The organism is Leifsonia sp. PARNA 1/14 (assembly GCF_055720965.1).
The window spans coordinates 755,269-810,747 of sequence record NZ_JBVQSP010000002.1; the positions used below are offsets into that span (position 1 = coordinate 755,269).

Annotated in this window: 55 protein-coding genes (2 of these 55 cut by a window edge); 28 read left to right on the plus strand and 27 right to left on the minus strand. The window is 70.0% G+C overall.

Annotated elements, in window-relative coordinates:
* Window positions 1-221, plus strand: the final stretch of a protein-coding gene (locus tag AC0HS0_RS08745; protein ID WP_472963230.1) for a MarR family winged helix-turn-helix transcriptional regulator. It extends 493 nt beyond the left edge of the window; only the last 221 of its 714 coding nucleotides appear in the window; its start codon lies off the left edge, out of view; the stop codon is at window positions 219-221.
* A gap of 97 nt (window positions 222-318) precedes the next feature.
* Here the strand turns inward: AC0HS0_RS08745 and AC0HS0_RS08750 are convergent, their stop codons facing one another.
* From AC0HS0_RS08750 to AC0HS0_RS08765, 4 genes are all read right to left on the minus strand, one after another.
* Window positions 319-1,758: an MFS transporter gene (locus AC0HS0_RS08750; protein WP_472963232.1), complete on the minus strand. Its 1,440-nt coding sequence runs from the start codon at window positions 1,756-1,758 to the stop codon at window positions 319-321.
* Between the two features lie 49 nt (window positions 1,759-1,807).
* Window positions 1,808-2,440 carry a DUF2461 domain-containing protein gene (locus tag AC0HS0_RS08755; RefSeq protein ID WP_472963234.1) on the minus strand — a complete coding sequence of 211 codons (633 nt, stop codon included), beginning with the start codon at window positions 2,438-2,440 and terminating at the stop codon, window positions 1,808-1,810.
* Between the two features lie 48 nt (window positions 2,441-2,488).
* Window positions 2,489-3,097, minus strand: coding sequence for a signal peptidase II (locus AC0HS0_RS08760; protein ID WP_472963236.1), 609 nt, complete (start codon window positions 3,095-3,097; stop codon window positions 2,489-2,491).
* A gap of 109 nt (window positions 3,098-3,206) precedes the next feature.
* Window positions 3,207-3,932 (minus strand): GTP pyrophosphokinase, encoded by a 726-nt coding sequence (locus AC0HS0_RS08765; RefSeq protein WP_472963238.1) that lies wholly within the window; start codon window positions 3,930-3,932, stop codon window positions 3,207-3,209.
* A gap of 83 nt (window positions 3,933-4,015) precedes the next feature.
* On the opposite strand from AC0HS0_RS08765, the gene AC0HS0_RS08770 reads away from it, so the two are divergent.
* From AC0HS0_RS08770 to AC0HS0_RS08795, 6 genes are all read left to right on the plus strand, one after another.
* Window positions 4,016-5,623 carry an MFS transporter gene (locus AC0HS0_RS08770; protein ID WP_472963241.1) on the plus strand — a complete coding sequence of 536 codons (1,608 nt, stop codon included), beginning with the start codon at window positions 4,016-4,018 and terminating at the stop codon, window positions 5,621-5,623.
* Window positions 5,624-5,646: 23 nt separating this feature from the next.
* Window positions 5,647-6,276, plus strand: a complete 630-nt coding sequence (locus AC0HS0_RS08775) for a pyridoxal 5'-phosphate synthase (protein WP_472963243.1) — start codon at window positions 5,647-5,649, stop codon at window positions 6,274-6,276.
* Window positions 6,277-6,446: 170 nt separating this feature from the next.
* Complete coding sequence (dnaK, locus tag AC0HS0_RS08780; RefSeq protein ID WP_472963245.1) at window positions 6,447-8,324, plus strand: molecular chaperone DnaK; 1,878 nt, start codon at window positions 6,447-6,449, stop codon at window positions 8,322-8,324.
* Window positions 8,325-8,326: 2 nt separating this feature from the next.
* On the plus strand, window positions 8,327-8,977 hold the full coding sequence (locus AC0HS0_RS08785) for a nucleotide exchange factor GrpE (protein ID WP_472963247.1): 651 nt from the start codon (window positions 8,327-8,329) through the stop codon (window positions 8,975-8,977).
* A 109-nt stretch (window positions 8,978-9,086) separates the two neighbouring features.
* A complete protein-coding gene (locus tag AC0HS0_RS08790) occupies window positions 9,087-10,085 on the plus strand; it encodes a DnaJ C-terminal domain-containing protein (protein ID WP_472963250.1) in 999 nt (332 codons plus the stop codon).
* A 2-nt stretch (window positions 10,086-10,087) separates the two neighbouring features.
* Entirely contained in the window at window positions 10,088-10,501 is a 414-nt protein-coding gene (locus AC0HS0_RS08795) for a heat shock protein transcriptional repressor HspR (RefSeq protein WP_472963252.1), read from the plus strand.
* Between the two features lie 97 nt (window positions 10,502-10,598).
* Here AC0HS0_RS08795 and AC0HS0_RS08800 read toward each other — a convergent pair whose 3' ends face one another.
* The 3 genes from AC0HS0_RS08800 to AC0HS0_RS08810 all read right to left on the minus strand — a co-directional run bounded on the left by AC0HS0_RS08800 (window position 10,599) and on the right by AC0HS0_RS08810 (window position 13,962).
* Entirely contained in the window at window positions 10,599-12,284 is a 1,686-nt protein-coding gene (locus AC0HS0_RS08800) for an alkaline phosphatase family protein (RefSeq protein WP_472963253.1), read from the minus strand.
* Window positions 12,285-12,502: 218 nt separating this feature from the next.
* Complete coding sequence (locus tag AC0HS0_RS08805; RefSeq protein WP_472963255.1) at window positions 12,503-13,243, minus strand: cysteine hydrolase family protein; 741 nt, start codon at window positions 13,241-13,243, stop codon at window positions 12,503-12,505.
* Window positions 13,244-13,275: 32 nt separating this feature from the next.
* Window positions 13,276-13,962, minus strand: coding sequence for a hypothetical protein (locus tag AC0HS0_RS08810; protein WP_472963257.1), 687 nt, complete (start codon window positions 13,960-13,962; stop codon window positions 13,276-13,278).
* A gap of 161 nt (window positions 13,963-14,123) precedes the next feature.
* Here AC0HS0_RS08810 and tdh point away from each other — a divergent pair, with 161 nt between their 5' ends.
* On the plus strand, window positions 14,124-15,167 hold the full coding sequence (gene tdh / locus AC0HS0_RS08815) for an L-threonine 3-dehydrogenase (protein WP_472963259.1): 1,044 nt from the start codon (window positions 14,124-14,126) through the stop codon (window positions 15,165-15,167).
* The gene (locus AC0HS0_RS08820) at window positions 15,167-16,354 is read left to right on the plus strand and encodes a glycine C-acetyltransferase (RefSeq protein WP_472963260.1); all 1,188 of its coding nucleotides are present in this window, start codon (window positions 15,167-15,169) and stop codon (window positions 16,352-16,354) included. The genes tdh and AC0HS0_RS08820 overlap by 1 nt, the downstream gene beginning before the upstream one ends.
* 73 nt (window positions 16,355-16,427) lie before the next feature.
* On the opposite strand, the gene AC0HS0_RS08825 is transcribed toward AC0HS0_RS08820, so the two are convergent.
* Together AC0HS0_RS08825 and AC0HS0_RS08830 are read right to left on the minus strand one after the other, a co-directional pair.
* Window positions 16,428-17,798 (minus strand): alpha/beta hydrolase-fold protein, encoded by a 1,371-nt coding sequence (locus AC0HS0_RS08825; RefSeq protein ID WP_472963261.1) that lies wholly within the window; start codon window positions 17,796-17,798, stop codon window positions 16,428-16,430.
* 87 nt (window positions 17,799-17,885) lie between these two features.
* Entirely contained in the window at window positions 17,886-18,914 is a 1,029-nt protein-coding gene (locus AC0HS0_RS08830; RefSeq protein WP_472963263.1) for a LacI family DNA-binding transcriptional regulator, read from the minus strand.
* Between the two features lie 142 nt (window positions 18,915-19,056).
* Between AC0HS0_RS08830 and AC0HS0_RS08835 the strand changes: the two genes are divergently transcribed.
* From AC0HS0_RS08835 to AC0HS0_RS08845, 3 genes are all read left to right on the plus strand, one after another.
* Window positions 19,057-20,451 carry an MFS transporter gene (locus AC0HS0_RS08835; protein ID WP_472963264.1) on the plus strand — a complete coding sequence of 465 codons (1,395 nt, stop codon included), beginning with the start codon at window positions 19,057-19,059 and terminating at the stop codon, window positions 20,449-20,451.
* Window positions 20,452-20,464: 13 nt separating this feature from the next.
* Window positions 20,465-22,933, plus strand: coding sequence for a beta-glucosidase H (locus tag AC0HS0_RS08840; RefSeq protein WP_472963266.1), 2,469 nt, complete (start codon window positions 20,465-20,467; stop codon window positions 22,931-22,933).
* 204 nt (window positions 22,934-23,137) lie between these two features.
* Window positions 23,138-23,620 carry an isochorismatase family protein gene (locus tag AC0HS0_RS08845; protein ID WP_472963268.1) on the plus strand — a complete coding sequence of 161 codons (483 nt, stop codon included), beginning with the start codon at window positions 23,138-23,140 and terminating at the stop codon, window positions 23,618-23,620.
* A gap of 81 nt (window positions 23,621-23,701) precedes the next feature.
* On the opposite strand, the gene AC0HS0_RS08850 is transcribed toward AC0HS0_RS08845, so the two are convergent.
* A complete protein-coding gene (locus AC0HS0_RS08850; RefSeq protein ID WP_472963269.1) occupies window positions 23,702-24,196 on the minus strand; it encodes a hypothetical protein in 495 nt (164 codons plus the stop codon).
* Between the two features lie 39 nt (window positions 24,197-24,235).
* Between AC0HS0_RS08850 and AC0HS0_RS08855 the strand changes: the two genes are divergently transcribed.
* Window positions 24,236-25,354 (plus strand): class I SAM-dependent methyltransferase, encoded by a 1,119-nt coding sequence (locus AC0HS0_RS08855; protein ID WP_472963271.1) that lies wholly within the window; start codon window positions 24,236-24,238, stop codon window positions 25,352-25,354.
* Between the two features lie 92 nt (window positions 25,355-25,446).
* On the opposite strand, the gene AC0HS0_RS08860 is transcribed toward AC0HS0_RS08855, so the two are convergent.
* Window positions 25,447-26,430: a glycerophosphodiester phosphodiesterase gene (locus AC0HS0_RS08860; RefSeq protein WP_472963272.1), complete on the minus strand. Its 984-nt coding sequence runs from the start codon at window positions 26,428-26,430 to the stop codon at window positions 25,447-25,449.
* 170 nt (window positions 26,431-26,600) lie between these two features.
* On the opposite strand from AC0HS0_RS08860, the gene AC0HS0_RS08865 reads away from it, so the two are divergent.
* The 5 genes from AC0HS0_RS08865 to AC0HS0_RS08885 all read left to right on the plus strand — a co-directional run bounded on the left by AC0HS0_RS08865 (window position 26,601) and on the right by AC0HS0_RS08885 (window position 31,368).
* Window positions 26,601-27,290 carry a GNAT family N-acetyltransferase gene (locus AC0HS0_RS08865; RefSeq protein WP_472963274.1) on the plus strand — a complete coding sequence of 230 codons (690 nt, stop codon included), beginning with the start codon at window positions 26,601-26,603 and terminating at the stop codon, window positions 27,288-27,290.
* 137 nt (window positions 27,291-27,427) lie between these two features.
* Window positions 27,428-28,945, plus strand: a complete 1,518-nt coding sequence (locus tag AC0HS0_RS08870; protein WP_472963277.1) for an APC family permease — start codon at window positions 27,428-27,430, stop codon at window positions 28,943-28,945.
* Between the two features lie 89 nt (window positions 28,946-29,034).
* Window positions 29,035-29,679, plus strand: coding sequence for a hypothetical protein (locus tag AC0HS0_RS08875; protein ID WP_472963279.1), 645 nt, complete (start codon window positions 29,035-29,037; stop codon window positions 29,677-29,679).
* 169 nt (window positions 29,680-29,848) lie between these two features.
* Window positions 29,849-30,658 carry a YcnI family copper-binding membrane protein gene (locus tag AC0HS0_RS08880; protein WP_472963280.1) on the plus strand — a complete coding sequence of 270 codons (810 nt, stop codon included), beginning with the start codon at window positions 29,849-29,851 and terminating at the stop codon, window positions 30,656-30,658.
* A 2-nt stretch (window positions 30,659-30,660) separates the two neighbouring features.
* Complete coding sequence (locus AC0HS0_RS08885; RefSeq protein ID WP_472963282.1) at window positions 30,661-31,368, plus strand: copper resistance CopC family protein; 708 nt, start codon at window positions 30,661-30,663, stop codon at window positions 31,366-31,368.
* A gap of 67 nt (window positions 31,369-31,435) precedes the next feature.
* Here the strand turns inward: AC0HS0_RS08885 and AC0HS0_RS08890 are convergent, their stop codons facing one another.
* Window positions 31,436-31,783, minus strand: a complete 348-nt coding sequence (locus AC0HS0_RS08890; RefSeq protein ID WP_472963285.1) for a hypothetical protein — start codon at window positions 31,781-31,783, stop codon at window positions 31,436-31,438.
* 126 nt (window positions 31,784-31,909) lie between these two features.
* On the opposite strand from AC0HS0_RS08890, the gene AC0HS0_RS08895 reads away from it, so the two are divergent.
* Complete coding sequence (locus AC0HS0_RS08895; RefSeq protein ID WP_472963286.1) at window positions 31,910-34,069, plus strand: ATP-dependent Clp protease ATP-binding subunit; 2,160 nt, start codon at window positions 31,910-31,912, stop codon at window positions 34,067-34,069.
* Window positions 34,070-34,123: 54 nt separating this feature from the next.
* Here the strand turns inward: AC0HS0_RS08895 and AC0HS0_RS08900 are convergent, their stop codons facing one another.
* Window positions 34,124-34,579 carry a GNAT family N-acetyltransferase gene (locus AC0HS0_RS08900; protein WP_472963288.1) on the minus strand — a complete coding sequence of 152 codons (456 nt, stop codon included), beginning with the start codon at window positions 34,577-34,579 and terminating at the stop codon, window positions 34,124-34,126.
* Window positions 34,580-34,721: 142 nt separating this feature from the next.
* Here AC0HS0_RS08900 and AC0HS0_RS08905 point away from each other — a divergent pair, with 142 nt between their 5' ends.
* Complete coding sequence (locus AC0HS0_RS08905; protein ID WP_472963290.1) at window positions 34,722-35,771, plus strand: zinc-dependent alcohol dehydrogenase family protein; 1,050 nt, start codon at window positions 34,722-34,724, stop codon at window positions 35,769-35,771.
* A 76-nt stretch (window positions 35,772-35,847) separates the two neighbouring features.
* Here AC0HS0_RS08905 and AC0HS0_RS08910 read toward each other — a convergent pair whose 3' ends face one another.
* Window positions 35,848-36,438, minus strand: a complete 591-nt coding sequence (locus AC0HS0_RS08910) for a nitroreductase family protein (protein WP_472963292.1) — start codon at window positions 36,436-36,438, stop codon at window positions 35,848-35,850.
* A gap of 99 nt (window positions 36,439-36,537) precedes the next feature.
* On the minus strand, window positions 36,538-37,527 hold the full coding sequence (locus AC0HS0_RS08915) for a CorA family divalent cation transporter (RefSeq protein WP_472963293.1): 990 nt from the start codon (window positions 37,525-37,527) through the stop codon (window positions 36,538-36,540).
* 145 nt (window positions 37,528-37,672) lie between these two features.
* On the opposite strand from AC0HS0_RS08915, the gene AC0HS0_RS08920 reads away from it, so the two are divergent.
* Entirely contained in the window at window positions 37,673-38,020 is a 348-nt protein-coding gene (locus AC0HS0_RS08920) for a UBP-type zinc finger domain-containing protein (protein ID WP_472963295.1), read from the plus strand.
* A gap of 34 nt (window positions 38,021-38,054) precedes the next feature.
* Here AC0HS0_RS08920 and AC0HS0_RS08925 read toward each other — a convergent pair whose 3' ends face one another.
* A complete protein-coding gene (locus AC0HS0_RS08925; RefSeq protein WP_472963296.1) occupies window positions 38,055-38,555 on the minus strand; it encodes a hypothetical protein in 501 nt (166 codons plus the stop codon).
* Between the two features lie 418 nt (window positions 38,556-38,973).
* Between AC0HS0_RS08925 and AC0HS0_RS08930 the strand changes: the two genes are divergently transcribed.
* The 4 genes from AC0HS0_RS08930 to galU are packed head-to-tail and all read left to right on the plus strand — an operon-like array spanning window position 38,974 to window position 44,435.
* On the plus strand, window positions 38,974-40,488 hold the full coding sequence (locus AC0HS0_RS08930) for a glycosyltransferase family 2 protein (protein ID WP_472963297.1): 1,515 nt from the start codon (window positions 38,974-38,976) through the stop codon (window positions 40,486-40,488).
* Entirely contained in the window at window positions 40,481-41,959 is a 1,479-nt protein-coding gene (locus AC0HS0_RS08935; RefSeq protein ID WP_472963299.1) for a glycoside hydrolase family 26 protein, read from the plus strand. Before AC0HS0_RS08930 ends, AC0HS0_RS08935 begins: the two co-directional genes overlap by 8 nt.
* Before the next feature lie 48 nt (window positions 41,960-42,007).
* Window positions 42,008-43,414, plus strand: a complete 1,407-nt coding sequence (locus AC0HS0_RS08940; RefSeq protein ID WP_472963300.1) for a UDP-glucose dehydrogenase family protein — start codon at window positions 42,008-42,010, stop codon at window positions 43,412-43,414.
* A gap of 46 nt (window positions 43,415-43,460) precedes the next feature.
* A complete protein-coding gene (gene galU / locus AC0HS0_RS08945) occupies window positions 43,461-44,435 on the plus strand; it encodes a UTP--glucose-1-phosphate uridylyltransferase GalU (protein ID WP_472963302.1) in 975 nt (324 codons plus the stop codon).
* A 21-nt stretch (window positions 44,436-44,456) separates the two neighbouring features.
* Here the strand turns inward: galU and AC0HS0_RS08950 are convergent, their stop codons facing one another.
* Window positions 44,457-44,783, minus strand: a complete 327-nt coding sequence (locus tag AC0HS0_RS08950; RefSeq protein WP_472963303.1) for a hypothetical protein — start codon at window positions 44,781-44,783, stop codon at window positions 44,457-44,459.
* A 37-nt stretch (window positions 44,784-44,820) separates the two neighbouring features.
* On the opposite strand from AC0HS0_RS08950, the gene AC0HS0_RS08955 reads away from it, so the two are divergent.
* Window positions 44,821-45,591, plus strand: coding sequence for a GNAT family N-acetyltransferase (locus tag AC0HS0_RS08955; protein WP_472963306.1), 771 nt, complete (start codon window positions 44,821-44,823; stop codon window positions 45,589-45,591).
* A gap of 196 nt (window positions 45,592-45,787) precedes the next feature.
* Here AC0HS0_RS08955 and AC0HS0_RS08960 read toward each other — a convergent pair whose 3' ends face one another.
* From AC0HS0_RS08960 to AC0HS0_RS08970, 3 genes are all read right to left on the minus strand, one after another.
* Complete coding sequence (locus AC0HS0_RS08960; protein WP_472963308.1) at window positions 45,788-46,858, minus strand: threonine aldolase family protein; 1,071 nt, start codon at window positions 46,856-46,858, stop codon at window positions 45,788-45,790.
* 87 nt (window positions 46,859-46,945) lie between these two features.
* Window positions 46,946-47,683, minus strand: a complete 738-nt coding sequence (locus AC0HS0_RS08965) for an SDR family oxidoreductase (RefSeq protein ID WP_472963309.1) — start codon at window positions 47,681-47,683, stop codon at window positions 46,946-46,948.
* Window positions 47,680-49,125: a DUF6421 family protein gene (locus AC0HS0_RS08970; RefSeq protein WP_472963311.1), complete on the minus strand. Its 1,446-nt coding sequence runs from the start codon at window positions 49,123-49,125 to the stop codon at window positions 47,680-47,682. The genes AC0HS0_RS08965 and AC0HS0_RS08970 overlap by 4 nt, the downstream gene beginning before the upstream one ends.
* Window positions 49,126-49,308: 183 nt before the next feature.
* Here AC0HS0_RS08970 and AC0HS0_RS08975 point away from each other — a divergent pair, with 183 nt between their 5' ends.
* Window positions 49,309-50,061 (plus strand): DNA alkylation repair protein, encoded by a 753-nt coding sequence (locus tag AC0HS0_RS08975; RefSeq protein ID WP_472963313.1) that lies wholly within the window; start codon window positions 49,309-49,311, stop codon window positions 50,059-50,061.
* 9 nt (window positions 50,062-50,070) lie between these two features.
* Here AC0HS0_RS08975 and AC0HS0_RS08980 read toward each other — a convergent pair whose 3' ends face one another.
* Window positions 50,071-50,391: a hypothetical protein gene (locus tag AC0HS0_RS08980; RefSeq protein WP_472963314.1), complete on the minus strand. Its 321-nt coding sequence runs from the start codon at window positions 50,389-50,391 to the stop codon at window positions 50,071-50,073.
* Window positions 50,388-50,855, minus strand: a complete 468-nt coding sequence (locus tag AC0HS0_RS08985) for an SRPBCC family protein (protein ID WP_472963315.1) — start codon at window positions 50,853-50,855, stop codon at window positions 50,388-50,390. Before AC0HS0_RS08985 ends, AC0HS0_RS08980 begins: the two co-directional genes overlap by 4 nt.
* Window positions 50,856-51,049: 194 nt before the next feature.
* On the opposite strand from AC0HS0_RS08985, the gene AC0HS0_RS08990 reads away from it, so the two are divergent.
* Window positions 51,050-51,946 carry an SDR family NAD(P)-dependent oxidoreductase gene (locus AC0HS0_RS08990; RefSeq protein ID WP_472963316.1) on the plus strand — a complete coding sequence of 299 codons (897 nt, stop codon included), beginning with the start codon at window positions 51,050-51,052 and terminating at the stop codon, window positions 51,944-51,946.
* A 45-nt stretch (window positions 51,947-51,991) separates the two neighbouring features.
* Here the strand turns inward: AC0HS0_RS08990 and AC0HS0_RS08995 are convergent, their stop codons facing one another.
* From AC0HS0_RS08995 to AC0HS0_RS09015, 5 genes are all read right to left on the minus strand, one after another.
* Complete coding sequence (locus AC0HS0_RS08995) at window positions 51,992-52,882, minus strand: ABC transporter permease (RefSeq protein WP_472963319.1); 891 nt, start codon at window positions 52,880-52,882, stop codon at window positions 51,992-51,994.
* Between the two features lie 8 nt (window positions 52,883-52,890).
* Window positions 52,891-53,928 carry an aliphatic sulfonate ABC transporter substrate-binding protein gene (locus tag AC0HS0_RS09000; protein WP_472963320.1) on the minus strand — a complete coding sequence of 346 codons (1,038 nt, stop codon included), beginning with the start codon at window positions 53,926-53,928 and terminating at the stop codon, window positions 52,891-52,893.
* Between the two features lie 114 nt (window positions 53,929-54,042).
* The gene (locus AC0HS0_RS09005; RefSeq protein ID WP_472963323.1) at window positions 54,043-54,891 is read right to left on the minus strand and encodes an ABC transporter ATP-binding protein; all 849 of its coding nucleotides are present in this window, start codon (window positions 54,889-54,891) and stop codon (window positions 54,043-54,045) included.
* A 103-nt stretch (window positions 54,892-54,994) separates the two neighbouring features.
* Window positions 54,995-55,312: a hypothetical protein gene (locus AC0HS0_RS09010; protein ID WP_472963325.1), complete on the minus strand. Its 318-nt coding sequence runs from the start codon at window positions 55,310-55,312 to the stop codon at window positions 54,995-54,997.
* Window positions 55,313-55,368: 56 nt separating this feature from the next.
* A protein-coding gene (locus tag AC0HS0_RS09015) for an exodeoxyribonuclease III (RefSeq protein ID WP_472963327.1) crosses the window boundary here: on the minus strand, window positions 55,369-55,479 show its 3' end. 738 nt of this gene lie beyond the right edge of the window; only the last 111 of its 849 coding nucleotides appear in the window; its start codon lies off the right edge, out of view — the gene reads right to left on this strand; it ends in the stop codon at window positions 55,369-55,371.

Genomic DNA, 55,479 nt, shown 5'->3' on the forward strand with positions numbered 1-55,479 from the left:
TGCAGGAGGGCGTCGAGCGCGGACTGGTGCGTCGGGTCCCCGACCCCTCCGATGCTCGGCGGGCGCTCCTGCAGCTCACGGCGGCCGGCCGCTCCCAGCTGGGCGACGTGCAGAGCCACCGCCGGTCGGCCGTGGAGGCGGCACTGGCCTCCTTCACGCCGGACGAAGCGCGCACCTTCGCCGAACTCTTCGACCGGTTCGTGCGGGCCTGGCCGCGCTGACCGCTGTCGCTGACGGAGGACATCCCGGGCCGGTCAGGCTCGCAACACCTCCGTCGACTGCTTTCGGCACCGCAGCGCGGCGGATATCCTCCGGAATCTACCGCGGCGACCGCACCGGCAGCAGGAGCAGCAGCCCGACCAGCAGCACCAGCACGATCCCGAGGATGCCCCAGTACTGCGCGCCTCCGATCGCGACGAACATCGCGAACAGCAGCGGGGCGACGAACGAGACCGCCCGGCCGCAGGTCGCGTAGAGGCCGAACACCTCGCCCTCGCGTCCGGAGGGGGTGATCCGGGCGAGGAACGTGCGGCTCGCCGACTGGGCCGGGCCGACGAACAGGCAGAGGATGAGGCCGAACACCCAGAAGATGATCGCGCCGGAGTCATGCAGGAAGAACACCGCGAGCCCGGCGATGACCAGCCCGACGAGCGCGGTCACGATCACCGGCTTGGCGCCGAAGCGGTCGTCGAACCGTCCCGACAGGATCGTGCTGACGCCGGCGACCACGTTCGCGGCGATGGCGAACACGATCACGCCCGACTGAGTGAAGCCGAATGTGCCCTTTGCGAGGATGCCGCCGAAGGTGAAGACGCCCACCAGCCCGTCGCGGAACAGCGCCGACGAGATGAGGAACATCACCGTGTTGCGGCTCTCCCTCCACAGCACCGCGATATCGCGGAACAGCAGCCGGTAGGAGGCGAAGAAGCCGACGCGCGGGAGGCGCTGGTTCGCCGGTGCCTCCGGCACGCGCAGCAGCACCGGGATCGACAGCGCGAGCGTCCAGATCGCCGCGACGATCGCGACCAGCCGGTAATTGAGGCCCTGGTCGGTGGTGACGCGGAGGATGCCCCCGGTGCCGTCGCCGTTGGGCGACGCGAGCAGCACGAGCACGATGACCAGCAGCAGGATGCCGCCGAAGTAACCGCTGGCCCAGCCGAGTCCGCTGACGCGGCCGACCGTCTTCGGGGTCGAGACCTGCACGAGCATGGCGTTGTAGTTGACGGTCGCGATCTCGTAGAAGACGGTGCCGACGCCGACGAGCACGACCCCGAACAGGAAGAACGCGGGCTCGCCGACGACGAAGAACATCAGCGCCGTGACGACCACGACCACGCCTGTGTTGATCCCGAGCCACAGCTTGCGGCGCCCCGACCCGTCGGTGCGGCGGCCGAGCACCGGCGCGAGGATCGCGACGACGATGCCGGCGATGCCGATGCCCCAGGCGAGTCCGCTCGAGAGGTCGGCGATCGCGACGGTGACGGCGTGATGCGCCGGCCCGGAGGCGTCCTTCTCCGCATCCTGGGCGGAGAGGAGCGCGGGCGAGATGAAGTACTCGCTCGTCAGGTAGACGGTGAAGACGAAGGTCGTGATGACCGCGTTGAAGGCGGCGCCGCCCGCATCCCACAGAGCCCACGAGGCGACCCAACTGCGCGGGATGCGCCGTTCCGTCGAGCTGTCTCCGAAGAGCGGCGCTGCCGCCACGAGGGCGTCGCCGTCGCCGCCCGATCCGGCGCTCGCCGGCCTGTCGCTGGTCATGGGGACAGCGTAGGGCGTGGCGGGGAACAGGCGGTGAACGCGCGCGGGGTCAGTCCGGCGAGCCGGTCACGTTGGCGCGCAGCCAGACGGTCAGGGGTGCGCTGTCGTCGAGGAACGCCGCGATCCGCTCGGCGGCCTCCGGGCTGGCGAACCAGTCGGGAACGCCCCAGTCGGCCCAGGTGATGATCCCCTTGTAGCGCAGCAGTTCGGCGCGGGGATGCGCGGAGTCGAAGCCGCGCGGGGAGGTCTTGAGCGCCTCCGGGATCTCGATGCCGACGTCCTTGGCCCGCAGTGCTGAGAGAGCGGCCTCCAGCTCGGCGCCCGTGCGGGGTGCGTCGACCGCGCGCCGGTAGCGGTCGAGCTGCTCTTTGTCGAGGTGGTACGCGCCCGCGCCGCCGGCCACGCCTTCGGCGGAGACCTGCACGTAGCCCCCGCGCTCGAAGGTGAGCGCCGCGTGCGTCTTGTACGGCGACTTGTCGGGTGAGAACCGCACATCGCGGTACGGCCGGAACAGCCGGGCCGGCCCGAACCGGGGCTCGAGCGCGGCGGCCAGCTCGTGCATCGGCCCGGCGACCCGCGACTCGTACCGGTCGCGGTTGGCCAGCCAGAACGCGCGCTCGTTGTTCAGGGTCAGCTCGCGGTAGAACGCGATGGCGTCCTCGTCGAAACCGGTGAATGCCATGGCCCGATCGTACGCGGCGAGTGGTACCCGAGATTTGCGCCCGGTGTTCTAAGAGGTGGTGGGCGCCGAGTCGCGGTGATGCCGGGGGCCGCCGCGCAGCGGCACCCCGGCCACCGCGAGCACGAGCGCGAGGAGGGCGCCGAAGAAGATGGCGACGTCCGCGACGTTCCCGATGAACCAGTTCGCGTAGGCGATGAAGTCGACGACATGCCCCTGGCCGAACGAGGGCGCACGGAACAGCCGGTCGCCCAGGTGCGTGACCGCGCCTCCGAGCAGCAGCCCGAACGCGACCGCCCACGAACGCGAGCCGACCAGCCGCGAGAACCAGAGCAGCGCGATCACGGCGAGCGCGGCGACGATCGTGAACACCCAGGTCTCGTTCACCAGGAACGAGAACGCGGCGCCCGAGTTGTACGTGAGCTGAAGCCCGAGCAGCGTGCCGATCAGCGAGTGGTACTCGCCCTCCTTGAGTGTGGAGGTCGCCCAGAGCTTGGTGAGCTGGTCGGCGAGCAGCACGATGAGGGCGATGACCAGGATGATGACGAGCGCGCGCGATCGGCGCCCGTGGAACGCCGCGGCGTCGTCCGCCCGTGTGGTGTCCGCGTCTGCCGCCTCCGCCGCCATCGGGTCGTTCACGGGCTCGTCGCTGTCGGTCACCCCGACATCCTCGCATGCACGCGCGCGCGGTGGAGCTCAGGGCAGCGCGGAGCGATGCCGCGACCCCAGCGCCGAGGGAGCCTGCGACCGAGGGTCCCCCTTCGAAGCCCTACACCGACACCGGCAACGCGTAACTCACGCCGCCGCCGTCGCCGCGCACCTGGCGGTGGATGTCCTCCATGGTGATGTCGAGTTGCCCGGCCGTGCCCGCGGCGGCGGTGAGGTCGCGCAGCAGCGTCTCCGGGACCTCGCCGTCGTACTTGTAGTAGATCTTGTGCTCGAGGCTCGCCCAGAAGTCCATCGCTACCGTGCGCAGCTGGATCTCGACCGGCACGGCGACCGGGCCGCCGCTGAGGAACACAGGCACCTCGATGATGACGTGGAGGCTCTTGTAGCCGTTCGGCTTGGGGTGCGCGATGTAGTCCTTCACGCGAAGGACCCGCACGTCCTCCTGCGCGGTCAGCAGCTCGAACACGCGGTACACGTCCGAGACGAACGAGCACACGATGCGCACACCGGCGATGTCGGTGATGGCTTCGCGGATCGCGTCGAACGAGGGCTCGCAGTTCTTGCGGATCACCTTCTGCTCGATGCTCTCGGCCGACTTGAGGCGGCTGGAGATGTGCTCGATCGGGTTGTACTCGTGCAGTTCGGCGAACTCCTCGCGGAGGATGGACACCTTGGTCGAGATCTCGTCGATGCCGAACTTGTACGGCATGATGAACCGCGCGAAGTCCTCCCGGAACGCCTGCACCTCGCTCAGCGTGGCGGGATCGATGCTCTGCAGCGCTTCGATCGCCCGGGTCGAGAGCAGCGGGGCGGGGTCCGGATCCATGTCTTCGACGCTATCCAGACGGGTTGTGCGGACGGTGTGAATCCACTGTCGCCAAACCCCGGACGGTGTGTCACCGTGTGCGCATGAGTGCCCAGGGATCCGCGGGAAGCGGAGGTGGCGGGAGCGGCGCTGTCGTGCCCTTCAACTTCCGCCTTGCGATCCTCCTCGCGATGGCGATGTTCGTGCTCGTGGTCGACACCTCCCTCATGAACGTGTCGATCTCCGCTGTCGTCCACGACCTCCACACCACCGTCAGCGGCGTGCAGGGCGCGATCGCGTTGGAGGCTCTGGTCTCGGCGGCGTTCATCCTCATCGGCGGCAAGACCGGCGACCTGATCGGCCGCAAGCTCGCTTACATTCTCGGCCTGCTCGGCTACGCCGTCGGCGCCATCGCCATGACGCTGGCGCAGAACCTCTCGGCGATCATCGTCTTCTGGGCGCTCATCGGCGGCATCGGCGCCTCGCTGCTGCTGCCGGCGATGCAGTCGCTCATCCACGGCAACTTCGAGGGCGCCCACCAGAAGCGCGTCTACGCTCTCGTGGGCGCGTCCGCCGCCATCGCCGCCGCGGTCGGTCCGCTGCTCGGCGGGTTCATCACCACCTTCTTGTCGTGGCGCGTCGGGTTCCTGCTGGAGGCCGTCATCATCGCCGTCGTGCTGGCCGGCATCGGCCTGGTCAAAGACGTCCCGTACACCGGCTCCCGGTCGATCGACCTGGTCGGCGCGCTGCTGTCGGTCGTTGGGATGGGCGGCATCGTCACCGGCATCCTGGTCTGGCAGGAGGGTGGCGAGTACGTCCTCCTGCTCATCGTGATCGGCGTGGCCGCGCTCGCCGGGCTGGTGTTCTGGCTGCGCTCCCGCAGCCGGCGCGGCAAGGCGACGCTGCTCGACCCCGCGCTGTTCTCGTCGAAGCTCTTCCGCAGCGGCGTGAGCGGGCAGCTGCTGCAGCAGGTCTCCCTCGGCGGAACGATGATCGCCCTGCCGATCTACCTGCAGATGGTCCTGGAGTACAACGCGCTGCAGGCCGGCCTGTCGATCGCACCGCTGTCGCTGAGCATGTTCGTCGTCGCCCTCCTGGCCGGCCGCGCGGCCAAGGGGAGGCCGGCCAACCTGATCCTGCTCGGGTTCGTGCTCTCCGTGGCCGGCATCGTCATCCTGCTGCCGATCGTGCCCATCGCGACGAACGGCTGGTTCCTCACCGTGCCGCTGATCATCTCGGGCGCCGGCCTCGGCCTCCTCGTCTCGCAGCTCAACAACTACACGCTGTCGCCGATCAGCGACGAGCGCGTCAGCGAGGCCGCCGGTGTCAATTCCGCGGCCGGGTCGTTCGGGCTGTCCTTCGGACTGGCCTTCGCCGGCGCGATCATGCTCGCGACGCTGGCCTTCACGTTCACGTCGATGGCGAACGCCAGCACCGTGCTCCCGGCCGACGACAAGCAGCAGGTCGCCACGGCGCTCGAGGAGGACGCGCAGGTGATGTCGAACACCCAGCTCGAGAAGCAGCTCGCCACCGAGACTCCCGCGGTCCGTGCGGAGGTCGTCCGCATCAACACGGAGGCGCGGCCGATCGCCCTGCAGGTCGCCCTGCTGGTGCCGCTGGTCGCCGGCCTCCTGGGCGCGGGCAACGCCCTCCGGATGCGCCGCCTGCCCGACCCTGCGCCCTCGGACAGCGACGCCCCGGTGCTCGGCTGAACGGATCCGGGTACGGTCGGGGCATGTCCGACTTCCTCGCCGGCGACGCCGGCCTCGTTCTGCCCGCCGCGGCCGATGCGCCGGCCGACCCCGGAGAACTCGTGGCGGACTGGCTGGCGCTGGCCCAGCGCCGCGGCGTTCCGGAGGCGCTTGCCGCGACGCTGGCCACGGCGACGCCGGACGGCGTGCCGTCGTCGCGCACGCTGCGCCTCGCGGAGCTCACGGCCGACGGCGCCGTGTTCGGCACGTCGTCGACCAGCAGAAAGGGCCGGGACCTTGCCGCCAACCCTCGCGCCAGCCTGACACTCTACTGGCGCGAGCTCGCTCTGCAGCTGCGCCTCGACGGCCCGGTGGAGGTCCTGAGCGCTTCCGCCTCCGATGCCCTCTTCGCCGACCGGCCGCCCGCCGCCCGCGCTGCGACGGTCGTCTCGCGGCAGGACGAGCCGCTCGCCGGCCTCTCGGAGCTGCGCGAGCGCGCGGAGGCGCTGCTCGCGGCGGGCCATCCGATCGAGCGCACAGCCGACTGGCTCGGCTATCGGCTGGTGCCGTCGTCCATCGAGTTCTGGCAGGGCAGTGCCGACAGGCTGCATCGGCGGTTGCGTTTCGAGCGCCGCCCGGACGGAGGGTGGGACGTGGCGGGACTTCAGCCCTGACCAGGGAATATTCTCGTCACTCCCAAAGTTGAGCCAGATGTACTCAAGTTTTGGGATTTACGGCTTGACAGCATCCCCGCCAGGATGACAGGCTTGAGCCGTCGAGGCTCAACTCTTGACCCCAGACTTACACGGCACACGAAGCCAGCAACAAAGGAGAGAAAGCACATATGTCACGTGCAGTAGGAATCGACCTCGGAACCACGAACTCCGTCGTCTCGGTGCTCGAGGGCGGCGAGCCCACGGTCATCGCCAACGCGGAGGGCTTCCGCACCACCCCGTCCGTCGTCGCCTTCACCAAGGACGGCGAGGTGCTCGTCGGCGAGACCGCGAAGCGCCAGGCGGTCACCAACGTCGACCGCACCATCTCGTCCGTCAAGCGCCACATGGGCACCGACTGGACCACCGAGATCGACGGCAAGAAGTACACCGCCCAGGAGATCTCGGCCCGAATCCTCCAGAAGCTGAAGCGCGACGCCGAGCAGTACCTCGGCGACACCGTCACCGACGCGGTCATCACCGTTCCGGCGTACTTCAACGACGCCGAGCGCCAGGCCACCAAGGAGGCCGGTGAGATCGCGGGCCTCAACGTGCTCCGCATCATCAACGAGCCGACCGCTGCCGCGCTCGCGTACGGCCTCGACAAGGGCAAGGAGGACGAGCTCATCCTCGTCTTCGACCTCGGTGGCGGTACGTTCGACGTCTCCCTCCTCGAGGTGGGCAAGGACGACGACTTCTCCACCATCCAGGTGCGCGCGACGGCCGGCGACAACCGCCTCGGCGGCGACGACTGGGACCAGCGCGTCGTCGACTGGCTGATCAAGCGCTTCAAGGACTCGACCGGTGTCGACGTCTCGAAGGACAAGATCGCGCTGCAACGCCTCAAGGAGGCCGCGGAGCAGGCCAAGAAGGAGCTCAGCTCCTCGATGAGCACCAGCATCCAGCTGCCCTACCTGTCGCTCACCGAGAACGGCCCGGCCAACCTCGACGAGACGCTCACCCGTGCCCAGTTCGAGCAGATGACCAGCGACCTCCTCGACCGCACCAAGAAGCCGTTCCAGGACGTCATCCGTGAGGCCGGCATCAAGGTCGGCGACATCGCGCACGTCGTGCTCGTCGGCGGCTCCACCCGCATGCCCGCAGTGAGCGAGCTCGTGAAGCAGGAGACCGGCGGCAAGGAGCCCAACAAGGGCGTGAACCCGGACGAGGTCGTCGCCGTCGGCGCCGCCCTGCAGGCCGGTGTCCTCAAGGGCGAGCGCAAGGACGTCCTCCTGATCGACGTCACCCCGCTGTCCCTCGGCATCGAGACCAAGGGCGGCATCATGACCAAGCTCATCGAGCGCAACACGGCCATCCCCACCAAGCGCAGCGAGACCTTCACCACGGCCGACGACAACCAGCCGTCCGTCGCGATCCAGGTCTTCCAGGGCGAGCGCGAGTTCACCCGCGACAATAAGCCGCTCGGCACTTTCGAGCTGACCGGCATCGCCCCGGCGCCCCGCGGCATCCCGCAGATCGAGGTCACCTTCGACATCGACGCCAACGGCATCGTGCACGTGTCCGCCAAGGACAAGGGCACCGGCAAGGAGCAGTCGATGACGATCACCGGCGGCTCCAGCCTGCCGAAGGACGACATCGAGCGCATGGTGCGCGAGGCCGAGGAGCACGCGGCGGAGGACAAGAAGCGCCGCGAGTCCGCCGAGACCCGCAACCAGGCCGAGCAGCTCGTCTACTCGATCGAGAAGCTGATCAAGGACAACGAGGACAAGCTCCCGGAGGACGTCAAGAACGAGGTCCAGGGCGACGTCGACGGTCTCAAGGCCGCACTCGCCGGCGACGACGACGAGGCCGTGAAGACCGCGTACGACAAGCTCAACGAGAGCCAGCAGAAGCTGGGTCAGGCGATCTACTCGGCTGCGCAGGCGTCCGAGGCGCCGGCCGGCGACGCGGGCGACGCGGGCGACGCGGGCGCTCAGGGTGAGGGCTCCTCCTCCGACGATGAGGACGTCATCGACGCCGAGGTCGTCGATGACGAGGAGAAGAAGTAACCATGGGCGACCAGAACCGCGACGGGCACGGCTCGGAGGAGCCGGAGCGCGAGGAGCCGATCATCCGTGACAAGCGGAGGATCGACCCCGAGACCGGCAAGGTTCGCGAGCCGCAGGGCGAAGAGCACGACCTCGCGCACGAAGAGCTGGTCGACGTGGGTCCGGCCGACGATGACGATCGGAGCGTCCTCTCGGACGACGACCTCGACGTCCTGTCGGGCCAGACCACGGCCGACCAGCTCGCGGCGGAGCGGCTCGCCGACCTCCAGCGGGTGACCGCGGAGTACGCGAACTACCGCAAGCGCACCGAGGCGAACCGGGAGGTCGAGCGCGAACGCGCCGTCGGCGAGGCCGTCAAGGGCCTCATCCCGGTGCTCGACGACCTGGAGCGTGCGGACAAGCACGGCGACCTGACGGAGGGCAGCGCGTTCGCGACCATCGCGGGCAAGCTGCGCACGGCGGTCGAGCGGCTCGGTCTCACCCCGTACGGCGAGAAGGGCGAGCCCTTCGACCCGCAGATCCACGAGGCGATCTTCCAGCAGCCCTCCCCCGACGTGACGGCCGACACCGTCGCCGAGGTGGTGGAGACCGGCTATCGGCTGGGCTCCACCGTGGTGCGGGTCGCGAAGGTGGTCGTCTCCACCCCGGCCTGACGGGCCGGACGATGAGCGCCAGGAGCGGCGGGACGCGTGTCCCGCCGCTCCTCGCTCGACAGAACATGCAGACTTCGAAACACATGACACCGACAGGAGAGGAGGCGCCGTGGCAAGCCAGGACTGGTTCGACAAGGACTTCTACAAGGTCCTAGGCGTCTCCAAGGACGTCAGCGAGGCCGAGCTCAAGAAGACCTATCGCAAGCTCGCCCGCAAGTACCACCCGGACTCCAACCCGGGCGACGCGGCCGCCGAGGCCAAGTTCAAGGAGATCAGCGAGGCCAACTCGGTGCTGAGCGATCCCGAGCAGCGCAAGGAGTACGACCAGATCCGCGCCATGGGCTCGGGCGCGCGATTCACCGCGCCGGGCTCGGGAGGCCAGGGCGGCTTCGACGACGTGTTCGGCGGGATGTTCGGCACGCAGGGCGCCGGCGGGCAGCGGTACACATTCCAGCAGGGCGGCGGCCAGGGCGGCTTCGACGACGTCTTCGGCGGCCTGTTCGGCAACGGGCGGTTCGGCTCGGCCAGCGGCGGCTTCCGCGGCTACGGCGGCCCCACCCGCGGCAACGACGTGACCGCGCACACCACCATCGACTTCGTCACCGCCACCAAGGGCGAGACCATCAGCCTCCAGGCAGCCGACGGCAAGCCGTTCAAGGTGAAGATCCCCGCCGGGGTCGCCGACGGCCAGAAGATCAAGCTGCGCGGCAAGGGCCAGCCCAGCCCGGACGGCGGTGAGGCCGGCGACATCGTCCTCACCGTGACCGTGCGCAAGCACCCGGTGTTCGAGCGCGACGGCCTCAACCTGCGGGTGACCGTGCCGGTCACGTTCGCCGAGGCCGCGCTGGGCGCGACCATCGAGGTGCCGACGCTGGGCGGCGACCCCGTCAAGCTGCGCGTGGCGCCCGGCACTCCGGGCGGCCGTGTGCTGCGCGTGAAGGGCCGCGGCGTCCAGACCGCGAAGGGCGCCGGCGACCTGCTGGCCGTGGTGCAGATCGCGGTGCCGTCGCACCTGTCCGCCGAGGCCAAGGAGGCCCTGGAGGCGTTCGCCGAGAAGCTCCCCGACGAGAAGCCCAGGGAGGACATTCTCGCCAAGGCCAGGAGCTAGCCATGGACGAGAACACCCAGGTCTTCGTCATCTCGATCGCCGCCGAGCTTGCCGGGATGCACCCGCAGACGCTGCGCCAGTACGACCGGCTCGGGCTCGTGAGCCCGGGCCGGACGGCCGGCAAGTCGCGCCGCTACTCGATGCGCGACGTCGAGAAGCTGCAGGAGATCGCGCGCCTCGGCTCCGAGGGCGTGAGCCTCGAGGGCATCCGCCGCATCCTGGAGCTCGAGGACCACGTGAACGCCCTGAGCGACCGCGTGCGCGAGCTCGAGTCGGCGCTCGCCGACGAACTGCTCAACCGCCCCGGCCGCCGTGTCTTCGCGGCCGGCTCGGAGGGCGAGGTCGTCTCGATGCGCGCGGGCACCCGCGTGCGCCGCAGCAACCAGGTCGTGGTGTGGAGGCCGCTGGAGCGGTAGCACCCTGCCGCTGGCACCCGGTGAGAACGCCGAGGGGCACGTCGTTGTCACTTCTCCGTCCGGAAAGTGACAACGACGTGCCCCTCAGTCTTCGGGGTTACCGCTGCGAGGCCGGGAGGGCTTTCGTCCCCTCGATCTTCACGGCCTGGAGGGCGCGCGGGTCGAGGCCGAGCTGGCCGAGGATGGTCGGCGCGATCTGGGTCGTCTCGACCGGGGCGGCGATCCGCTGAGCGTGCTTCGCACCCGGCTCCGAGACGAGGATCGGCACATTGCGGTCGTCGGCGCTCGCGCCGCCGTGCTCCGCGATCTTGGAGGTGCCGCCCGTGTAGACCACGCCGGTCTGCGCGATGCCCAGGACGTCCGGGATGCGCGGGTCGGTCGCGGCGGTGCCGAAGTACTTCGCGACTCCCGCACCCGCGTAGATCGTCGTCAGGCCCGACGCCTGCACCGTGATCGGCGCCTTGGAGGCGGTGTTGCCCGTCGCGGTGTGCGTCGCCAGGTACTGCTTGGCGAAGTCGGCGGCGGCCTGGGTGTGCTCGTTCAGCCACAGCTGCATGATGTCGTCGTCGGTCGAGAACGCCACGAGGTCGCCCGCTCCCGGGTGGGCGGCGGTCCACGCGGCGTCGAGGCCGGCGATGATCGTGCCGTCGTCGACGCGCTTGAGCGCGGCCGGGTCCATCGGGGACTGGCCGTGCTTGGCCGACAGGATGACCGTGGTGTCACCCGCGTGGCCGGTCTTCTTCAGCTCCGAGGTGAAGGCGCCCAGCGACGCGTCCACGTAGTCGAGCGCCTTGCTCAGCAGCGGTCCGGGCGTCGATCCGTCGGCGAGGTAGCCTCCCGCGAGCCCGTCGGAGGTCGGGAGCTTCTGCGCGGTCGACACCGTCTGGAAGTTCATGCCGAAGATGGCCGGGACCGGCTCGGCCTTCGTGCCCGAGTGGTCCTTGCCGTCGATCTCGTTGAGCACGGCCTGCACCTTGTAGCCGTCGTACTGCTGCGTGGCCAGGTTGTCCTGGGTCCAGTCGCCGCCGAAGCCGGTGGCGTCGCTATTGATCTCCGGGGTGAACAGATCGTCCACTCCGGTGCCCGACGGGCCGTTGAGGATCTCATAGGCCGGGTGCTTGTCGCTCCACGCGGTGCGGAGGCCGGCCTGCTTGGCGACCTCGAACACCGTGTTCACCTTGATGTACTGGTGCGGGTAGACCGGCTTGCAGGTGGCGGGGTCGACCGGCAGCTGAGCCGGGTCGAGCAGTGTGGCCGGCGTCCCGGTCATCGAGAGGATGCTGCCGGGGAGGCCCGACAGGCCTTGACCGGCGTCGATGCTGGACTGGTCCTTGTCTGCAGCCTCGGTGAAGGCGACCTCCGCACCGGGCTTTGCGCCCGTGCAGTTCGTGGTCCCGGCCGGGAGCAGTGCGTGGTTGTACGTGTCGTCGTAGTAGACGCCCGTCGTGCCGGGGTTGCCGCCGGTGACTTGAGCGACCATCCCGGGGAACGAGTCGGACGGCACCGGGGTCGAGGCCCGCGTGTAGTCCGTGCCGTGCGCGGCGAGGGAGGCCATCGCCGAGCTCGGGTGGGTGCGCACGTACCAGTCGAGGTCCTTCTGGTGGAGGCCGTCCACCGACAGCAGCAGAACGTGCTTCACCGTGGTGCGACCGTCTCGGTCGCCGCCCTGTCCGTCGCGGCCGTCATCGGCGAGGGAGGGCGCGGCGGTCACGCCGACGAGCAGTGCGCCGCCGACGATGGCGGCGCTCGCGCCGAGGAACCGCGATCCGGCGGTTCGTCTCATGGGGGCCATCAGCATCCTTTCGAGAGGCCGCCCCCGAATGGGGGCGTTCAACCTCGTCGATCCTGGCCGCCGCACGCACGCGCCACCATGCGCGCGACCCACTCCTCGCCCAGCCTTCACGCGGCGTTCACCGGGCGGGGGACGCCGTGGAGCGGGCTTTCAGGTGGGAGGGCCTGGAGGTGAGGAGGTGTTCATGAGGGCGCGCTCAGGAGCACGCCTCACAACGACGTCGACGCTCCTTGGCCGACATACAGCGTGTTGGCGAACTCGTGCGCCTCTTCCGCCGCGATGTCGCGGTCGATGCCCGCGCGCACCTCCCGCATCAGCTTGTGCAGCTCCTCGTGCTTGCCCGGGATGCGCGCGTGGCCGGTGCTGTCCCACAGGTTCGACACCGGGAGAGTGTCGCCGGCCTCCACTGCGAGCGTCCACTCCTCGGTCGTCGCGACCGCGGCGAACTCGGAGTCCATCGTGACGAGCACGCTGATGTGGAGGGCGTCCGCCGAGATCGAGCCCGCCGGGTTGACCAGGTCGAGCGTGCCCGTCGCGTCGGAGAGGAACTCCACCGTGAAGCCGAGGGCCGCCGCGTCGCGCGCGGTGCCCGCGCAGCAGTGCTGCGTCATGTACCCGGCGATGGTGACCGTGTCGATCTCCTCCGAGCGCAGCCATTGCTCGAGCCCGGTCCCCGCGAACGACGAGACATCGTGCTTGGTCAGCAGCAGGTCGGGCGTGCGGTCGGCGACCGACGAGTGCAGGGCGGCGCCCTCCGAGCCGCGCGCGAACACCGGAGAGCCTTCGTCCTCGATGTGCTGCACGAGCACGAGCTTCACGCCGTGGTCGGCTGCCGCATCCATCGCGACCTCGATGTTCGGGATCGACGTCATCAGGTCGGGGTGGCAGATCTTCAGATTGCCCGTGACGTACTCGTTCTGCACGTCGATCACGATCAGTGCGCGCTTCATGACCGCACTCTATCGCCGCGTGCACAGCCCCGTCAGGCGCCGGGAGCGATCGGCAGCGGATGACCGACAGTGGCCGCCCACGCCTCCCATCGCTCCGGCAGCCACGCGCGGTCGGCGAGCTGCGGGTGGCCGGGGTGCCGCGCCCGCGCCCACAGCACGAACACCAGCTCCGACCAGTACGAGAAGATGCGCCAGGTGACCGGGCCGTGCTCCGAGCGGCCCTGCAGTACGACGGTGTTGAACGCGACCACCTGCATCAGGTCGACGGACGCCCAGTCCCACCAGAAGGTGCCGGTGCTGGTGACGATCCAGAAGCCGAGGTTCGTGACCGTGAGCAGGCCGGCGTGGTCGGGACGCCAGACCACCTGCGCGTCGGCCGAGGCTTGCGCACGGGCCGCGTTGTTCTGGGAGGCGTTGGCGGCGAGCGTCCCAGCGGTGAGCGCGAGTCCGAGGGCGCCCGTGCCGAACGCGAACGAGCCCGACCGCTGATAGCTCCCGTCGCTGATGGCACGCATGGAGTCCACGGTGTAGGTGCCCTGCGCGATCGCAACCTCGCCGTCGTGCAGCGGGAAGAGCGTGCGGATGCCCTCGTCCGGAACGGCTCCGCTCTCCACCGTCGCGAGGAGGCGGGCGGTGTGCCAGATTGCGCTGTCGGCGTCCGTCCACGGTCGTCCGCCGTCGGCGGGAGGCGCGCCTCCGGTGACCAGTTCTCCCGTCATGGCGCAGAGCATACTGACCATCCGGCCGCGGTGGCAGTCACCCGTCCCCGGGCACGGATGCAAAGCGCGCAGGCGGGTAGGCTGGTGCGCGGCCTCCGGCTCACAAGGCGAGGGAGGCCACGCGACGACGCACACCGCATGACCCCACGAGGATGGCGAACATGAGAGCCCTGTACAAGAGCGACGCCGGGCCCGGGCTGGCCCTGGTCGACGTCCCGGAGCCGCAGATCGGCCCGGAGGACGTCAAGATCCGGGTGCTCCGCACCGGCATCTGCGGAACCGATCTGCACATCCTGCGCTGGGACGACTGGGCGGCCTCCGCTGTCGCCGCACCGCTGGTGCCCGGTCACGAGTTCTACGGCGAGGTCGTGGAGGTCGGCGATCTGGTGCACGACGTGGAGGTCGGCGACAAAGTCTCGGGCGAGGGGCACATCGTCTGCGGCACGTGCCGCAACTGCCGCGCCGGCCGCCGCCAGATGTGCATCCGCACGAAGGGTGTCGGCGTGCAGCGCGACGGCGCCTTCGCCGAATACCTCGTGCTGCCCGCGACGAACGTCTGGGTGCACCACACCGGCGTCGAGCCGGAGGTCGGGGCGCTCTTCGACCCGCTCGGCAACGCCGTCCACACCGCGCTGGCGTTCCCCGTGGTGGGGGAGGACGTGCTCGTCACCGGCTGCGGGCCGATCGGGCTGATGGCGATCGCCGTCGCCCGGCACGTGGGCGCCCGCTTCATCGTCGGCACCGACGTCAGCGCGCAGCGGCTCGAGCTGGCGAAGGGCATGGGCGCCGACTTCACCGTCGATGTCTCGAAGCACGACATCCGGGAGGCCCAGCGGGCGCTCGGCATGCGCGAGGGCTTCGACGTCGGCTTCGAGATGAGCGGCGCTCCGACGGCGCTGCCATCGATGATCGAGAACATGAACCACGGCGGCCGTATCGCGATGCTCGGCCTCCCGAGCCAGAAGATCTCGGTGGACTGGGGCATCGTCGTCACCCACATGCTCACGCTCAAGGGCATCTACGGGCGCGAGATGTTCGAGACCTGGAACGCGATGGGCGCCATGCTGCAGACCTCCAAGCCGCTGCACGACTCCATCGCCTCGATCGTGTCCGACCGTTTCCCCGCCCGCGACTGGGAGAAGGGGTTCGCCGCTGCGGCCTCGGCCGGTGGCGGCAAGGTCATCCTCGACTGGACGGAGCTCTGATGTACGGGACGTTTCGCGAGCACCTCGCGGCGCAGCTGACGGAGATCGAGGAGGCCGGGCTCACCAAGCGCGAGCGCAGCATCCACGGCCCGCAGGCCGCTCTGATCACCGCCGACGGCGCCGAGGTGCTCAACTTCTGCGCCAACAACTACCTCGGCCTGGCCGACCATCCCACCCTCCGCGATGCCGCGAAGGCCGCGCTCGACGACTGGGGCTACGGGATGGCGAGTGTGCGGTTCATCTGCGGCACGCAGGAGCAGCACCTCGTGCTGGAGCGCCGCGTGTCCGCGTTCCTCGGCACGGAGGCGACCATCCTGTTCTCGTCGTGCTTCGACGCGAACGGCGGCGTCTTCGAGACCCTGTTCTCGGCGGAGGACGCGATCGTCTCCGACGAGCTCAACCATGCGTCGATCATCGACGGCATCCGGCTGTCGAAGGCGCAGCGCTACCGATACAGGAACCGCGACATGGATGACCTCCGAGCGCAGCTGACCGCCGCTCGCGACGCCGGCGCCCGCTTCACCGTGATCGTCACCGACGGCGTGTTCTCCATGGACGGCTACATCGCCCCGCTGCGCGAGATCTGCGACCTGGCCGACGAGTTCGGCGCACTGGTCTTCGTGGACGACTCGCACGCCGTCGGCTTCGTCGGCGAGCACGGCCGCGGGACGCCGGAGTTCTGCGGCGTCGCCGACCGCGTCGACATCTACACCGGCACCTTCGGCAAGGCGCTCGGAGGGGCGTCGGGAGGCTACGTCTCGTCGCGGCAGGAGATCGTCGACCTTCTGCGTCAGCGCGCGCGCCCCTACCTGTTCTCGAACACGCTCGCGCCTTCGATTGTCGCGGGAACGCTGGCCGCGCTCGACCTGCTCGAGCAGTCGGATGATCTGCGTGCGCAACTGCTGGGCAACGCGGTGCTGTTCCGCGAGCTGATGACGGAGGCCGGGTTCGACCTCCTGCCGGGTGAGCACCCCATCGTGCCGGTGATGTTCGGCGACGCCGCGCTCACCGCGCGGATCGCCGACGAGATGCAGAAGCACGGCGTCTACGTCACCGCGTTCTCGTTCCCGGTGGTGCCGCGCGGCAAGGCGCGCATCCGCGTGCAGCTCTCGGCGGCGCACACCGACGAGGAGATCCACCGGTGCGTCGACGCCTTCACGGCCGCACGGGAGGCCGTGACCGCCTGAGTTTCGTCACGAATGTCGTCTTTCGTGCCACGAATGTCGACATTCGTGACGAATGTCTTCAGCGTCAGCGTGCTTACTCGGCGTCGGTGGCGGCGACGGTGCGGCGGCGAGTGAAGAAGAGCAACAGCTGCGTCCCCAGGAAGGCGGCGAGCGCGCTGAGGTCGACGATGGTGACTGTGCCGCTGACGGCCGCGACCTGGGTCAGCCCGCAGGCTCGCGCATCCTGGTCGGGCGTGCAGAGGAACCGGTCGGTCGGCGGGATCGCACCCGTGGAGAGCCAGCGCGGGATGAGCTGGTTGTAAGCGGTCGCGAGCCCGGGCTCGAGGGCCTCGGTGTGGGTCGAGTGGGGGACCACCCAGTAGGTGACCTTCCACCCCGCGTTCTCCGCGGCCGTGGCCGTGGCCTCCACCTGCGGCCGGAAGTGCGAGTCCAGCTCGCCGGCGACGAAGATCCCGGTCATCGGTTCGGGGTACTTCGTGGTGGCCAGGACATGCGCGGGCCAGGTGGCCTCGAACGCGGCCTGGCTGCCGCCGTAGTATGTGTCGCGCGTGGAGACCGGGCGGTGCTCGCCGGGCTTGTCGGGGCCGGAGATGTCGACGACGTTCCCCCAGGTCCCGGGGTGCTTCGCGCCCAGGTAGGCCGCGCATTCGCCGCCGTGTGAATAGCCGGCGATCACCCAGTCCTGGCGGTCGCCGCTGGCAGGCAGGTTGGCGCGGATCCAGTCGGGCACATCCTTCGACTGGTAGGTGTCGAGCTCGCCCGCGTCGGTGTCGCTGCACGGCGGGTTCTTGTCGATCGCGCCGAGCTGATCGACGACGAGCACGAACGGGGCGTCGTCCAGCCGTTCGGCGCCCAGGCTGTGGAGGGCGTCGAGCGTGGCGCCAAGGGTCGGCCTCCCCGGCTGGCCCATCATCATCTCGACCACCGGGCGCGTTGTCGCGGGGTGGCGCAACCAGCCGGAAGGCACGAACAGGTGGGCGTCGCGGGCGGAGAACCCGGATGCGGTCGGCGGGATGCGCACGGTCAGCTGCGCGCCGTTCGCGAGGTTGTCCGGTGTCAGCGGCACCGCCGTGCCGGCGATGGTCGCCGTCGCGAGCGTCGGCTGCAGCGTCAGAGCGGTCACCGCCGCGCCGGCCAGGCCGGTCACGATCGCGAGCGTCAGCGCGACCGTGCGCAGACCGTCGCGCGACTGGAGCATGTCGCCGAGGGCGAGCGGCACGGCGAGCGACGCGAGCGCGATCGCGAACCAGCCGATACCGCCCAGATCGGGTCGCGGCGCGAAGACGCACCAGAGCAGGATGAAAGCCAGCCCGGCGACCTGACCGATCAACGCCGCCCGGATCGTCGGCCCCGCGCGGAACCGCCACGCGCGCACGCCGAATCGCCAGGCCGGATAGGCGGCGAGCAGGCCGAGTGCGAGTGTGAGCCAGGCGAGAATCCCCACGCCTTCCACCCTAACCGGGCGGTCTACCCCCGTTCGCCGCCGGGCATCCCGAGACCGGGGGGCGTGGAGGACGGGATGGCGGAGGGGCTAGGCCGCGAACGATGGGGCCGCGGAGGACTCCCGCGCCACCAGCCGCACCGCCGGCGCCTGAAGCCGCTCGACGCGCTCGCCGGCACGCATCCGCGTGTACGCCTCGAGGAGGTCCGTCGCGAGCGACTCGGCGTCGAACGTGACGGTGCTGAGGCGCGGGACGAAGTCGGCGCCGGCCGGATGGTCGTCGGCGCCCACCACCGACAGGTCGCTCGGCGCGCGGAGGCCGGCGTCGGCGAGCGCGCGGATGGCCGCCATCGCGATCCCGTCGTCGGCTGCCGCCACCGCGGTCGGCGCGGCGGGGTCGTAGCGGTGGCCGTGCGCCCAGTCGCGCAGGGTGCGGGCGGAGGCGGCGGCGTGCGTGACGTCGAGACGTACGCGCAGCCACTCGGCGGCCTCCTGGGCGCCGGCGAGCCGCTCGGCAGCGGCCGGACCGGGCTGGGCGGGCGTCAGGTAGACGACGTGCCGGTGCCCGAGTGCGGCCAGGTGTTCGATCGCGAGGCTTCCGAAAGGTCGCTGCGGGATGACGAGCGACGGTGCGTACTCCACCGCCTCGGTGCCGTGCACGATGAGGGCGCGCACGCCCGCGAGGCGCAGTACCTCGGTCGCCGCCTCGTCGCACCGCTCGGCTTCTGCGAGCACGGCCTCCGGCCGCAGTTTCGCCCAGAGCTGGCCGGCCTCGGCGCCGGTGGCCGCGGTGTCGGCATGGCGCAGCGCGTCGGTGCCGTCGTCGACCGTGCGGCCGAGCAGCGCGTCGAACGTGCGCTCGACCGTCGCGCCGTGGTCGGAGGTGGAGGCCGCGAGCAGCAGGCCGGCCACAGCCTCCCCGCTCGCGAGCGACCGCGCCGCGGTGTTGGGGGTGTAGCCGAGGAGGCGCGCGGCCTCCAGCACACGGTGCCGGGTGTCGTCGGAGACCCGCGAGTTCGGCTTGTCGTTGAGCACGAACGAGACGGTCGCGCGCGAGACGCCGGCGGCGAGGGCGACATCGGCGCTCGTCGGGGCTTTGACGACCTGCGGCGTGAACATGGTGTGTTCAGTCTAGGTCTCGGCAGTGGATCTGCTTACACGCGTTATCAAAAACCGAGCGACGGCTTGTATTCGTGAATCGCGTCCCGTATGGTTACGCGTGTTAGCACGCAACGTCGCCTGCTCTGAAAGGACATTCCCCGTGACAACGCCGTCTGATGACTTCCCCGAAGGCCCCCGCCCGGTGCAGCCCACCCTCCCGCCGAACCTGTCCGGCGCGCCCGACAGCGTGGCGCTCGGCTCGACCCTGACCACCGCCGACTCGGCGTTCTCGGCCGCTCCCACCTCCGCGGTGTCGGCCCAGGCCCCGCAGAAGGTCAAGGTGCGCGGCAAGCTGCTCAAGCTGATGCTGTGGATGATGCTGGCGAACATCGCGGTGTTCGGCATCTGGGGTGCCGTTCCGGGGCTTCTGCTTCCGACCCAGATCACGAACATCGTCGGCGAGAAGGCGAGCATCGGAGCCTTCGGTCTGATCTCGGTGATCGGTGCCTTCGCCGCGATGGTGGCCCAGCCGATCGCGGGCCTGGTCTCCGACCGCACGCGCAGCCGCTTCGGACGGCGCGCGCCGTGGATGGTCGCAGGTGGCCTCCTCGGTGGCCTGTCGCTGGTCTTCATGGGCGTGTCCAACACCATCCTCCAGGTCGGCATCGCCTGGGTCATGGTGCAGGTCTGCTACAACTTCGCACAGGGGCCGCTCTCGGCGATCCTGCCCGACCGCGTGCCGAGCGGCGCACGAGGCACCTTCTCGTCGCTGTCCGGTCTCGGTCTGATGGTCGGCGCACTCGGTGGCAGCATCGTCGGAGCGATGTTCCTGTCGAATCTGTCTGCGGGCTACTTCGTCTTCGCCGGTTTCGCGCTGATCGTCCTCGTGCTGTTCGTCGTCTTCAACCCCGACCGTTCCAACAAGGGCGAGCCGAAGCCGCCGTTCAGCCTCGGCGCGTTCCTCCGCACCTTCTGGGTGAACCCGGTCAAGCACCCGGACTTCTTCTGGGGCTTCACCGGCCGTCTCCTGCTCTACGCGGGCTACTTCATGGTCACCGGCTACCAGCTCTTCATCCTTCGCGACTACGTCGGGCTCGGCGCGAAGGCCGGTGCTTTCGTTCCCGTGCTGAGCCTCATCAGCATGGCGGGCACGATCATCACGACCCTCATCGGCGGCCCGCTCTCCGACAAGCTCGGTCGACGCAAGGTGGTCGTCATCGTCGCCGGGTCGGTCATGGCACTGTCCATGCTCTTCCCGCTGATCCTTCCGTCGCTCGTCGGCATGATGTTGTTCTCGTTCGTCGCGGGTCTCGGCTTCGGCGCGTTCCAGGCTGTGGACACCGCGCTCATGAGCGAGGTGCTTCCGTCGAAGGACGACTTCGCGAAAGACCTCGGCGTCCTCAACATCGCGGCCACGCTGCCGCAGACGCTCGCCCCCGGAATCGCGAGCATCGTCATCCTCTCGCTCGGCGGCTATGCCGCGCTGTTCCCGATCGGCATCGTGATCGCCCTCCTCGGCGCCTTCGCGGTCCTCCCGATCAAGTCCGTCCGCTAGGAGAACCACCCGCATGACCGACATCACCACCGCCACCGACGTCGCGGACGAGTTCCTCGACGGCCTGCTCGGCTCGCTCTCGCTCGAGCAGAAGGTGCGCCTCCTCACGGGCGCGTCCTTCTGGACGCTGCACGACGAACCGCAGATCGGCCTGGAGACCATCGTGGTCTCCGACGGGCCGGCCGGCATCCGCGGGCAGCTGTGGGACGAGCGCGACTCGTCCGCGAGCCTGCCGTCGCCGACCTCCCTCGCCGCGTCGTGGGACGTCGAGCGGGTGCACCGTCTCGGGCAGCTGATCGCCGCGGAGGCCCGCCGCAAGGGCGTCGGCGTCGCGCTCGGCCCGACCGTCAACATCCAGCGCTCGCCGCGCGGAGGCCGCCACTTCGAGGCCTACAGCGAAGACCCGTGGCTCTCGGGCGTCGTCGGCACCGCGTTCGTGAAGGGCGTCCAGTCGTGCGGCGTGGGCGCCACGCCCAAGCACTACGTGGCGAACGACAGCGAGACCGACCGCATGACCGTCGATGTCAACGTGGACGAGCGGACCCTGCGCGAGGTCTACCTCGCCCCGTTCGAGCGCATGGTCGTCGAGGGCGGCGCCTGGCTGGTGATGTCGTCGTACAACTCCGTCAACGGCGTGACGATGACCGAGAACGACCTGCTGCACTCCCCGCTGAAGGAGGAGTGGGGCTTCGACGGCGTCGTGGTCTCCGACTGGATGGGCGTGCGCGACACCGTCGCCGCCGGACGTGCGGCGCAGGATCTCGCGATGCCCGGCCCGGAGGGCGTCTGGGGCGACGCGCTCGTGGTTGCCGTGCGCTCGGGCGAGGTCGACGAGGCCGCCATCGACGAGAAGGTGCGCCGCATCCTCCGTCTCGCCGGGCGCCTCGGCGCGCTCGAGGGCGTGGAGGCCGCGGCCCCCCTCGCGCAGCCGTGGCCCCAGGAGGACATCGACGCGCTGCTGCGGGAGGCTGCGGCCGACGGCATGGTGCTCGTGCGCAACGAGGGCGGCGTGCTGCCCCTCGACGCGTCCGCGCACCTGAGCGTCGCGGTCGTCGGCGAGCACGCCCGCATCGCCCGCACGCAGGGCGGCGGCTCGGCGACGGTCTTCCCCGACCACGTCGTCACGCCGTTCGACGGGCTGGCGGAGGCGTTCGGCGCCGACCGCGTGCGGTACGCGGCGGGCGTCAAGTCGTCGGAGTCGGTCCTCCCGATCGACGGCGGCGTCGCCACCGACCCGGTCACCGGCGAGCCGGGGCTGCACGTGCGGTTCCTGAGCGAGGCGGGCGACGTGCTGCTCGACGAGCACCGCACCTCCGGCAAGCTGGTCTGGCTGGGCGACCCCATCCTCGGCGACACCGCTGTCGTGGAGGCGACGGCCGAGTTCACGGCGCCGGAGGACGGCGAGTACGCGGTCGGCTTCGCCGGTCTCGGGCTGTTCCGGTTCGAGGTGGACGGCGAGCTGAAGAGCGACGGGCTGTTCTTCCCCGATGGCACCGACCCGTTCATGGCGTTCCTCAACCCGCCCAAGCAGTCGTTCCCCGTGCGGCTGAAGGCCGGAGAGAGCGTGTCGCTGCGCCTGGAGCACCGGCCGCAGCAGCAGGCCGGCCTCGCGGCGGTCATGTTCACCTTCGGCTACGAGGAGCCGTTCGCCGATCCCGAGGCGGAGCTGGAGCGCGCGGTCGAGCTGGCCGCAGCCTCCGATATCGCGGTCGTCGTCGTGGGCACCACCGAGACCCTCGAGTCGGAGGGCTTCGACCGCACCGGCCTGCGCCTCCCTGCCGGGCAGGACGAGCTGGTGCGCCGCGTGCTCGCGGTCAACCCGAGCACCGTCGTCGTCGTGAACTCGGGTGGCCCGGTCATCCTCCCCTGGCTGGAGGACGCCCCCGCTGTGCTGCTGACCTGGTTCCCCGGGCAGGAGACCGGCGGGGCGCTCGCCGACGTGCTCTCTGGCGTCCGCGAGCCGGGTGGCCGCATCCCCACGACCTGGGCGGCGGACGAGGAGGACGTGCCCGTCTGGCAGGTCGAGCCGATCGACGGCGCGCTCTTCTACGACGAGAAGCTCAACGTCGGCTACCGCGAGTGGTTGCGCCGCGCCGCCCTCGGCGGACCCGCGCCGGCCATCCCGTTCGGCCACGGTCTCGGCTACACCGAGTGGGAGCTCGGCGAGGCGAGCCTCGACGGCCGCAGCGTGAGCGTGCCGGTCACGAACGTCGGCGCACGAGCAGGCAAGCAGGTCGTGCAGGTCTACCTGTCCCGCGTCTCGGAGTCGCCGATCGAGCGCCCGGTGCTCTGGCTGGCCGGCTACGCGCTGATCCGCGCGCAGGCCGGGGAGGCCGCGGTCGCGACCGTCGAGCTCGAGCCGCGCTCGCTGCAGTACTGGTCGGTCGACGACCACGCCTGGCGCACCGAGCCGGGCGAGTACGCCGTGCAGGTGGGCACCTCCGTCGCGACGCTGGGGGAGCCGATCCGCTTCACCGTGTGATCCGCCGCTGCCGTCGCGCCGGCCACCGGCCGCCCGAGCCCGCCCCCTCGACCGTGATCGCTCCGGTCGAGGGGGCGCACCAGTTCCGTGACGAAGCGGCTGATTCTCCGCCGTCTCGACGGTTTCGGGTGCAATCCGCGCCGCCTCGCGAGCACTGTGTCGGCGGACGCGAGTACCGTCGCACGCAAGAGAGAGGGGGAGCGCATGACGACACTGCACAATCGCGAGGGGTCCGCACTGCTCGTGATCGACGTCCAGAACGGGGTGATCGGCGGCGCGTACCGACGCGACGAAGTCGTGGAGAACATCCGCGGGCTGGTCGACCGGGCCAGGGCCGAAGGCGTGCCGGTGGTCTGGATCCAGCACTCCGACGAGAACGTCGAGTACGGGAGCGAGGCCTGGGAATACGTCCCCGAGCTGTCCCGCGACGACAGCGAGGCGCTCGTGCCCAAGCACTACGCCGACGCATTCGAAGAGACGACGCTGGAGGACGTGCTCGCCTCCGCCGGCATCGGGCACCTCGTGGTGACCGGCTCGCAGACCGACGAGTGCATCCGGTCCACCATCCACGGCGGGGTGGTTCGTGGATACGACGTGACGCTGGTCGGCGACGCGCACACCACGGAGGACCTCAGCGAGTGGGGTGCTCCGACGCCCGATCTGGTGATCGCCCATACGAACCTCTAATGGGGCAACCACCGGGCCCCCGGGCGGACCGCGGAGGTCGTGGGCGCGAGCGACGTCGCCTTCCGCTGACGGCGGCCCGGCTCAGCACGCAGGCAGCCCAGGCGGCCCAGGCAGCCCCGACACGCCGACCACCTCGAGCGTGACCCGCGTCGCGCCGTCCTCCGTGCGCTCGACCCGGATCGGCATCCCGGGGAGGTCGACGGCGAACCAGAACACGAGCACCGCCTCGCCACGCCGCACCGTGTAGCGCAGGCAGGGCAGGGTTCCGAGCGGGCCGGAGAGTTCCACGTGGTCGATCGTCGTGCTCTCCGCGGGGAACGCGGCGTGCTCCTGCAGCTCCAGCCACGTCGACCGCTCGCGCTCGACCGGCCCCGCGGCCTCCGCGTGCTCGTCGAGCGGGGTGTCCTCGATCCACGCGCCTTCCTCATCGTCGGACGCGAAGCGGATGCTCCCGAGCCCGTCGGGCGTCCGCACGACCGAGACGCGCCCCACAGGACAGCCTGCCCGGATCTCGGCCGCGGTGAACGGGGTGGGCGCCAGGCCGGGGGCGAGGATGTGCGGGTCGGGGTCGGTCACGCCTCAGAACTACCACAGGGCTCCGTCTGATTGACTGTCGTGGTGTTCCCCTACGAGCAGCTGCGTCGGCGGCCTGATGTCGAGGCGCCGAACCTGTTCGCGTCCGACGCCGCCGACCGCCTTCTCGCCGACATCGCGGGCGACGATGTGTTGCACCGCGGGCTCGTCGTCATCGGTGACACGTATGGTGCGCTCACGCTGGCCGCGGCCGCGCGCGGCGCTCGCGCGATCCGCGTGCACCAGGACCCGCTCACGGCCGAGCGGGCTCTCGACGCCAACGCCGCGTCGCTCGGCCTCGACGGCACGTACGAGCACCATCCCCTCGACGCCGAGCTCGTCACGGGCGCGCGCGTCGTGCTGCTGCGGCTGCCGCGCAGCCTGGAGGCGCTCGCCGAGATCGCCGCGCTCGTCGCCGAGCACGCGCATCCCGAGGTCGTCGTCTACGCCGGAGGCATGCTCAAGCACATGACGCCGGCGATGAACGCCGTCTTCGCCGAGGTGTTCGGCGACCTGCAGGTCTCCCTGGCCCGGCAGAAGGCCCGCGTTCTCACCGTGCGCGAGCCGCACCCCGCTGCGGCCACGGCGCTCGACCGCTGGCCCGAGCGCGCTTTCGACACCGAGACCGGGCTGACCGTCTGCGCGTACGGCGCCGCCTTCGCGGGCGCGAGCGTCGACATCGGCACGCGCCTCCTGCTGTCCGTGCTCGACCGAGCGGCACCGGAGGCCGCCACGGCGATCGACCTGGGCTGCGGAACCGGCGTGCTCGCCACCGCGCTCGCCACCCGGCGGCCGGCCGTACGCGTGATCGCGACCGACCAGTCGGCGGCGGCCGTGGCATCGGCGCGGGCCACCGCTGCGGCCAACGGCGTCGCCGACCGGGTGGAAGTCGTCCGCGACGACGGCCTGGCCGCTCAACCCGACGCGTCGGCGGACCTGATCGTGCTGAACCCGCCGTTCCACATCGGGGGCGCGGTGCACACCGGCATCGCCCACCGGATGTTCACCGACGCCGCACGGGTGCTCGTGCCGGGAGGCGAGCTGTGGACGGTCTGGAACTCGCACCTCGGCTACCGCCCGGCGCTGGAGCGCACTGTCGGCCCGACCCGTCAGATCGCGCGCAACCCCAAGTTCACCGTCACGGCCTCCCGCCGCGACTGACCGAACCTCGCCGAAGGGCGCGTAAACGCCCTAAAACAGCGAAATAGGGGCGTTTACGTGCCCCTCGGCGTCCGGCGCGGGCGCGTTCGCGCTCAGCCGCGCGCTTCGGCGAGCACCTCGCGCACGCCGGAGGCGACGATCCCGTCGGCGCCGCGCTGCCGCGCCGACTCCGCCGCAGCGGCGTCCGGCACCACGTGCGCGAGCACAGCCTTGCGGTACGACTTCACCTGGTCCCACATCGCCGGTGTCGCGGTGTAGTCGAGCCCGAGGGTCGTCCACCGTGACTGCGTCGTCTCCAGGAGGTGCGGATCGGCCTGCAGATCGGCAGCGTAGTAGTAGCCCCAGGTGCGGTAGCCGCGTGCCGTGGCCTCCCCTGCCCACCCCGTAGCGGTGCAGTACCCCTTGGCGACGAACGCCCGGGCCGGCGACGGCGCGCGCGACATCATCGCGAACAGCTCGGCATGGAACTCTGCTGCCACGATCTTGGGATCGACGTAGATGACGTGCGTCGCGGCGAACGCGTCGACGAGCTCCTCGAAGCGGAGGTACGGCTGGGCCGGCTGCGCGGGATTCGTCGTCTGGGCAGCGGTGATCCGGTACTGCGAGATCTCCTGCCAGGTGTGTTCGGCGGCGACGAACCCGGCCGTTCCCGACGTGCGGTCGAGCGTCGGGTCGTGGAGGCCGAACCAGACGCCGTCCTTCGTGCGCGCCAACGAGATCTCGAGCGCCTGCGCGCCGAGCTTCACGGAGTTGGCGTACCCGAGCATCGACATCTCCGGCCAGTCCCGGGAGCCGCCTCGGTGCGCGACCGTCAGCATCGCGGGTCGTGTCGGCGTCGGCGACGGCGTAGGCGACGGCGTGTGCGCGAGGAGGCCGCCACGTCCGGTCAGCACGGGGGTGAAGCCGGCGACGCCCGCGGCTCCGGCCGCGAGCAGCGCGACGCCCGCGCCGATCGAGGCCGCGACGACGGCCCGGCGGGAGACGCCGCGGCGCTCCGGGGTCTCGCCGCGCTCGGGGGCATCGCCGCGCTCCGGGCCGTCGCCCTGCGCGCCTCCACTCTGCTGCCCGTCGGTCATGCGACACCCTAGGCACATCGGAGGTCGGATCTGAAGCCACCCCAGCGGGGTCGACTCCCGGGCCTGTGCGTCTTCTATGGATCGCTTCCGCGCTTCTCACCGTGCGGGTGGAGGTCGCAGCCGCGCCATAGCACTGCGGAGTTAGCGTCGAGTCAGGAGAGGAGGATGCTGTGGCCTCTCTCCCGCGCCGCCCTCACCTGCTGCCGCGCCACCGCGGTCCGTTCCCCGGGCTGCTGGCGCTGCGTTCCCTGTGGAGCGCGCCCGCCATCGGGAGGCCGGTCGAGGCGCACGAGGTGCGGACGGCGCGCCTGCTCCTGCGGCCCTATCGGCTGTCGGACGAGGCCGATTGGCGTCGCATCGAGGACGACGAGGAGGTGCGGCACGGGCTCGACTGGCCGCTGCGCACCGCCCGCCAGGTGGGGGAGCACCTCGTCGACCGCACGGCCCACTCCACGCTCTCGCAGCCGGGCGACCTCCTGGTGCTCGCGATGGAGCTCGACGGCCACGTGATCGGCGATGTCTCGCTGCACCTGCGGACGGTGGCTCTCGAGACCCGCGTCGCCGAGATCGGCTGGCTGCAGCTCACGGCCGCGGGAGGTCACGGGTACGCCACGGAGGCCGCGCGTGCCATGCTCGACCTCGCGTTCGACGAACTCGGCGCCTGCCTGGTGACGGCTGTCGTCGACCGGTCGAACCTCGCGTCGGCGCGTCTCGCCCTGCGCCTGGGTTTCCGCCCGGCGGGCGGGACCGCCCGGCACGCCACCTTCGTCATCTCGGCGAGCGAGCATCAGCCGGGCCGGCCGGTCCGCGCGGCCTCTGAGACGTGCTCACCAGGGTCGGAAAGTGTCGAAAATCTCTGAGTTCACACAGAACGCTTTCGGTTTCCGTCACATTTCTTCGCAGCGACAACCGATTTCGTAGCAAAAAGGCTTTACGTAGGCCGCATCCACTTGCTAACGTCCCTCTGTCGCATACGCGACCCTAGCCAGGGAGAGCAATGACGCAGGAAGATTCCCGGCCGGATTCCGTAGCACTCGGCAACGGAGCCGACCCTCGCGGGGGCGAAGAAAAGCACGCGCTGCAGGCGGACGGGGTGAGCGCCGCCGGCTCCATCGTGATGGCGGTGGCGGGCAGTGCGCCCGCGTACTCCATCGCGGCCACGACCGCGACACTCGTCGGCGCTGCTGCGCTCGGCGCGCCGGCCGCACTGCTCTGGTGCGGCATCCCGATGCTCGGCATCGCTTGGGCGTTCCTCTACCTGGGACGTGCCGACGTGAACGCCGGGGCCACGTACTCGTGGGTCGCCCGAGCCCTGCACCCCATTCTCGGATTCCTGTCCGGCTGGGCGCTCGTGATCTCGGCGACGATCTTCATGGTCGCAGGAGCCCTCCCCGCCGGCGCGATGACCGTCACCCTGTTCGCCCCGGACCAGGCGAACAACGCCTGGCTGATCACCGGGGTGGGCGCGATCTGGTTCCTCGTGATGGCGGCGTGCGTGCTGTTCGGCGTGCATGTGACCGCGCGGGCGCAGTGGGTCATGTCGCTCATCGAGGTCGGTATCCTCATCCTCTTCGCGGTGCTCATGATCGTGCGTGCGGCGACCAGCAGCCATGCCGGTCCGTCGTTCTCGTGGGACTGGCTGGGCTTCAGCCACCTGACCGGTCAGGGCGTCTTCGTCTCGGCCGCGCTCATCGCCGCCTTCTACTACTGGGGCTGGGACGTCGCGTCGAACCTGAACGAGGAGACGAAGGACGGCCACAAGAACGCGGGTTCCGCCGGCATCATCGGCATCGTCATCGTCTTCCTCCTGTTCGAGATCTTCACCATCGCGACGCTGATCATGCTGCCGTCGAAGACCATCGAGAACAACAGCGCGAACATCCTCTCGGTGCTCGGCGACGCGGTCTGGCCGGGCATCGGCGGCAAGATCCTCGTCGTCGCCGTGGCGCTGTCGACCATCGCGACGCTGGAGACGACGCTCATCCAGGTGACCCGCACGCTGTTCGCCATGGGCCGCGACCACACCATCCCGAAGGCGTTCGGCCGCATCCACCCGCGCTGGAGGACGCCGGCGTTCGCGACGCTCGTGGTCGTCGGCGTCTCGATCGTCCTGTTCGTCGGCTCCAACCTGCTCGGTTCGGTGGGCGAGATCATGACCAACGCGATCGCGTCGATCGGCATGCAGATCGCGTTCTACTACACGCTCGCGGGCATCGCCGTGGTGGTCGCCTACCGCCGGGTGCTGTTCAAATCGGTGAAGAACTTTTTGCTGATCTTCCTCTGGCCGGCGGCCGGGGCGATCTTCATGGGCGTGATCTTCGTGATGGGCATCACCCAGAACGACCCGATCGTCAACATCCTCGGTGTCGGCCTGATCGTCGTGGGAATCGTGCCGCTCGTGCTCTTCTACCGCAAGGCGAAGGGCTACTACACGCGTCGTCCGCTCGAGCTCCCGGCCGAGCTCGACGCCGCGGCTCCGGCGAACATCGACGACAGGGATCCCGCAGCGCTCTGACGCCTCTCGACCCGGTGCGACCGCCGAGCATCCTCCAACCCCCGGATGCTCGGCAGTCGCGCCACTTCGACGCCGCGTAGAGTGGCCTCATGAGTTCGCGCGGAGCACGGGTCGCTCGCGGCTTCGCCGCCGCGTCCGTCGCGACCCTCGTCGCCGCGCTGTTCCACATGGTGGGCGGCGGCCTGGCGCCGAGCGCTCTCGCCCTCACTCTCAGCCTCGTCTTCTCCTCGCTCGGCAGCATCGCGCTGGTGGGAAAGCGGGTCGCTGCGTGGAGGCTTACCGTGTCGGTGCTGGTCAGTCAGTTCCTGTTCCACGCGCTCTTCACGCTGAGCCCCTCGGCGACGTTCAGCGGGATGCCGGCCGATGGTCACCTCCACACGGGCATGCACCTGACCCTGGTGCCGGGGTCGGGCTCGGCGACCTCCGCGAGCGGGATGGCGATGCCGGCGATGGTCTTCGGCGACAGCCCGTGGATGTGGCTTTCTCACGGTGCCGCCGCGCTGCTGACCATCGCCGTGCTGCTGCACGGCGAGCGCACGCTGCTGGCGGTCGCCCGCTTCGCGTTCTTCGTCCTGGGCCGGCTCGTCGACCGCGTGGCGGCGGTGCGACCCGCCTTGCAGCGGCGCCTGACCACGGCGGTCGCCGACGCCCCGCGCGTGCTGCGCCGGTTCGACACCGTGCTCGACGGGAGGCGTCGCCGCGGGCCGCCGGCGACGTTCGTCCCGGCCGGCTGAGCAGGGCCCTACGTCTCAGCACGCTGACTCGTCGCGCGTCTCACCGCCGTCCGGGGAATGCTTCCTCCCTCGCCGTCCGTCGCCCTGCACCCGCAGTGGTGCGATCGGCCGGGGGCGTCATCCATCCCCCACCCGGCCCGCCTCGACGCGGCCGAGATCGGACGAACCCATGAACAGCTCCACCACGCGCAGCCGCCTGCGCCTCCGCACCGCCGCCGTCGCCGGCACGGCCTCCGCCGCCGCGATCGCCCTCGCCCTCGCGGCGCCGCTCGCCGCCAGCGCGCATGTGCACGTCGATCCTGACCAGGCGTCCGTCGGCAGCTACGCGACGCTCACCTTCAAGGTCCCCACCGAGTCGGCGACGGCCGGCACGGTCAAGCTGGAGGTCGACCTCCCGACGGATACGCCGCTCGGCTCGGTGTCGTACCAGCCGCTCGCCGGCTGGTCGACGCAGGTGGTCACCGAGAAGCTCGCGAAGCCGATCAAGACCGACGACGGTACGGTCACCGAGGCGCCCGTCAAGATCGTCTGGACCGCCGCGCAGGGCGTGCAGATCGCGCCGGGCCAGTTCCAGCAGTTCGTGATCTCGGCCGGCGCGATGCCGAACACCGGGAGCATCGTGCTGCCGACGCACCAGTTCTACTCCGACGGCTCGGTGGTGGACTGGGACGAGAAGACCCCCGCCTCCGGTGCCGAGCCGGAGCACCCGGCTCCGACGGTATACATCACCGACGCGCCTCCGGCGGCCGATGGGGGTGCGGCCGGACTGCTGGCGACGCCGACCGCCGTCGCCCCCGCGACGTCGGCCGCGGCCTCGCCTGCGGAGGCGGCGACCGCGATCGGTCTGGGCATGGGCGGCGTGCTGCTCGGCGCCATCGCCCTCGTCGTCTCGGTGCTGGCGCTGATGCGACGTCCGCGGCCCGCGAGCGCCCTTGCGTCCAAGACGGACGGCACGAATCCGACAGAAGGAACGAAGTGACGATGCCCCAGACCAGCACACCATCCCGGCGCATCGGCCGTCGCGGCATCGCGGCCGCCGGAGCCGTGCTCGCGGCGGCCGCCCTGGCGCTCGCGCCGGCCGCGGCCGCGAGCGCGCACGACTACCTGGTCGAGAGCTCCCCTGCCAGCGGCGCGACGCAGACCGAGCCGCTGACGCAGGTGAGTCTGACGTTCAACGACCGGGTGCTCGACCTGACCGGTGACGGCAAGTCGGCGATCCTCCAGGTGACCTCGGGAGGCCGGTACTTCGAGACCGGCTGCCCGACCATCCTCGATCGCGGCGTGAGCGCGCCGGTGAAGCTCGGCGCGGCCGGCGCGTACACCGTGGACTGGCAGATCGTCTCGGCCGATGGCCACACGGTCTCGGGGACCTACGGGTTCGAGTACAAGCCGGCCTCGGGCACTGCGGCGGCGTCCGGCGGCTCGGCAACGCCGACCTGCGGCGCCCCGGAGACCCCTGGAGCGGTCGCGACCCCGGGGGCGGTGGCCCCATCGCCCGGTCAGACGCTTTCGACCTCGGCGCCCGCGACCGCGCCGTCGTCGACTGACAGCGGCCTCCCGCTGGTGATCGGCATCGGCATCGGGATCGTCGTCCTCGCCCTGCTCGGCGTGGTCATCGTCATCCTCACCGCGCGGCGCAAGCCCCCGCAGCCTCCGAAGGCCCCGCAGCCTCCCACCTCGCAGGACTGACCCGCGAAGGGCACGTCGTTGTCGCTTTCCGCCCCTGAAAGCGACAACGACGTGCCCTTCGGCGTTCTCAATCGCGCTCGCGCTTGCGCTTCCTGGCGCTCGGTGCGTCCAGCAGAGAAAGCCAGAACAGCAGCGCCAGCAGGCCGAAGATCACCAGCGCGAGCACGAGGTCGGTCCACTCGAACGGGATGAACGTGCCGTCGATCGACAGCACCAGGATCGTCTCGATGATCCCGAAGATCAGGAAGAACACGCCGAGGAGGGTGCGCGTCAGCCGGACGCGCCCGCGACGATGCACCTCCACCCGCCTCAGCTCCACCATGAGGGTGAGCAGGAGCAGGGGGAGGACCTGGGCGAGCGTCGCGGCGGTCGCGCTGTCGAGGAGCACGACCCGCACGTCCAACGGGTCGATCATGGAGTTCAGGCTAGTCGCACGCGACGCACCGGGGCGTCGACGAAATTCGGAATACCCCTCGCCAAACCAAAGTTGAGCTTAGTAGACTCAACTTTGTCACAGGACTTCGAAAGGAAACCACGGAGAATGGCGAACATGCAAGGCGCCCCCTCCACGCAGGAGGAGGCGAAGAGCGCCCTCGAACAGTACGGCATCAACCTCACCGAGATCGCGAAGAGCGGCAAGCTCGATCCGGTCATCGGGCGTGACGCCGAGATCCGCCGAGTCAGCCAGGTACTGACGCGGCGCACCAAGAACAACCCCGTGCTCATCGGCGAGCCCGGCGTCGGCAAGACCGCCGTCGTCGAAGGGCTGGCCCAGCGCATCGTCGCCGGCGACGTCGCCGACTCGCTCAAGGGCAAGCAGCTCGTGTCGCTCGACCTCTCCGCCCTGGTGGCCGGCGCGATGTACCGCGGCCAGTTCGAGGAGCGGCTCAAGGCCGTCCTCAAGGAGATCAACGACGCCGAAGGCGAGATCATCACCTTCGTCGACGAGCTGCACATCCTGATGGGCGCCGGTGGCGGGGAGGGCTCCGTCGCGGCCTCCAACATGCTCAAGCCCATGCTGGCTCGCGGCGAGCTGCGCCTGATCGGCGCCACGACGCTCAACGAGTACCGGGAGTTCATCGAGAAAGACGCTGCACTCGAGCGCCGGTTCCAGCAGGTCTATGTGGGTGAGCCGAGCGTGGAGGACACGGTCGCGATCCTGCGCGGGCTCAAGGGCCGCTACGAGGCGCACCACGGCGTCACGATCGAGGACTCCGCGCTGGTCGCCGCGGCCTCCCTGTCGAACCGGTACATCACCGCGCGTCAGTTGCCCGACAAGGCGATCGACCTGATCGACGAAGCCGCCAGCCGGCTGAAGATGGAGATCGACTCCGCCCCGGTGGAGATCGACACCCTGCAGCGCCAGGTCGAGCGCATGAAGCTCGAGGAGTTCGCGCTCAAGAAAGAGAAGGACGAGGCCAGCAAGGAGCGCCTCGAGCAGCTCCGCCAGCGCCTCCACGAGCAGGAGGGCGAACTGGAGGCGCTGCAGGAGCGGTGGCGGGCCGAGAAGGCCTCCCTCAACCGCGTGGGCGAGCTGCGATCGCAGCTCGACGAGGCCAAGACCCGGCGCGATCTCGCGTTGCGCGACGGCCGCTACCAGGAGGCCTCGCGCATCGAGTACGAGACGATCCCGGGCATCGAGCGCGAGCTGGCGGAGGCCGAGCAGGCCGAGCAGAACCCCGACCACCCGCGCATGGTGAACGAGCAGGTCACCGCCGACGACATCGCCGCCGTAGTGGCTGCATGGACCGGCATCCCGGTCGCCCGGCTCACGCAGGGCGAGACGGAGAAGCTGCTGCACCTCGAGCACGAGCTGGGCCGCCGCATCATCGGACAGAAGAAGGCCGTGCAGGCGGTCGCCGACGCCGTGCGCCGCACGCGCGCGGGCATCTCCGACCCGGGTCGGCCGACGGGCTCGTTCCTGTTCCTCGGCCCCACGGGCGTCGGCAAGACCGAGCTCGCGAAGGCGCTCGCCGCGTTCCTGTTCGACGACGAGAAGGCGATGGTGCGCATCGACATGAGCGAGTACGGCGAGAAGTTCTCCGTCTCGCGGCTCGTCGGTGCCCCTCCCGGCTATGTGGGTTACGAGCAGGGCGGTCAGCTGACCGAGGCCGTGCGGCGGCGTCCGTACTCCGTCATCCTGCTCGACGAGGTCGAGAAGGCGCACCCCGAGGTGTTCGACGTGCTGCTGCAGGTGCTCGACGACGGCCGCCTCACCGACGGGCAGGGTCGCACGGTCGACTTCCGCAACACCATCCTCATCCTGACCTCCAACCTCGGCAGCCAGCACCTGGTCGACCCGACGCTCGACGAGACCGAGCGCGAGGAGGCCGTGCTGCAGATGGTGCGGCAGGCGTTCAAGCCGGAGTTCGTCAACCGCCTCGACGACATCGTGGTGTTCTCCGCCCTCAGCCAGGAGGAGCTCGGCGAGATCGTCGAACTGAACATCGACCGGCTGATGCGGCGGCTGGAGGAGCGCCGGCTGGAGCTGGCGGTCACTCCGGACGCCCGGCGGTGGCTGGCCGAGCGCGGCTACGACCCGATCTACGGAGCGCGTCCGCTGCGTCGCTTGATGCAGCGCGAGATCGAGGACCGGCTGGCCACCGAGCTTCTCGCGGGCGAGATCCGCGACGGGGACCAGGTGCGGGTCGATCTGGACCCGGCCGGCGATCGTCTCACCGTCGCTCCCGTTCGCGATTAGCCGCCGATCGGCGTCGGCGGCCCGTCAGTCGGCGGCCCGTCAGTCGTCGGCTCGTCAGTCGTCGGCGCCGGTCGCCATCAGCAGCAGGCCGAACTGTTCGGCCACGATCTCGAATCCGTGCCGCGCGTAGAACAGGCGCGTTCCCCGATCCGCCGCGTCCACGAGCACGGTGGCGTGATCGCCGGCGCGCAGCAGTTCTCGCAGGGCGGTGGAGGCCACCCCGCGCCTCCGGCGGGCCGCGAGCACGACGAGCGCGACGATGTGGATGCGAGCGCCTGCGCGGTCCGTGGTGATCGCCCCGGCGGCCTGACCGCTGTCGATCAGGATCGAGGTGCGTGCGCCGGGGTGGCGCGCGCGGAGGTCGGCAGCGTGGTCCCGGTACCGCCGAGAACCGCTCGCTCGGGGTGTGCCGTGCGCGGCCGCCTCATGATCGGACTCTTCGAAGGCCTGGCGGAGGAGCGGTTCGTCGGCGGGCGTCGCAGGTCGCATCGCGACAGTGCTCACCGCCATCCGCCGTCCTTCCGCAGAGCCGCTTTCGGGGCCGCGCTCGTCGGGTCGGGCGGCGCGGAGTCTGGATGCGAGCCTAGGACATCGGAGTGCTCGCCCTCTGGCCCGCAGACGGGGCACATCCCGTCGGCGTAGGCTCTCCCTCATGCTTGCGACCGTGATCCACGGCGAACGCGACGTTCGCCTCGAAGAAGTGCCCGACCCCGTCCTGTCCACCGGCGGCGACGCCATCGTGCGTGTAGTGGCGGCGTGCGTGTGCGGCTCCGACCTGTGGCCGTACCGCGGCGTCACGCCGACCACGCGCCCGCGCCGCATCGGCCACGAGTTCGTCGGCGTCGTAGAAGAGGTCGGCCCGGAGGTGCGCACGATCGCCGTCGGCGACTTCGTCATCGCGCCGTTCTACGACTGCGACATGACCTGCGCCAACTGCAAGAACGGCGTCAGCACGTCGTGCCTCCACGGCGGCGCATGGGGTGCGAACGACGAGCTCGGCGGCTTCGCCGACGGCGGCCAAGGCCAGAAGGTGCGGGTTCCGCACGCCGACGGCTCGCTCGTGGCGACGCCCGAGTACCCGAGCGACGACCTCATCCCGAGCCTGCTCACGTTGTCGGACGTCATGGGCACCGGCCACCACGCCGCGCTGTCGGCGGGCGTCACCCGGGGCAGCACGGTCGTCGTGGTCGGCGATGGCGCGGTCGGCCTCTGCGCGGTGCTCGCGTCCGCGCGGCTGGGCGCCTCCCGCATCGTCGCCATGTCGCGGCACGAGTCCCGCCAGGCGCTCGCGCGCGAGTTCGGCGCGACGGACATCGTGGCCGAGCGCGGCGACGAGGGCATCGCCGCAGTCAAGGCACTCTTCGACGGGATCGGCCCGGACTGCGTCCTGGAGGCGGTCGGCACCAAGGAGTCGATGGACCAGGCGATCCGCTCGGCCCGGCCCGGCGGCATGGTGGGCTACGTCGGCGTGCCGAACGGTGGCGCCGAGCTGCCCATCCGCACGCTCTTCAACACGAACGTCGGCGTGAACGGCGGCGTCGCGCCGGTGCGCAACTACGTGGAGGAGCTGCTGCAGGACGTCTGGTCCGGCGCCATCCAGCCCGGCCGGGTGTTCGACCTCGAGCTGCCGCTCGAAGACATCGGTGAGGCCTACGCCGCCATGGACGAGCGCCGCGCGATCAAGACCCTCGTGCGCCCCTAGCCCAGTACGCCGAAGGGCACGTCGTTGTCACTTTTCCGTGTGGAAACCGACAACGACGTGCCCTTCGCGTTCTGGCTCAGGAGTTGACGACCAGGAGGTCGTCGAGCGCGTTGCGGGTGCGCGGCGCGAGCTCGCGCTCACGCAGCGGCTCCGGGAGGGCGTCCACGTCGCCGAGCATGCCGACGGCGGTCACCGAGACCGGGCGGAAGCGCTCGTCGAGGTCGAACGCGGCACGCAGGCCCGCGGCGTCGAAGCCGCCCATCTGGTGGGTGTGGAGGCCGTCGTGGTGCGCCTGCACGCTGAAGTGGGCGACCGCCTGGCCGACGTCGTAGGTGGCCCAGCGGCGCTCGTTGCCGTCGGTGTCGACGACTTCGGCGAGGGCGACGACGAGAGCTCCAGCAGCGCCCGCCCAGGCCTGGTTGAAGCCCATGAGGTTCGCGACGATCGTGTCGAACGCAGCGCTGCCGCGGCGGGCGACGATGAAGCGCCAGGGCTGGGAGTTGTTGGCCGACGGCGACCAGCGTGCGGCCTCCAAGGCGGCAGTGAGCTTGGCCTCGTCGATCACGGCCTCGGTGTCGAAGGCGCGCGGGCTCCAGCGCTCTGCGAGTGCGGGAAGCAGCGGGTAGGACGTGTCGGCGGTGCGGGTGACGGTGTCGATCAGCGACATGGGATGGTTCTCCTCGACGGTGGTTCGGTGATGCTCGAGGCTCCATTGCCCAGCTATATCCATGAGAACACATGGATCGACTTCTCTATTCCAGAGGGTTCACAGCCAGTCCTTGCGTTTGAATGCGACGTACAGCCCGCCGCAGCCGACCACCATGAGCAGCGTGGAGGTCCACAGCCCACCCATCGAGTTGAAGCCCGGGTACGGGAGGTTCTGGCCGTAGAAGCCGGTGACCGCCGCGGGGATGGCGATGATCGCCGCCCAGCTGGTCACCTTCTTCATGATCACGTTGAGTCGGTTGCCCTCCATCGCGATCTGGGTGTCGGAGAGCGCGGTCACCAGGTCGCGCAGCGAGTCCGCCCACTCCACGTGGTGCACACCCCGGTCGTAGAGCCCCTGGAACAGCGGGAACAGGGGGGCGCTGACGCAGTCGGCCTCCCGTCGCAGCAGGGCGTCGACCGCGTCGCGGAGCGGCAGCAGGCAGCGGCGCAGCCGGGAGGCCGACTTGCGCAGCTGGTACACGCGGGTCTGGATCGCGGCCGGCTTCGCCCCCTGTGCCAGCAGTACGTCTTCGATGTCGTCGAGTTCGTCGTCGAGCGCTTCCAGGGCCGCCCCGGCCTCCCCGAGCAGCTCGTCGAGCACGATCCAGAGCAGCCAGCCGACTCCCTGGTCGCGGTGGCGCTTCTCGGAGTCGAGCCGTGCGCGCAACGGGGCGGTGTCGAACCCGCCGTCGTGATCGAGGATCAGCAGTCGCGGCAGCACGTAGATGTGGAGGTCGGCCACCACGAGCTGGAAGGTCGGCTCCTCCAGCTGCACGCGGTGCGCCGACAGCCGCACGTGCTCGCCGGCGACCAGAGGCATATGCCCGGTCGACGCGGACGCCGGAGGATGCAGGAGTTCGGGTGCACCGAGGCGCTCCGCGATCTCAGGCAGCTGCAGCCGGTCGGGGTCGCTGATCTCGAGGTAGCCGAACGCGGTGCTCGTCTGGAGGTCGTCGAGCAGCTCGCCGATCGTCGCGACCTGTGTGCGCTCGTCGCCGTCGAACAGCGCGCCGCGAACGTGGAGCGACTCCTGGACCTGCTGCGTCACGCGACCTCCTCTTGATGCGACGCTCCAACTTACGGCCTCCTGTGCTGGGACGCGGCAGGACGCGCATGATGGTTCTCTCAGGCTAGCGGGCACTTCCCCCGGCCACGCGACCTGCCTAGGCTGACGCCGAAACGAGGAGAGACCGATGACCGATGGAATCGATCCCGCCGTCCCGCCCTCGGGCGCGGGCTGCGTCGACTGCGACGCCTCCGGCGGCTGGTGGGTGCACCTGCGACGGTGCGCCGAATGCGGCCACGTCGGCTGCTGCGACGACTCATTGTCGCGGCACGCGCGGGCGCACGCGGCCGAGACCGGGCACCCGGTCATCCAGAGCTTCGAGCCGGGTGAGGAGTGGTTCTGGGACTTCACCCGCCGCGCCTACATCGACGGGCCGCGGCTGGCGCCGCCGGACAGCCGGCCGGAGTCGCAGACCGTCCCCGGGCCGCGGGAGCGGGTGCCGGCGGACTGGCAGAGAATCCTCGCCGACCGCTAGCAGGCCGCGCGCCGACAGTGCCGGGCGATCGGCGTTACGGCGCCAGATCCTTGTACTGCGGCAGCCCGCCGTCCAGCACCGGCACGTTGAGCGTCTCGGTCTCCGTGCTCGTCTCGAATGTCACGTAGGCCAGCGAGCCCGGCTTCGCGCCGAGCCCCTGGAACAGGACCGACTCGCCGTCGGAGGTGCCCGTCTGCACCGACTCGGCGGGCTTCACGGTCACCGTCTCGGTGCCCGAGTCGGTGCTGATCCGCACGTCCTCGTTCTTTTCGCCCTGATTGACGAGGGTGGCCACCAGACTCGTGGTCCCGGAGGGGTCCGTCGTGAGCAGAACCGCGTTCCCGATGAAGATCGCGCCGATGTCGCCGTTGACGCCGTCCGCCGTCTCTTTGATGTCTTTCGTGTCCTGCGGAGCGAACAGGTCGCAGCCCGTGAGGAGGCCGAGGACGGCGACTCCGACGATCGCGGCGGCCACGCGGCGACGCGCGATCAGCTGGCGGGTCGTCCGGCGGGTGGAGCGCTCGACTGCGGTCACGGCGTCAGCATAGCCCCGGGGCGACGTCCGCAGTAGAGGCGTCTCGCGAGCCTGCGAGGGTACTCCGCATGTGAACGCTGTGTGACGACCGTGTAAAAGTTCGTAATCTTTCAGGGAGCGCTCCCACAGCTGCTCCGGGGTACACGATCTCGTCCGTCCGACGCGCGCCACTCCCGGGATTCCGATTGCGGATTGCGGCTCTCATCTGCGCTTCGAGTACTTCGGTACCGAGCGGTATGCCGTGTCGGCGTGTCTGCGGACATGTCCCCCGAATGCAGACCGGCCGCGTGCCGTCAAGTGCGTTCCACCCCTACTTGCGGGCCACGAGCGCGCCCCGTAGAACTATGAAAACCCGAACCGATCAGATCCCCACCGTCGTGGATGCCACCCCCATTCAACTCAGTGAGAGGTCTGCCTCGTGTTCATCTTCCTGCTGCAACTCCGGCACATGCTCGGCGGACATCCGGAGTTCTACTTGTTCGCCATCTACTCCGCCCTGATCTGGGTCATCTGGATCGTGAAGGTCCTGATGTCCCGCCGTTACCGCCCCTACACCGGCGAGTTCACCGGCACCACCAGCGTGGTCGTCCCCGTCGTGGATGAGCCGCTGGACCTGTTCCGCGATGTGCTCGGCCGGATGGTCGAGCAGAAGCCGGGCGAGATCATCGTGGTGATCAACGGCGCCCCGAACCCGGAGCTCGCCGAGGTGTGCGAGGAGTTCGCCCCGTTGGTGCGGTGGGTGCACACCCCGATCCCGGGCAAACGGAACGCCGTGATGATCGGGACGAAGATGTCCACCGGCGAGATCACCGTGCTGGTGGACTCCGACACGGTGTGGACGCAGAACACCCTCAGCGAGCTGGTCAAGCCGTTCGCCGACCAGCGCGTGGGCGGCGTGACGACCAAGCAGCGGATCCTGGAGCCGGAGCGGTCCTGGATCACCCGGTGGGCGGACTGGCTGGAGAACTCCCGGGCCCTGTACTCGATGCCGGCGCAGAGCGTGGTCGGGCAGATCGGCTGCCTGCCGGGGCGCACGATCGCGTTCCGGCGTTCGATCCTGATGCGGGTGATGGAGAAGTTCATGACCGAGAAGTTCCTCGGCGTGTTCCTGGAGGTCTCCGACGACCGCACGCTGACGAACCTCACCCTCAAGGAGGGCTACCGCACGGTGTATCAGCACACCAGCCTGGTCTACACGGATGCCCCCTTGAAGGTGAAGAAGCTCTTCAAGCAGCAGCTGCGCTGGGCCCGCGGAAGCCAGTACAACACCATGCGCATGCTCCCCTGGATGCTCGGCCACGCGCCGATCCTGTCGTTCTTCTTCGTGATGGACATCCTGCTGCCATTCATCCTCGCCGGCGTGATGGGCGGCTGGGTGTACCGGTCGATCACGGGCGAGGGATACAACTTCTACGAGGGCTTCCTGAAGTCCTACGGCATCCAGGGCGGCATCATCACCGTCGTCGCCCTCATGGTCGCCTCGTCGGTGATCAGCATGTCGATCCGCCAGATCCGGCACCTCTCCGAGAAGCCCAGCGACTTCTTCCGCCTGCCGGTGTTCATCATCGTCTCGACGTTCTTCCTCATGCCGATCCGCCTCATCGGGTTCTTCCGCATGGCGCACGCCAGCGGGTGGGGCACCCGGGCCGGCGCGTACGCCGGAGGCCCCGGTGAGATCAGCTCGGAGGACGAGATCGCGTCCTTCGGGTCGACCACCGGTCCGCGGTTGGAGCTTCCCGAAGCGGTCGGCGGTGTCACCACTGCGACAGCCGTCGCCACCCGCGCCGAGGCGAAGACGCAGGCCAAGACGCAGGCCAGGGCGACCACCAAGAAGTCCACGAAGCCGGCGCGCCGCAAGCTCAACCCGCTCGCCGCCATCCCGTACCTGATCGGAATCGCGATCCTGACCCTGGAGGCCCTGTTCCTTGTCTAGCCCGACCTCTACCCTCAGCAGCCGAGCCCACTCCTGGTGGGCCCAGTCCAAGTCGCGGTCGCAGGCGACCGCCGCCGCGTTCATCGCCCTCGCGATGGTCCTCGTCGGCATCTCCGCCTACGTCTGGGTGTCGCCCACGGGCGCCCCGCTCCGCAACGCGGTTGCGGACGCGACGCAGACGATCACCCCGTTCGCCGCGCAGAACGCCGAGCTCAAGCGCAACCTGAATCGGGCGACGCAGACCATCGCCTCCCAGAAGGGCAGGATGACCGCGATGCAGGCTCAGGCGCTGGCCGCCCAGGCCGGCTCGGCCAAGCAGCTCGCGGCCGCCCAGCAGAAGGCGCTGGCGGCCCAGAACGAGCTCGCGAGCGTCAAGGCGCAGCTCACCGCCGCCCAGGCGAAGGGCGGGCACTCGTCCACCGGCGCCGGGGCGTCGGGCAAGCCGGCGTCGAACTCCGGATCCGGCAACGGGTCGACCCCGGTCACCGCGCCCGCTCGTGCGGACCTCCTGAACCCGTCCACCCGTTACTTCGGGATGTACACCGACCAGGCGCCCTTCAACTGGGCGACCTTCGACGCGACCAGCTCGAAGATCGGCGTCTCGCCGAACCTGGTCGGCTACTTCCAGGGCTGGGACCAGACCTTCCGCGCCGACGCCGTCACCCGCTCCTGGCAGCAGGGCCGGATGCCGATGATGACGTGGGAGTCGCGGCCGATCAACGCGGACAACTCGTCCAACTGGGCCCCGGACTACTCCCTGCCGAAGATCATCGGAGGCGACTTCGACGCCTACCTGCACCAGTACGCGAAGGACATCGTCGCCACCGGGCTGCCGCTCGCCTTGCGGCTCGACCACGAGATGAACGGCATCTGGTACCCGTGGTCCGAGACCGACGGCTCGGGCAAACCCATCAACGGCAACAACCCCGGCGACTACGTGAAGATGTGGCGGCACGTCCACGACATCTTCCAGCAGGAGGGCGCGAACGACCTGGTGGTCTGGGTGTGGGCGCCGAACATCGTCAACAATCTCCCCGCATCGCACAAGGCGGCCGGCTACCTCGAGAACCTGTATCCGGGCGACGACTACGTCGACTGGGTGGGCCTCTCCGGCTACCTGCGCCCGCCGTTCAAGTCCGACAACGACTTCAGCTTCGACTACACGTTCAAGCCGAGCCTCGACAAACTGCGGAGCATCACGAAGAAGCCGATCATCCTGGCGGAGGTGGGGGCCTCCGAGACCGAGGGCCACAAGACCGCCTGGGTCACCTCGTTCTTCGACAGTCTCGCCAAACCCGAGAACTCCGACGTCATCGGCTTCTCGTGGTTCAACCTCGCCGTGACCAGCTATGTGGAGGGCGTGCGCGCCACCAACGACTGGCGCATCGACTCCCGGCCCGACACGTTGTCGGCGTTCATCGCCGGTCTCACCAGACCGGAAGACGACTTCACGCTGACCCCGGCCCAATAGACACCGTTCACTCGTAGACCCCGTTCACTCGCCACGGAAGGAACGCACTTGACCTCCACCTCCTCCACCAAGAAGCCCAAGGACCAGCCGGCCCCGCGCATCAGCGTGATCGGCACCGGCTACCTCGGCGCCACGCACGCCGCGGCGATGGCCGAGCTCGGCTTCGACGTCATCGGTGTCGACACCGATCCGCACAAGGTCGCCGAGCTCACCGAGGGCCGCGCGCCCTTCTTCGAGCCGGGCCTGCCCGAGCTGATCCGCAGCAACGTCGCAGCCGGGCGGCTGCGGTTCACGACCGACATCGCGGAGGCCGTCGCGGTCTCCGACGTGCACTTCATCTGCGTGGGCACCCCGCAGCAGTCCGGCTCGTTCGCCGCGAACCTGAGTTACGTGGAGGCCGCGGCGCGCGGCATCGCCGCCCACCTGACGCACGACGCCCTGATAGTCGGCAAGTCGACCGTCCCGGTCGGCACCGGGGCCCGGCTGCGGGCGATCGTCGCGGAGGCCGCGCCGGCGGACGTGGACGTCGAGCTCGTCTGGAACCCCGAGTTCCTGCGCGAGGGCAAGGCCGTCGACGACACGCTGCGCCCCGACCGGCTCGTCTTCGGTGGAACGTCCGAGAAGTCGGAGGCCGCCCTGCGCCGGGTCTATGCGAAGCCGATCGCAGACGGCACGCCCGTGCTGGTCGCCGACCTCCCCACCGCCGAACTGGTGAAGGTGAGCGCCAACGCGTTCCTCGCCACCAAGATCTCGTTCATCAACGCGATCGCCGAGGTGTGCGACGCGGCAGGAGCGGACGTCTCGCTGCTGGCGGACGCGCTCGGCCACGACGCGCGCATCGGGCGGCAGTTCCTCAACGCCGGCCTCGGCTTCGGCGGCGGCTGCCTCCCGAAGGACATCCGCGCGCTCATGCACCGCTCGAACGAGCTCGGCGCGCACGCCGCGGTCGGCCTCCTGCAGCAGGTGGACGAGATCAACATGGGCCGCAGGCAGCGCGTCATCGACCTGGCCCTGGAGGCGCTGGGCGGTTCTGTTCTCAACCGCCGCATCGGCGTGCTCGGCGCCGCGTTCAAGCCGCACACCGACGACGTCCGCGACTCACCCGCGCTCAACGTCGCCGCCGCGCTGCACCTGCGCGGCGCGCAGGTGGTCGTCTACGACCCGCAGGCGCGCGGCACCGCGCAGCGGCTGTTCCCGACCCTCGGCTACGCGGACTCGATGGAGGACGCCGTGGGTGGAGCCGACCTGACGGTCGTGCTCACCGAGTGGGACGAGTTCACGGAGGCCGACCCGTCGCGGCTGGCGGCGCTGGCGAACGGAAGCACCGTCATCGACGCGCGCAACTGCCTGGATGCCCCCGCGTGGAACGCCGCCGGCTGGACCGTCCTCGGCATGGGCCGGGTGCCGGAAACCGCCGCGCTCGTCCCCGACGCCCTCCCCGTCGCCATCCACTGACCACCGCCGCTGGGCGAAGACACAACCGCAAGAGAGCGAGTTCCCTATGAACAGTCACGTTACGAAGGCCGTGATCCCCGCGGCAGGTCTCGGCACCCGGTTCCTGCCGGCGACCAAGGCGATGCCCAAGGAGATGCTGCCGGTCGTCGACAAGCCGGCCATCCAATACGTGGTCGAGGAGGCCGTCAGCGCCGGCCTGAACGACGTCCTGATGATCACCGGGCGCAACAAGAACGCGCTCGAGAACCACTTCGACCGCAACGCCGAGCTCGAGGACACCCTCGTCAAGAAGGGCGACACCGACAAGCTGCGCAAGGTGAGCTACTCGACCTCGCTCGCCGACCTCCACTACACGCGACAGGGCGACCCTCGGGGGCTGGGTCACGCTGTGCTGCGCGCCAAGGCGCACATCGGCCACGAGCCGTTCGCGGTGCTGCTCGGCGACGACCTCATCGACGAGCGCGACCCATTGCTGGCCCGCATGCTGCAGGTGCAGCACGCGCTCAACACGACGGTCGTCGCCCTCATGGAGGTGCCGCCGGAGAGCATCCACCTGTACGGCGCGGCAGCGGTCGTCGAGACGGACCAGGAGGACGTCGTCCGCATCACGGGCCTGGTCGAGAAGCCGAGCCGCGAGAACGCGCCGTCGAACTACGCCGTGATCGGCCGGTACGTGCTGCGCCCCGAGATCTTCGACATCCTCGAGAAGACGGCGCCGGGCAAGGGCGGCGAGATCCAGCTCACCGACGCTCTCGAGGGCCTCGCCACGGCCCCGGCATGGACGGGCGGCGTGCATGGCGTGGTCTTCCGCGGGCGTCGCTACGACACCGGCGACCGGCTCGACTACCTGAAGGCGATCGTGCAGCTCGCCGTCGCGCGCGACGACCTCGGCCCCGAGCTGCTGCCGTGGCTGCGCGAGTTCGCCGAGAATGCGGGACCCGCCGACACGGGAAGCATCCCGGCGCTGCCGCTGCCGATCGAACCGGCGGCCCGTCAGCTGCTGCAGATCGCGGGCGCCTGAGCGCCGTCGCCCCGGCCGGCGCTAGTGGAGGCCGAGCCGCTTGAGCGCGTGCTTCTCGCTCTCGCCGCGCTCGGCCTCCACCTCGTCGATCGCGATCGGGATGCTCGGCCCGATCGCGAGCCAGACGAAGCCGTCCCTGTGCACCAGCGGAACGAGGTCGGTGGTGCCGTCGCGCAGCAGCGTGCGCACGCGCTTGAGCAGGGCGTAGCCCTCCGTGGGCATCGTGACGTAGGTCTTCCTGCGGTAGTGCACGACGTGCGCAACGGTCTTGGCGCTCAGCCCGGCGACCTCCGCCGCCGGGAACGGCTCCGCGACGGCCTCGGGTGCGGCGTCCTTCGTGTCGGTCATGCCCTGCACGGTACGCCGAGTGCGTTAGCGTCGACAGATGCCTCTTCCCACTCCCGACCTGCTCGATCGCCTCGCCGACCGCGGCTGGCCCGCGCTCGAGACCGAACAGCTGGGAGGCTGGACGCTCCGCGCGTCCGGAGGCGTCACCAACCGCGCGAACTCGGTGCTGGCCTCCGCCGCTGCGAGAGACCTGGAGGACGCGATCGCCCAGGCCGAGGCCTGGTATGCCGAGCGCGGCCTCCCGACGGTCTTCCAGGTCAGCCCGGCGTCGCCGCCCGCACTCGCGAGGGCGCTCGATCAGCGCGGCTACCGCGAGCACTCGCCGACGGACATCCTCGTCGCCGATCGCGAGGCGGTCGCCTCCGCCACCCGCACCGCACCCGCCGCTCCCGCCGTTCACATCGCGGACGCGCCTCGGCCCGGCTGGCTCGACACCTGGTGGGAGGTGGACGGCCGTGGCGGGGATCGCGAAAGGGAGATCGTCGCCCGCATCCTGACGGGAGGTCCCGCCCTCTACGCCTGGTCCGGCGACCCCGAGGCTCCCGACGCGGTCGCCCGGCTCGCTGTGGCGGGCGAGTGGGGAGGCCTTTACGCGGTCGCGACTCTGCCGCGCGCCCGCCGCCGTGGCCTTGCCCGCGCGCTCGCAGGGGCGCTCGCGGTCGCCGCGGCCGACCGTGGCGTCGAGCGGCTGTGGCTGCAGGTGCTCGCCGACAATGCGGCCGCGCATGCCCTCTACGCCGAGCTCGGCTTCGTGCGGGCGTCCGGCTACACGTATCGGGAGCAGGTACGGCTGGCACGACCCTCGTGAACCACGATGCCGGGCGGTGTGGATACTAGGGTTACTCCACACAGCCCGGCATGCGTTTCGGGGTTATCACCGGTGGATTATTCGGGTTCCTCCGACGACTCTTAGAGACTACCAAAGATGTCGGTCATATGGAGGACATTCTTGTACCCCGGTCTGTCCCCAATCTGAGGGGTACGGCCCCTCAGCGCCGACTGGCTCAGGCGGCCAGCTCGTCGACGAGGGCGGCCACGAAGTCGTCGATGTCCTGCTCGGTCGTGTCGAACGAGCACATCCAGCGCACCTCGTTGCGCGACGCATCCCAGTCGTAGAAGCGGAAGTGCTCGCGCAGCCGGTCGGCGACGCCCGCGGGGAGCGTGGCGAAGACGCCGTTCGCCTCGGTGGCCTGGCTGAATCCGACGCCCTCGATGCTGCCGTCGGCGATGCCCGCCTCGAGAGCGCCGCGCAGGCGGGAGGCCATCGCGTTCGCGTGCGTCGCCGAGCGCAGGTAGAGATCGTCGTGCAGCAGCGCGATGAGCTGGGCCGAGATGAAGCGCATCTTCGAGGCCAGCTGCATGTTCAGCTTGCGCAGGTAGAGCAGCCCCTCCGAGGAGGCAGGGTTGAGGATCACAACCGCCTCGCCGTACAGCATGCCGTTCTTGGTGCCGCCGAAGCTCAGCACGTCGACGCCGGCGTCGGTGGTGAACGCGCGCAGCGGCACGCCCAGGGTCGCGGCGGCGTTCGAGATGCGGGCGCCGTCCATGTGCAGCTTCATGCCGCGCGCGTGCACGTGGTCGGCGATCGCGCGGATCTCCTCCACCGTGTACGCGGTGCCGAGCTCGGTCGTCTGCGTGATCGACACGACGAGCGGCTGTGCGCGGTGCTCGTCGCCCCAGCCCCACGCCTCCCGGTCGATCAGCTCGGGCGTCAGCTTGCCGTCGGGGGTCTCGACCGGCAGCAGTTTGAGGCCGCCGACCTTCTCGGGCGCTCCGGCCTCGTCGGTGTTGATGTGCGCCGTCTTCGCGCAGATGACAGCACCCCAGCGGGGGACCATCGACTGCAGCCCGACGACGTTCGCGCCGGTGCCGTTGAACACCGGGAACACCTGGACGCCCTCACCGAAGTGCTCGGCGAACACGTCGTGGAGGCGCTCGGTGTAGACGTCCTCCCCGTACGAGATCTGGTGGCCGGCGTTGGCCGCGGCGATGGCGTCGAGGATCTCGGGGTGCACACCCGCGTAGTTGTCGGAGGCGAACCCGCGCAGGTTCAGGTCATGGAGTTGAAGCGTCACCAGTCCATCCTAGATTCCGTAGAAGGGGTCGAGATTTGCGGCAAATGTCGTCTTGGCGCGGGCGTATCGCCGCATTCGGCGCAAATGTCACGCCTCGGCGGTGAGGGGGAGGCGTGCGCCGTTGATGGCGGGGGCGTCGGTGTCCCAGAGGGCAACGACCTCCGCGCCGAGCCGCTCCTCCAGCCCGGTGAGCGTCTTGACCACGAAGACGACCGCGGCCGACTGCGGCGCCTGCTTGGTGAAGCCCTGCGCCACGGCACGCGTCCACGCGTCGGCGGCCGCCTTCGCCGCGGCGTAGTTCGCGCCGCCGGCATAGGGCGAGTCGACGGCGGTGGAGGACACGATCGCGAGCCGGCCGGCCGGCGACGCGACCAGGTCGTCGTAGAACACCCGAGTGGTGTTGCGCAGCGTGCGGAAGCCGTGCTCCAGGAACTCCCAGTCCTCGTCGCTCTGACCGGCGATGCCGCCGCCCCCGCGCCAGCCTCCGACCAGGTGCACCAAGCCGTCGATGCGGCCGAACTTGAGGTGGATGCGCATGGCGAGCTCGGCCACGGCATCGCGGTCGGCCAGATCGCAGACCCGTGTGTCGACGCCGGGCACTGCGGCGGCGAGCGTGTCGAGAGCCTCCTGCCGGGTGCCGACGGCGAGAACCGTCGCACCGGCCGACGTGAGCGCGCGCGCCACCGCCTCGCCGGACGCGCTCGTCGCTCCCGCGATCAGCACCAGCCGGCCGGCCGCGCCGTCCCCGGCCGCGTTCGTCGCCGGCGCCGGCCCGGTCTCTTCGGGTGAGAACCGAGCCGGCGCCGAACCTTCGCGATCCGTCACGCGTCGTCCGTCGCGCCGGTGATACCGGACGTGGACTCGATGACGGCGGCCATCTTCTTGTTGAGCGCCTCGTAGAACATCGACAGCGGGAACTCGTCGTCCAGCACCGCGTCGGTGTAGCCCTTGGGCGCGCCCGACAGGATCTCGTCCGAGAGCCCCCGCGCCCAGTTGGAGGCGGGGTGCGGGGTGAGCGTCTCGGTGAGCATCTCGTACGCGGCGAGCCAGTGCGCCACCTTCGGGCGGTCGATGGAGCGCCAGTACAGCTCGTTGATCCGGTCGCTGAGCGCCACGACCACGTCGGGCACGGCCTCCCAGTCGATGGTGAGCTGCGTGTCGGTCCAGTGCAGCACGTCGTGCTGGTGCATCCACGCGAACAGCAGCTGGCCGCCGAGCCCGTCGTAGTTGCGTACGCGGCTGCCGGTGATCGCGAATCGGAAGATGCGGTCGAAGATCACCGCGTACTGCACGAGCTTCGCGTGGTCGCGGATCTCGCGCTGCGCCTCCGACAGCTCCGAGTCGGGGAGGGCGCCCAGCTCGCGCTGCAGCCGCACCGACTCGCGGAACGCGGTCAGGTCGCAGCGCAGCTCCTCGAGCGAGTAGAGGAAGAACGGCATCCGCTGCTTGATCATGAAGGGATCGAACGGCAGGTCGCCGCGCATGTGGCTGCGGTCGTGGATGATGTCCCACATCACGAAGGTCTCCTCCGTGAGGTGCTGGTCGTCCAGCATCCGCGCCGCGTCCTCCGGCAGCTCGAGCTTGGTGATCTCGGCGGCGGCACGCACGACGCGTCGGTAGCGGGCGGCCTCGCGGTCCTGGAAGATGGCGCCCCAGGTGAACCGTGGGATCTCGCGCATCGCTACGGTCTCCGGGAACAGCACGGCGGAGTTGGTGTCGTAGCCGGGCGTGAAGTCCACGAAGCGCAGCGCGACGAACAGCTTGTTGCCGTAGTCGCCGGCCTCGAGCGCTGCCACGAAGTCGGGCCAGATCACCTCGACGAGCACGGCCTCCACGAGGCGGTTCGTGCTGCCGTTCTGCGTGTACATCGGGAACACGACGAGGTGGCCGAGCCCGTCGACGCGGTGCTGCTGCGGCTGGAACGCGTTCAGGGCGTCGAGGAAGTCTGGCACCCCGAAACCCTCGTCGGCCCAGCGGGCGAAGTCGCGCTGCAGGGCGGCGAGGTACGACGCGTCGTGCGGGAAGAACGGAGCGAGCTCGGCGACCGCCTCGACGATGGCGGCGGTGTGCTCGGCGGCGGCGGCCTTGTCGGAGTCCAGCTCGACCGAGCCGTCCTTGACCTGGAGGCCCTGGAGGGCGGTCGCCGCTGCTTTGAGCCGCACCCACGACGGATGCGTCGCGACCTCGCGCACCGACCGGCCGTCCTCGACGACCTCGGGCTCCCCGACAATGGCTCCTGCAGTGAACTGCGGGACGAATTGAGACATGACGAACCTCCCGTCGTGCGATCGGCCGCGGTCGCGGCAGTGCGATGGGCGCGCGCATGCGCACCCTTCTTTCGAGCCTAACCGCGAAGACCGGACGATTTCTTGACAGTTTCGACGGAAACGTGCGCGGCCAGGTGATTCTGCGCACGAAACCCTCGTAGTCGTGCTCGCTAGAGTGCTGTCGTGACCACCGCCTCAGACGTTCAGCAGGCGCTCGCCGCCGTCGCCGACCCGAGCGACGCCGTCTTCCTGCAGCGGTTCTTCAAGACCGGCCCCGGCGAGTACGGCGAGGGCGACGTGTTCATCGGCGTGCGCGTGCCGCAGACGCGAGCGGTCGCGAAGCGGTTCGCGGATCTCCCGCTGGCGGAGGTGCAGGTGCTGCTCGACAGCCCCGTCCACGAGCACCGACTGGCCGCGCTCATCGTGCTGAACGCGACGTTCGCGCGGGTGAGCGACGTCCGTCGGCGTGACGGCGAGGAGCGCGGACGACTGGCCGACTTCTACCTTCGGGCCGTCCGCGGCGGGCGTGTGAACAACTGGGACCTCGTCGACGCCTCCGCCGAGTACGTGCTCGGCGCCTACCTGGTGGACCGGCCGCGCGAACTGCTCGATGCGCTCGCGGCCAGCCCGGTGCTCTGGGAGCGCCGGGTCGCCGTGCTGTCGACGTTCGCGTTCCTCAAGCGAGGGGACGCCTCCACGACGCTGCAGCTCGCCGCCCGGCTGCTCGACGACCCGGAGGACCTGATGCACAAGGCCGTCGGGTGGATGCTGCGCGAGACGGGCAAGCGGGTCGACCGCGGGCTGCTCCTCGGCTTCCTCGACGCGCACGCCGCGAGGATGCCGCGCACGATGCTCGCATACGCGACGGAGCACCTCGACGCGGAGACCCGGGCAGCGTATCGGGCGGTTCCGCGGGAGGTGGGCCGACGCCCTTAGCCGTCGCCCTTAGTCGTCCCCCGGCCGCCGGCCCGGGCTGCGTTCGGCCACGATCGAGACGTCGAGCTCCTCCGGCGCGGGCAGATCGCCCGAATCGTCCGGGCCACCCGCTCCTGGTCGCAGCGCCGTGTCGCCGGACGACTCGCGCTGCCTCACCTCGGTCTCGCGCTCGCTGCCAGGGCTGTACGAGCGATCCTTGGCCGTATGCTCCGCGTCGTCCAACGGCGCCGTGGTGTCACCGGCCGTGCCACTGTCGGCGTGGCCGGACGTGTCTGCGGCACCGGACGCCTCGTCGTTTCCAGAAGCCCGGTGCCGCGCGTGCGAGCTCATGCCCGGCCGCCGGGTTCGACCTCGCCGCGCCACGACCCGGTCTCGACGGGCTGGTCCTCGATGAACTCCTTGAAGTTGCGGAGGTCCTTCTTCACCGCATGGTCGTCGACACCGAAAACCGCGCCGACCTTCTCGAGTGCGTCTCCCGGCTGCCAGTCGAACTGCACGGTCACCCGGGTGGAGGTGTCGGACAGGCGGTGGAAGGTCACCACGCCGGCGTGTACGACGTCACCGGCGACGCTCTTCCAGGCGACCCGTTCGTCGGGATGCTGCTCGCTGATGACCGTGTCGAACTCCCGGGTCACGCCGCCGATCGTCACGCGCCAGTGATTGGTGGTGTCGTCGACCTGGCGGATCTCGTCGACCTCGTCCAGGAAGCGCGGGAAGCTCTCGAACTGCGTCCACTGGTTGTAGGCGGTCGTCACGGGCACGTCGACGTCGATGCTCTCGGTTACTTCGGCCATGATTCGGCTCCTCTCGTCGGTGGATTCTGATCGTCGGTGGATTCTGATCGTCGGTGGATTCTGATCCGCGGTGGATTCTGATCCGAGGCCGACGCTAAGCTCCCGCCTCCGACCGATCGAGGGGTCGACACCGGCATCCGTTGGTGGGATGAGTCTCGGGGCAGCCGTCCGGGCCGACCTGGGATGATGGACGCATGGCGAGAACCGTTCGTGGCGCACGCGTCCTGATCACCGGCGCTGCTTCCGGCATGGGGCGGCTCTACGCCGAGCGCGCCGTTATGGAGGGCGCCAGAGCCGTGGTGCTGTGGGACCGCGACGCGGTAGGGCTTACCGCCCTCGCCGACCGGCTCCGTGGGGAGATCCTGTCCGGCCGTACGGCGGCGGCCTGGGGCGCCCCGGCGGCGTCGCCCAGCTCTGCCGGCGGGAGGTCGGGCACGAGCATCCATCCCTACGCTCTCGACCTGGGCGAGCTCGGCGGGATCGCGCAGGCCGCCCAGGCGGTGCGCAAGGAACTCGGCGGCGTCGACGTGCTCATCAACAACGCCGGGATCGTACGCGGCAAGTACTTCTGGGAGCACGACAACGGCGACGACACCCGCGCGACGATGCAGGTCAACGCGCTGGCGCCGATGTACACGACGCGGGAGTTCCTCCCCGCCATGATCGCGAGCTCCCGCGAGGCGCGTATCGTCAACGTCGCCTCGGCGGCAGGAACCCTCGCGAATCCGAGGATGAGCGTGTACGCCGCCAGCAAGTGGGCGGTGATCGGCTGGAGCGACAGCCTCCGCATCGAGCTGGAGCAGCAGGGCTTCGGACACGTCAAGGTCACGACGGTGGCGCCGAGCTACATCGACACCGGGATGTTCGAGGGCGCGCGCGGGCCACTTCTCACTCCTGTGCTGACGCCGGAGTACGTCGTCGATCGGGTGTGGAAGGCGATGCTCGCGGGCAAGCCGATGCTGATGCTCCCCTGGTCGGTCGGGCTGGCCAAGACGTTGAAGGGCGTTCTCCCCGTGCGGGTGTGGGACCTGCTCGCCGACCGCGTCTTCGGCGTCTACACCTCCATGGACGAGTTCACCGGCCGACGGTAGCCGACCGGGCATCCCGTTCGCGGTGCGGCGCTACGCCCAGGAGTGTCACGCCCAGCGGCGGTTCGTCCACCGTTCGAAGAGCCCGACGAGCGAGTCGGTGAGCTTGCCGAGGATCGCCAGCAGGATGATCGCGAGGAACAGCCGGTCGGTGCGTCCGTTGTTCTGCGAGTCGCTGAGAAGGAATCCGAGACCCATGGACGACGCGATCAGCTCGGCGGCCACCAGGAACAGCCAGGCCTGGGCCAGTGCGAGCCGGAGCCCGGAGATCACCGCAGGCAGCACCGACGGAAGCTGGACGGTGGTGAACAGGCGCACGCCGCCCAGTCCGAACGCGCGTCCGGCCTCCACCAGCTGGCGGTCGACATGCCGGAGCGCCGCGGCCACGGTGGTGTAGACGGGAAAGAAGGCGCCGATCGCGATGAGGATGATCTTCGAGTCCTCGCCGATCTTGAACCACAGGATCAGCAGGGGCACCCAGGCCAGCGACGGCACCGCGCGGATGGCGCCGAGCGTCGGACTGAACAGGATGTCGCCCAGGCGGGAAAGGCCGACCACGGCGCCGAGCGCCAGACCGAGGGCAGCGCCGATCGCGAAGCCGATCAGCACCCGCTGGGTGGAGATGGCGACATAGAGACCGAGGAGGCCGCGCTGGGCGAGGTCGACTGCGGCGTCGACGACCATCGCGGGAGTGGGCAACTGCGACGAGGTGAACGCGCCTGAGGTCGAGGCGAGTTGCCAGATCACCAGCAGCGCCACCGGGATGAGGGCGCCACCGACCACCCGCACCCAGCGCCGCGAGAGGAACGGCGTGCGCGCCGTCCCGACCGTGGCCTCCCGCGGGGTCTCGCGTGCGACCGACGTCGCGACGAGAGCCTCGCCAGGGCCGCCGACGACGATCAGCGGACCCCTGCCGTCCGGCGTGTTCTGGGCGGTCATGGGCGTGATCAGCCGCCGATCGCGCTCGGGTCGGCCTTCTTGGCGAAAGACGGGTCGAGCAGGCTGCCGAGCGCGGTGTCGATGTCTTTCTGCGTGCGCACGTCGCCGGACTGGACGAACACCGGACCGACCTTCTTCAGCACCTTCAACTGCGCGTCGCCGGGGATGTTCGATACGTCGAGGTTGGTGCGCTGCGAGATCACCGTCGTCGCGACGGCCGGGTCGATGCCGGCGACCTCTGCGAGGATCGTCGCGGTCTCATCCTTGTGCTTCAGCGCCCAGGCGCGCGCGTACTCATAGGTGTTCACGACCGTCTGAGCGACATCGGGCTTCGACGAGACGAACGACTCCGTCGCGTTGAGGAATCCGTAGGTGTTGAAGCCGACGTTGCGGTAGATCAGCTTCGCACCGGACTTCTCGGCGTTCGCCATGATCGGGTCCAACCCGCTCCAGGCCTGCACCGAGCCGCCCTGCAGCGCAGCCCATCCTTCGGCGTGCTGGAGGTTCTGGATCGTGACATCGTTCGCCGACAGCCCGTTGGCCTCCAGCGCCTGAAGCAGGAAGAAGTAGGGGTCGGTGCCCTTCGTCGCCGCGATCTGCTTGCCCTTCAGCTGCGCGACGGAGGTGATGTCGGAGTTCGGGCCGACGACGATCGCCGACCACTCGGGCTGCGAGAAGATGTCGATGGTCTTGATGTCGGAGCCGTTCGCCCGGGCGAGCAGGGCGGCAGAACCCGCCGTGGAGCCGACGTCGATCGCGCCCGAACGCAGCGCTTCGTTGGCCTTGTTCGAGCCGGCCGACTGCACCCAGTTCACGGTGATGTGCTGCTTCGCGAGCGCCTTCTCGAGCCAGCCCTCCTTCTTGATGACGAGGCTGAGCGGGTTGTAGGTGGCGAAGTCGATGTTGAGGGTGCCGCCCTCGGTGCCGCCGGCCGAGCTCGTCGAGCCCGACGCGGAGCCTTCGCCGGCGACGCAGCCCGAGAGCAGCAGGGCGGCGGAGGCCGCGAGGGCGGCGGCAGCGGTGACGAGCGTGGATCTGCGGTGCATGGTTCGGGATGCCTCTCGGTTCTGGTGGTGTCTGGTGGGTGCGGCTCGCAGGTGCTGTGGGACGAGCCTCGCGGATCCGCCGCCGCGACGGCGGTGATCCGGTGAATCTGTGGATCAGTAGGGGAAGACGGGGATTGTGGAGGAGTTCAGGTCGTCCAGCGCCCTGCCGTGCCGGTCGATGCCGAGGCCGTCGAGCAGTTCGGCGCGCAGCTCCGCCAGCGCGGCCGACCCGCGGTCGCGCGGCCGTGCGCCCGGGACGATGACGACGCGACGGATGGTCGCGCCGTCCCGTCCGTCCTCGCCGCCCAGCAGGATGATGCGGTCGGCGAGCTGCAGGGCCTCGTCGACGTCATGCGTCACGAGGAGGATCGTCGTCGGGGCGGCGGAGTGGACATCGAGCAGGAGGTCCTGCATCCGGAGCCGGGTCAGCGCGTCGAGAGCTCCGAACGGCTCGTCGAGCAGCAGCACGCCGGGGTTGCGGGCGAGTGCCCGTGCCAGGGAGGCCCGCTGGGCCATTCCGCCGGAGACCTCCCGGGGGCGCAGTGCGGCCGAGGCTTCGAGGCCGACGATGTCGAGGAGCCGCGCGACGCGCTGCGCGCCCTCCGCACGATCCAGCCTGCGCGGGAGGCCGAGCGCGACGTTGTCGGCGAGGGAGCGCCAGGGAAGCAGTCGCGGCTCCTGGAAGCCGACGGCGCACCGCGCGTCGATACCCGCGACCGGTGTGCCGTCGATGCGTACCGTTCCGGCGGTCGGGGCGTCGAGGCCGCCCGCGATGCGCAGCAGCGTCGACTTGCCGCAGCCGCTCGCACCGAGGATCGCGACGACCTCGCCTGCGTCGATCGTCAGCGAGACATCGCGGAGGACCGTCCGCGACTCCGGGGGTGCGCCCTTCCGCTTCGCCGCCGCGAAGGCGCGACCGATCCCGGCGAACTCGACGGGATACGCGGACGAGGGAGAGACCATGGTGACTTCGACGGTATCGACAGTGGGCCAGCGGGTGCTCTCGCGGCGAAACAACGCGTAACGAAACTGCAGGAGCGCGACCCGCCGGCGGTGAGGGCGGTCGTCAGAAGGTGGCGCCCGGCACTCCCGAGATCACGAGCGCTGCTCCGACGACCCACACCAGCACCGCGGCCGTGATCCCGGAGATCGGCACCCAGAAGCTCACGCGACGCAGCACCATCAGAACGACCGCGACGACGATCGCCGCGAGGGTGACGAGCGCCGGTCCGAGGAGGGCGACGAGGAAGCCGGCGTTCATCCGTCCTGTGTCGCAGGCGGTGGCTCCGCCGCACGGATCGCTCGCGAACACCAGGAAGAACGCGAAGAACGTGAGCACGGCCGCGATCACGATGGCGACGGCCGAAAGGACGGACGACGTCACGATGTCCCAGGTGATCGGCGCCCGCGTGGTTCTGGGCGGGCGCGGCGCGCCCACGCTCACCAGATCATCGGGCGGTCGTCGTCGTCGTCGTCGGCCGCGCCGGCCTCCGACAGCTCCACGAGCACCGGGACGTGGTCGCTCGGGGCATCGCCCTTGCGCTCGTTGCG

What these genes read in the sequence shown, in the direction of transcription:
- AC0HS0_RS08805 (WP_472963255.1), bottom strand. Translation starts at nt 13,243, where the DNA reads ATGAAGCGCGCACTGATCGTGATCGACGTGCAGAACGAGTACGTCACG.
- AC0HS0_RS08785 (WP_472963247.1), top strand. Translation starts at nt 8,327, where the DNA reads ATGGGCGACCAGAACCGCGACGGGCACGGCTCGGAGGAGCCGGAGCGC.
- AC0HS0_RS08985 (WP_472963315.1), bottom strand. Translation starts at nt 50,855, where the DNA reads ATGGCCGAAGTAACCGAGAGCATCGACGTCGACGTGCCCGTGACGACC.
- AC0HS0_RS08795 (WP_472963252.1), top strand. Translation starts at nt 10,088, where the DNA reads ATGGACGAGAACACCCAGGTCTTCGTCATCTCGATCGCCGCCGAGCTT.
- AC0HS0_RS08755 (WP_472963234.1), bottom strand. Translation starts at nt 2,440, where the DNA reads ATGGCATTCACCGGTTTCGACGAGGACGCCATCGCGTTCTACCGCGAG.
- AC0HS0_RS08775 (WP_472963243.1), top strand. Translation starts at nt 5,647, where the DNA reads ATGTCCGACTTCCTCGCCGGCGACGCCGGCCTCGTTCTGCCCGCCGCG.
- AC0HS0_RS08765 (WP_472963238.1), bottom strand. Translation starts at nt 3,932, where the DNA reads ATGGATCCGGACCCCGCCCCGCTGCTCTCGACCCGGGCGATCGAAGCG.
- AC0HS0_RS08995 (WP_472963319.1), bottom strand. Translation starts at nt 52,882, where the DNA reads ATGACCGCCCAGAACACGCCGGACGGCAGGGGTCCGCTGATCGTCGTC.
- AC0HS0_RS08880 (WP_472963280.1), top strand. Translation starts at nt 29,849, where the DNA reads ATGAACAGCTCCACCACGCGCAGCCGCCTGCGCCTCCGCACCGCCGCC.
- AC0HS0_RS08895 (WP_472963286.1), top strand. Translation starts at nt 31,910, where the DNA reads ATGGCGAACATGCAAGGCGCCCCCTCCACGCAGGAGGAGGCGAAGAGC.
- AC0HS0_RS08830 (WP_472963263.1), bottom strand. Translation starts at nt 18,914, where the DNA reads ATGTTCACGCCGCAGGTCGTCAAAGCCCCGACGAGCGCCGATGTCGCC.
- AC0HS0_RS08890 (WP_472963285.1), bottom strand. Translation starts at nt 31,783, where the DNA reads ATGATCGACCCGTTGGACGTGCGGGTCGTGCTCCTCGACAGCGCGACC.
- dnaK (WP_472963245.1), top strand. Translation starts at nt 6,447, where the DNA reads ATGTCACGTGCAGTAGGAATCGACCTCGGAACCACGAACTCCGTCGTC.
- AC0HS0_RS08980 (WP_472963314.1), bottom strand. Translation starts at nt 50,391, where the DNA reads ATGAGCTCGCACGCGCGGCACCGGGCTTCTGGAAACGACGAGGCGTCC.
- AC0HS0_RS09005 (WP_472963323.1), bottom strand. Translation starts at nt 54,891, where the DNA reads ATGGTCTCTCCCTCGTCCGCGTATCCCGTCGAGTTCGCCGGGATCGGT.
- AC0HS0_RS08990 (WP_472963316.1), top strand. Translation starts at nt 51,050, where the DNA reads ATGGCGAGAACCGTTCGTGGCGCACGCGTCCTGATCACCGGCGCTGCT.
- AC0HS0_RS08905 (WP_472963290.1), top strand. Translation starts at nt 34,722, where the DNA reads ATGCTTGCGACCGTGATCCACGGCGAACGCGACGTTCGCCTCGAAGAA.
- AC0HS0_RS08910 (WP_472963292.1), bottom strand. Translation starts at nt 36,438, where the DNA reads ATGTCGCTGATCGACACCGTCACCCGCACCGCCGACACGTCCTACCCG.
- AC0HS0_RS08955 (WP_472963306.1), top strand. Translation starts at nt 44,821, where the DNA reads ATGCCTCTTCCCACTCCCGACCTGCTCGATCGCCTCGCCGACCGCGGC.
- galU (WP_472963302.1), top strand. Translation starts at nt 43,461, where the DNA reads ATGAACAGTCACGTTACGAAGGCCGTGATCCCCGCGGCAGGTCTCGGC.
- AC0HS0_RS08920 (WP_472963295.1), top strand. Translation starts at nt 37,673, where the DNA reads ATGACCGATGGAATCGATCCCGCCGTCCCGCCCTCGGGCGCGGGCTGC.
- AC0HS0_RS08970 (WP_472963311.1), bottom strand. Translation starts at nt 49,125, where the DNA reads ATGTCTCAATTCGTCCCGCAGTTCACTGCAGGAGCCATTGTCGGGGAG.
- tdh (WP_472963259.1), top strand. Translation starts at nt 14,124, where the DNA reads ATGAGAGCCCTGTACAAGAGCGACGCCGGGCCCGGGCTGGCCCTGGTC.
- AC0HS0_RS08800 (WP_472963253.1), bottom strand. Translation starts at nt 12,284, where the DNA reads ATGAGACGAACCGCCGGATCGCGGTTCCTCGGCGCGAGCGCCGCCATC.
- AC0HS0_RS08770 (WP_472963241.1), top strand. Translation starts at nt 4,016, where the DNA reads ATGAGTGCCCAGGGATCCGCGGGAAGCGGAGGTGGCGGGAGCGGCGCT.
- AC0HS0_RS08885 (WP_472963282.1), top strand. Translation starts at nt 30,661, where the DNA reads ATGCCCCAGACCAGCACACCATCCCGGCGCATCGGCCGTCGCGGCATC.
- AC0HS0_RS08810 (WP_472963257.1), bottom strand. Translation starts at nt 13,962, where the DNA reads ATGACGGGAGAACTGGTCACCGGAGGCGCGCCTCCCGCCGACGGCGGA.
- AC0HS0_RS08820 (WP_472963260.1), top strand. Translation starts at nt 15,167, where the DNA reads ATGTACGGGACGTTTCGCGAGCACCTCGCGGCGCAGCTGACGGAGATC.
- AC0HS0_RS08750 (WP_472963232.1), bottom strand. Translation starts at nt 1,758, where the DNA reads ATGACCAGCGACAGGCCGGCGAGCGCCGGATCGGGCGGCGACGGCGAC.
- AC0HS0_RS08875 (WP_472963279.1), top strand. Translation starts at nt 29,035, where the DNA reads ATGAGTTCGCGCGGAGCACGGGTCGCTCGCGGCTTCGCCGCCGCGTCC.
- AC0HS0_RS08845 (WP_472963268.1), top strand. Translation starts at nt 23,138, where the DNA reads ATGACGACACTGCACAATCGCGAGGGGTCCGCACTGCTCGTGATCGAC.
- AC0HS0_RS08860 (WP_472963272.1), bottom strand. Translation starts at nt 26,430, where the DNA reads ATGACCGACGGGCAGCAGAGTGGAGGCGCGCAGGGCGACGGCCCGGAG.
- AC0HS0_RS08840 (WP_472963266.1), top strand. Translation starts at nt 20,465, where the DNA reads ATGACCGACATCACCACCGCCACCGACGTCGCGGACGAGTTCCTCGAC.
- AC0HS0_RS08950 (WP_472963303.1), bottom strand. Translation starts at nt 44,783, where the DNA reads ATGACCGACACGAAGGACGCCGCACCCGAGGCCGTCGCGGAGCCGTTC.
- AC0HS0_RS08870 (WP_472963277.1), top strand. Translation starts at nt 27,428, where the DNA reads ATGACGCAGGAAGATTCCCGGCCGGATTCCGTAGCACTCGGCAACGGA.
- AC0HS0_RS08900 (WP_472963288.1), bottom strand. Translation starts at nt 34,579, where the DNA reads ATGGCGGTGAGCACTGTCGCGATGCGACCTGCGACGCCCGCCGACGAA.
- AC0HS0_RS09000 (WP_472963320.1), bottom strand. Translation starts at nt 53,928, where the DNA reads ATGCACCGCAGATCCACGCTCGTCACCGCTGCCGCCGCCCTCGCGGCC.